We start from the raw sequence: 57671 nt of genomic DNA, 5'->3' as shown, positions 1-57671 counted from the left end.
GCCCGGCCATCACGTCGTCCAACGTGCCGTGCAGGAACTCCCGGTTGCCCGTGAGCTGCTCCGCCAGATGCGGCGAGGTGTTTGCCTTCAAGCAGTGCTCGATGTCATCGACGATGTTTGTCGAGGCGAGCACGATCTCCGGCGCGAGGTCGCGCAGCGACACATGCAGCACCAGTGGATTGTGTGCGAACCACGACACGTCTCTGACGTGTGGTTCACCGGCGACGGTGGCGAACACCACCAGGTCGCTGAGGCGGATCAATTGCTCGGCGCTGTCGTGCACGGTGATCCGGCCGGCGGTGGCGGACTGCTCCAGGTAGCACCGGAAGCCGGACGCGCTGTCGGCGGACAGGTCGTGCACGCCGATCTCGTCGAACGACCAGCCGGTGCCGGCCAGGAAGGTGTGGATGTAGCGGGCGATCAGGCCCGTCCCGATGAACCCCACGCGCGTCGGCCGCGGCCGGCCGTGGCTGAGGCATTCGGCCGCCGACGCCGCCGACGCGGCCGTCCTGCTGGCGCTGATGATCGAGCTTTCCAGACAGGCGAACGGGTAGCCGGTGTCATGGTCGTTGAGGATCAGCACGGCCGAGGCCCGCGGGATGCCGGCCGTCACGTTCTCGGGGAAGCTGGAGATCCACTTCAGGCCGTCCACCCGCACCTCCCCGCCGATCGAGGCGGGCAACGCGATGATCCGGGAGGAGGGGCGGTCGGGGAAACGCAGAAAGTAGGACGGCGGGTTCACCGAATGACCGGCGCTGTGCAGCCGATAGGTGGCCTCGACCAACTCCACGATCTCCTTCTCGTGCCCCCGCAGCACGCGCTGAACCTGGGCACCGGAGATCACCGCGAACGGTGGCACAGTGGTCGGCTCGGACATTGCGGACTCCGTAGCGGTGGAACGGATGGGGGTCATCCTGCGGTCACCTCGACGGTCGGCGAGCAGTCGGCCAGGCGCACCGCGTCGGCCATCGCCACGAGCACTTCGCGCGGTCCCTCGAAGGGCTCCCTGCTGTGCGCGGTGCGGACGTTGTCCACGAGCATCAGGTCGCCGGCCTGCCACGGCTCGCGCGCGGTGTTGTCCTCGTAGACCTTGTTGAGCAGCTGCACGGCGTCCTCGCCGATCGGGTCGCCTTCGCCGAAGCGGGTATTGAACGGCAGTCCGTCGGCGCCGTAGACGTCCACCAGGTACTCGCGCACCTCGGGGGCTATCGTCCACTCGTTGAGGAACGCGATCTGGTTGAACCAGCAGCGTCGGCCGCTGACCGGGTGTCGGACCACGGCGCTGCGGCGCTGCCTGGTGCGCAGTCCACCGTCGGGCTGCCACTCGAACTCGATCGCGTTGGCACGGCAGTAGCTCTCGACGGCGCCCCGGTCCTCGGTGCCGAACGCCTCGGCCAAGGACGCGCCGATCTCGTCGTTGTAGCTGCGGGTGAGCAGCCAGCCCTCCCGCTCGAACCGCTGGATCAGCTCGGCGGGCAGCGCGTCGAGCACGGTCGGTGAGTCGGCCACCGCGGTAGCCCCGCCCTCGGTGGGCGCACTGAGGCACGCGAACAGCATCAGGCCGGGGAACTCGAGCCGGTAGCTCAGTTCGTGGTGCATGCACATCGGCTGGTTCGGCGGCCACTGCGATGAGGAGTACACGCCGTCGGCGTAGGCCCGCCGGGGCGCGAAGGCCTCCTTCTCGGTCATCAGCCCGGTAGCCAGCCTCGAGAAGACGGCACCGGTCTCGGCCGCGTCCCGCAGCTCGAGGCCGCGGGCCAGGACCGAACCGTGCTCGGCGACGACGGCGCGCAGCGCGTCCCGGTACTCGGCCGCCCAGCTCAGCGCGTCGCCGGTGGTCTCGACCTGCAGCATCGGCGGTTTGCCGGGTTGCAGCTCCAGGTCGAGCAGTGACGCCGGGGATGAGGACGACATCTCGTTTTCCTTTCGGTCGCGGCTCACGAAGAAGTCAGCAATTCGGCGGCGCGCAGCACGGCCTTGGCCGCCTCGGTCGGACGGCTGCGCAGGAAGTAGTGGCCGCCGTCGGCGAGTTCGTGCAGGTCGACGCGCTCAGCCAGGAGCTGCCAGTCGCGGTAGCGGCGTGAGAACTCCGCCGTGTGCGGGTCGTCGGCGGCAACGACCACGGTGACCGGCGCGGACAGCTTCACCGTCGGCGGGGCGTCCAGGGCGTCGGCGAAATAGCGGTGTGCGGCAACGCAGTCGTGCCGGTAGGCGGCACCGACATGCTCGGCGTGCTGCGCATCCAGCTCACCGAGCTCGCTGTAGCCGCTGTCTGCGCTCAGCCCCGCGGCGATCTCGGCGTTGCTCCGCCCGGTCAGCTCGGTGATGGCGGCGCGCCGCTCGGTGGCGTCACCGAGCAGCTGCGCGCCAAGGAACACCCGTTGGACGTCCACCCCGCGCTCCTGCAGCTGCCGGGCCGTCTCCACGGCCGGCGCGGTGCCCGAGGAGTGGCCCCACAGCAGGACCCTGGTCAGGCCCCGCCGGGTGATCTCGGCGACGACCTGTTCGGCCACCTGTGCGATCGGCGCGAACGGCTCGCTCTCGGCGGCCACGTCGTGACCGGGCAGCTCGACGGCGTAGACCGCCGGGCCGTCGGCCGGCAGTGCCCTGGCCATCGGCCGGAAGTTCACCGCGTTGCCGCCGGCGTGGGGGAAGCACACCAGGGCGCCGGCCTGCGCGCGGTCCGATTCCGACAGTGACTGCAGCAGCCCGGAGCGCTGCTCGGACCTGCCGTCGACCAGCTCGGCCAGATCAGCGAGGATCGGGTGACGGGTGACGTCCTTGAGGGTCACCGCACGGTCCAGGGTGATCGCCAGCTTCACTGCCGACAGAGACGTGCCGCCCCGGTCGAAGAAGTGGTCCCGCCGTCCGATCTGGTTCTGCGGTATGCCGAGTACGTTCGCCCATGCGGCCGCCAGCCGCTCTTCGGTGGGCGTATTCGGCGCGCGGTAGTCGTCCTCGACGACGTCGAGCTCTCCGGCGAGCGCCCTCAGCGTCTTCCTGTCGATCTTGCTGTTGGCCGTCAGCGGCAGACTTTCCCGCCAGTGGAAGGCGGACGGGACCATGTACTCGGGCAGTGACGCACCCAGCCGGTCCGGCAGGACGTCGGCGTCGAGTGGCTTCCGGCCGGAGTAGAAGGCCACCAGATGCTTGCTCTGGTCGGCCCGCTCGGCGACCACCACGGCACCGTCGCGGACACCGGGTACCCGCAGCAGGGTGTTCTCGATCTCGCCGATCTCGATCCGGAAGCCGCGAATCTTGACCTGGGTATCCCGGCGGCCGAGGAACTCCAGCTTGCCCTCGGGCTGCCAGCGACCGTAGTCGCCGCCGAGGTAGAGCCGCATGCCTTCGCGGTGCGGATCGGCCAGGTAGGCCGCCTGGGTGCGTTCGGGGTCGTTGATGTAGCCGCGGCCGACACAGACCCCGGAGAACGCGATCACACCCGGGGCGCCCAGCGGCACCGGTACGAGGTGTTCGTCGACGACGTAGACCTGCACGTTGTTGACCGCGCGGCCGAGCAGGATTCGGTCCGGCACCCGGTCCATGACCTCGTGGTTTGTGTCGTCCGAGGTCTCGGTCAGCCCGTAGGCGTTGACCAGCTTGATCTCCGGCTCGGCCGCGAACCAGCGCTCGGCGAGCTCCTTCTTCAGCGCCTCACCGGTCACCGACACGTACCGCAGGTCCGGCAGCTCGCGGGGGTGCTGCTCCAGACAGGACACGACGACTTCCAGGTAGGAGGGTACGACCTGGAGCACCGCGACCCGGCCGTCAATGATCTTGTCGACGAACTGTTGGACGTCCAGGATCACTTCCTGCTCGACCAGCAGGGTCCGCCCACCGACCAGGAGCGCGGAAACCAGTTGCCACAGCGAGATGTCGAAGCACTGAGGTGCGGTCTGGGCGACCACCTGCCCCTCGCCGATCTCCAGGTCGTCGATCTTGGCGTAGAGGTGGTTGAGCATGCCCGCGTGCTCGCACATCGCACCCTTGGGCTCACCTGTGGAGCCGGAGGTGAAGTAGATGTATGCGAGCTGGTCCGGCGCGACGCCGAAGCCGAGATCACCGTCGGCATGGTCCTCTTCGTAGGCCGCGTCGACGAAGAGCCTCTGGACTCCGGGCAGCGAGTCGAGGGCCTGGTCGAGCGTGGTGGTGCTGCCGGGTTCGGTCAGTACGAGCCCGCACTCGGCACGGGAGAGCGTGGCCCTGATGCGCTCGGCCGGGAAATGCGGCTCGATGGGCAGATATACGCCACCGGCCTTGAAGACAGCGAGGACGGCGGCCATCCAGTCCAGGTTGCGCTCGGTCACCACCGCGACGACACCTTCACGGCGCAGCCCCCGCGCCAACAGGGCCCGTCCCAGCCGGTTGGCACGGCCGTTGAGCTCCCCGTAGGTCCACTGCCGCTCGCCGTGCACGGCTGCGACGGCGTCCGGGTGTGACCTCACCCGCTGCTCGAACAGTTCGTGGAACCGGCGGTCCGGCAGGTCCCGGCGCGGTCCGGCGAACCCTTCGAGCTGGAACTGGAGTTCCTCGGCGGAGAGCAGGCTCTGCCGCCCGTGCTCGGCATCCGGATCGGCGGCGATCAGTGCGAGTGCGGTGAGGTGATAGCCGGCGATCCTGGCGGCACAGTCCGCGTCGAGCGCGTCGGTCCGATACCGCAACCGCAGCAGGAGTTGGCCCGCGTGTTGCGAGAATCCCACCCACAGCGCCGTGCCGTCGGCGAGCTCGCCGCCGACGCCGGTCGGATCGAACACGGTCTCGAGCGACGGTTCGGTCAGGCCCAGCTCTGTCTTAAGATCACCGACCGCAAAGTCCTTGTGCGACAGCAGTTCCGACTCGACTTGATGGGTGTTCAGCAGCAGCGTCCGCCACGAGTCGGGTTCGGTCGTCAGTCGGCAGGGCAACGGTTGGCCGCCCTCCACGGCGACGTAGCCGGTCGCGACCTCGTGCTCGCCGGACAGCGCGGCGAGCACCTTGGCATGCGCCGCCAGCAGCACCGAGTTCAGCGGCACCGCCAGGTCCTCCGCCAGCCGGCACAACGCTCCCACGACGTCGTCCGGGATCGTCGCCCCGTGCTCGTCAACGCCCGTCAGCGGATTGAGCGTCCACCGCGGTATCGCGGTGAATCCACCGGCGACGAGCACACCGCGCCAGAACTCCCGGTCGGCTTCCACTTGCGCTCCCATCGTCATGCCCCTCCCCTCACGGTCGCCACGGTGCTGTGGGCCGTCGAACGCGGCGGCGCCGCAGTCGTCGTCGGCTGATAGTGATCTCGCATCTCCGTGGCTGGGTTTCCTCCCCACCGTGCGTGCTGGGGGATCTCCTCGCCTTTCATGAGGAAGGAGTCGGCGGCGAGCACTGCGCCGTCGCCCATCGTCACGCCGTAGTGGACGTGGGCGCCGACCCCGAGCGTGCAGCCGGTGCTGAGCGTGCTGTGGTCGGACTTGAAGGTGCCGTCCTCCTGCGAGTGGCACTGGATCTTGCTCCCCGCGTTGAGGGTGCAGTCGTCCCCGATGGTGGTGAGCGTCCGCTCCGTCAGATAGCAGCCGTCGTCGAAGACCCGCTTGCCGATCCGAACACCCAGCAGCCGCCATATCACGTTCTTGAAAGGGGTGCCGTTGAAGACGTTGAGGTACTCGTCGGGCACCTTCCAGAGGCGCTCGTGCCACCAGAAGTACGGGTCGTAGATGGAGCACAACTGAGGGCGCAGCGCGCGGAATGCCGCGATCCCACGCTCCACCAGTACGAGGTAGAGAGCGGTGAACCCGAGCGTCAGCGCCAGGGACCCGGCGATCACCAGTTGCCCGAGAACGCCGTACAGATCGACGGCCGCGAGGCCGACCACCGTGAGCGCGAAGACGTACATCCACCGCATGAACAGGAAGAAGATCATCGAGCGGATGTTGTAGCGGTTCTTCGCGGCGAGGTGGCGGCGCAGCTCGTCCCCGGCCCGGAGATTGTCGAACCGGGAGTCGCGCTCCACCGACCTGGGAATCTCGAAGCACGGCGAGCCGAGCAGCCCCACCCCCTCGCGGACCTCGCCGTCGAGCGGAACCATCACCTTCGTCGCCAGGAGGCAGTTCTCACCTGTCTTGGCCCCCGAGGGGTACGCGATGTTGTTCCCAAGGAAGTTGTGTGCCCCGATCGACGCCCGGGACACACGGAAGGACGTGCTCGAGAAATCGGCATTCACGATCGAGAGCCCGTCGGCGACCATCGTTCCGCTGCCGACAGAGCTCAGATACGGGGTCTCGTGCTGCACTTCCGTACCGAAGTTCGACCCGGTCTGTTCGACCCGGGACAGGTCGTATCCAAGGCCGCGCAGATAGTGAACGATGTAGGAGCTGTCACCGAACAGCCATTTGAAGAACTTGATGTTGGTCATGCGCGCGATCGCGCGGTGCACCGAGTAGTGGAAGCCGTACAGCGGATAGACCTTGTCCGGCTTGACCACCAGGTTCAGCAGGCGCGGGACGGTGAACAATGCGGCGAGGCCCACGACGAGAAAGCCGAAGAACACCACGGTGGAGACGGCCAGCGCGTCGACGTAGAGCTGCGACGACGTGAACTCCTCCGTGCCCGGGGCCAGCAGTCTGCCCACCGACGGGATCCCGGTCAGCAGCATGTACGTACCGCCGACGGTCAGCGGTATGTACAGGAGGAACAGCTGGAGCAGGGTCACGAGGCCGTAGCCCGCCCGGCGCAGCGCACCGCAGCCGGCCGGAGCGACCCTCACATAGTCGAGTTCGGTGCGCTGTGCGGGGGACCCGTGCCACCGCTCACCGTCCGGCACCACCTGGCCGCTGTACAGCGCGGACGTGTGGCCGAGTTGCGCACCGTCGCCCATCGACGTGTCGATGTCGAGCACGGTCTTCTCGCCGATGAACACGTCCCGGCCGAGGGTGACCGGGCCGGTCTGGATACGCCCGCTGTGCGCCCGGTAGCAGAGGAAGTACGCCTCTTTGCGGATCACCGTGTCGGCGCCGATCGTCAGCAGGTCGGTGCAGACCGGGACGGTGCGCGAGAGGATCGTGACACCCTTTCCGATCCGCGCGCCGAGGGCCCTGAGGTACAGCACGTACAGCGGATTGCCGACGAGGAAGATCATGGGGTTGGCGTGGACCAGCGTTTTGACGGTCCAGAAGCGCAGATACGTCAGACCCCAGACTGGGAACTCGCGGGGTTCCCAGCGACCGATGAGGATCCATTTGGCCACGATCGGGAACGTGCACAGGCCAACGAAGCCGGCGCCGCCGAAGAGGACCGACCGCAGGTAGATGTCGCTCAAACCTGAGCCGGCGGAGACCCACTCGTAGCCTTTGGCGGTGACAATTCCGGCGAGGAAGCAATATCCGAGGAAAATCAGGAACTGAAGCGTTCCGCATAGGACGTACTGCAGCGTGCTGGCCGGTGTCACTACCTCGGTCGACCCTGGGACCGACGAATCGACAGGGGTGGGTGCCGTGTCCGCGAGCGCCGCCGACAGGCTTCGGATCGTTGGGTTTTGGTAGACGTCCTTCATCGACACCGATGGCAGGTCCGCCTGCTTTCTCACCCGTGCACAGAAATGGGCCATCACCAACGAATTGGCGCCGAGGTCATCGAAGTAATGGCTGTCGACCGACACCCGCTCGACGCCCACGACGTCGGCCAGCACCTCGGCCAGAATCTCCTCGAGGTTTTTCCCGATGCCGGTCTTCGGGCCGGTGTACCTGCGCTTGTCGACTGCAGATTCATCCGGCCCGGGCGTCAAAACCTCGACAGATTTGTCTTCCATGTCAGCCCCTTGAAGAAATTTCTCCTTGAGGAAATTTCGAACATGATGGGCCAATGCGGCCGGCGTCCGGTGCCCTCGCGCTCCTCGATGGCGGGAGCGAGCAATCCGGAAGCCACGAGCTCGTGAGCTCTCATCCGGTCACAAAACCGTCACCTGTAGTCTTCACCGTCCATCGTCGGGTTGCCACTCGAACTCGATTGGCAACCCGCTACCAAGGCCTGCGGAGCGAAATTAGATTTTCGGTCACTGGGCGCCAAACTGGGCCGATTACCGGTCAAGCACCTCTGAGTACAGAGAGTTGAGGGACGGTCAGGCCTTCGATGTACCCCTGTCGGCATCCCGCACAGGAAGGAATCGGCCGGCGGGTCACACCGCCAGGGGCCGGTCCGTCGGGGCGATCGGGGCCGGGAGCACGGTGGAACCGGTGAGATAGAGGTCGGTGGCCGCCGCTGCGGCCCGTCCCTCCGCGATGGCCCACACCACCAGCGATTGGCCGCGTCCCGAGTCGCCCGCGACGAACACGCCCTCCGCCTTGACGCGGTCTGTCTGCTTCGCCTGCGCTGCTACGGCCGCGAAGCCGGCGTCCCGCGCGAAGTTTCCCCGCCCATCCAGCGTAAGCCCGAGCTGCTCCATCACGCCGCTGCCCCGCTCGGGACCGGAGAAGCCGAGGGCGAGCAGCACCAGCTCGGCCGGGATCATCCGCTCGGTGCCCTGCCGCGGCTTTCTGGCCTCAGGCTCCACTTCCGTCAGGTGCACCGCACACACGTGGCCGGCCCGGTTCCCCTCGAAGCGGAAGGTGGCGCAGGCGAAGAGCCTCGGATCCGTACCCTCCCGCCCTCGGGCCTCTTCATGGGCATGGGAGATCCGGTAGACCTTCGGATGGACGGTGGGCCAGGGCTCGCTGTCCGGCCGGGCGCCACCTGGCTCGGGGTTGATGTCCAGCTGCACCACGGAGGCCGCGCCCTGGCGCAGCACGGTGCCCAGGCAGTCCGATCCGGTGTCCCCGCCGCCGATGATCACCACGTGCTTGCCCTCGGCGGTGATGGGGGGTGAGGCATAGTCACCCTCCGTGACCCGATTGGCGAGGGTCAGGTAGTCCATTGCCTGATGGATGCCGCACAGCTCGCGTCCGGGTACAGAGATTTCCCGCCGCTCCGTGGCCCCGACAGCGACGACCACCGCGTCGTGGCGCCTCCTGAGGTCGGTGGCGTCCAGATCGCTGCCGACCTTCACACCGGTGCGGAACTTCGTGCCCTCTGCACGCATCTGCTCGATACGGCGGTCCAGGTGCCGCTTCTCCATCTTGAACTCGGGGATGCCGTAGCGCAGCAGCCCGCCGATGCGGTCGGCGCGCTCGTAGACGGCAACGGTGTGGCCGATTCGGGTGAGCTGTTGCGCCGCCGCCAGCCCCGCGGGCCCGGAGCCGATGACAGCGACCGTCTTCCCGCTCAGCCGCTGCGGCGGCTGCGGTGGCGCGTATCCGCGCTCCCAGATCTGGTCGGCGATGGCCTGCTCGACGTTCTTGATCGTGACTGGATCGGCATTGATGGCCAGTACACAGGCATCCTCACACGGCGCCGGGCAGAGTCGCCCGGTGAACTCGGGGAAGTTGTTGGTCGCGTGCAGCCGCTCGGCCGCGGCCCGCCAGTCGCCCCGCGCCGCGTACGCGTTCCACTCGGGGATGAGATTCCCCAGCGGGCAGCCGCTGTGACAGAACGGTATGCCGCAGTCCATGCAGCGCCCTGCCTGCTCGGAGACGAGCGGCAGCAGCGTCTGTCCTGTGTGGACCTCGTTCCAGTCGCTCAGCCGTTCCTCGACGGGGCGCGCCACACTGGGCCGACGGGGTGTCTTGAGGAAGCCGTGGGGGTCGGTCATGCGCCGCCTCCGTCGAAATCCGCGGTGCATTATCGGCGTTCTGGACAGGATACGCCCGCTTTGTTGTGTTTTAACCTGATCGGGTTTGAGTCGGCTGTCCGCGGCGCCGGTGCGCGGCCTGGAGTAGCAGGCGGTCATTCCTTGTCGGATCTGCCAGGGTGATCAGACAGGGCTGCGAGCAGCGTTTCGGCCTGCCCGACGGCGCCCGGGGCGCCGGTGCTCGCCGGCCCCTGTTCTGCGCCCTCCTCCGTGCCGAACCCGAAGACGCCCGCGAGGTGGGCGGACAGCTCGGGCGCGGTCGCAGGGGTGAGGCGTGCGCCCAGGTAGCCGTCGGGGCGTACGAGGAGCGCCGTGGGGCCCTCGGCGTGGTAGATCCGCCGGAAGTCTCCTCGGCTGTCGCGGAAGACCGGCAGTTGCGCCTCGTCAGCACCCGCATCGGCGGCGAGGACGACACAGGCATCGACCTGTCCATGGGTCAGGTTCCTTGCTGCGGCGGCCAGTTCGTGGAATTCGGGCATCGGTGCGTTCGCGTCCGCGTAGAGCAGCAGCAGGTGGCCGCGGTCGCGGAGCAGGTCGTACAGGCGCATGGGGAAGGAGGCGATGGTGCCGGTGAGGCCGCCGCAGTCGGGCGCCCGGTCGCCTGCGTCGGGGCCGTCCTGCCCCGGAGTGCCCGGTCCCACGACAGGGCTGTCGCGGTAGGCGACGAGCAACTGGGCTTCTCGCAGCATCATTGTCTCGGGGTCGGCCGGGTCGGCCGGGTCGGCCTGGATGCCCGCGGTGGCATGCCGGACGGTGCGTCCCACGACTTCCTCGCCGACGGGCCGGCGTTCGGCGTCGTAGCTGCCGAGTAGTCGGGGGTGCGCGTTGCCCGCTACGGCGAGGGCCAGCTTCCAGGCCAGGTTGTAAGCGTCCTGGATGCCGGTGTTCATGCCCTGGGCGCCCGTCGGCGGGTGGATGTGCGCGGCGTCGCCGGCGACGAAGGCCCGGCCGTTCGCGTAGTGGTTCACCATACGGTGGCTGATGCGGAAGACGGAGGACCAGCGCATGGCTGAGGCGGTGGTCGGCTGCGGCGAGAGCCGGTCGAGGACCTCCTGGATGTGTTCGAGCCCGGGTGCGCGGCCGCCTTCCAGTCCGTGGGCGACCTCGTCCCGGTCGTCCGGCTGTCCCTTGGTGGAGAGCTCGGGCGGGACCAGCATGGACATGCGGTAGCGGGAGCGTCCGGGCAGCGGGATGCAGACCAGCAGGTCGTCGGTGCCTCCGTCGACCTGGTGCATGGCCCGTACGCCGTAGCCCCGCGGCATGCTCCAGTCGACCTCCACGTCCGCGAGCATGTACTCGTCCGGGAATGCGCCGCCTTCGAAGGTGAGTCCGAGCGTCTTGCGGACGATGCTGTGCGCTCCGTCGCATCCGATGAGGAAGCGGGACCGGAGTTCCTGCTCCTCGCCGGAGGATGTGGCGAGCCGGCTCCGGACCCCGTCGTCGTCCTGTGTGAACGACACCAGCTCGGTGCCGCGCTCGATCCGGGTGCCGAAGCGGGCCAGGTGTTCCTCGATGATGCGCTCGGTCTCGTACTGCGGCAGGGCAGCGAAGCCATAGGGGACGTCGGGCGGGAGCTTGAGTTCGATGCGTGCCTGTTCGGCACCGTTGACGTAGATCAGCTGCCCGCGCATCGGCACAGCGGCCTCCAGGGCGGCGCGCACCAGGCCCATCCGGTCCCAGATCTCCAGTGTTCTGGGCTGGATTCCTACGGCCTTCGCGTACGGCAGCCGGGCCGGGAGCTTGTCGATGATGCGGCAGTCGACGCCGCGACAGCGGAGTTCCGCGGCCGCGGTCAGCCCGACGGGGCCGGCGCCCACGATCAGTACATCGGTGTGCACCACTGGTATCTCCCACCGAGAGGCCCTCTGCGCGGACCGCCCCGAGCCCCCTGCTCCCGGCGTTCAGCGCCAGGTTGTATCGCGTGCTGTGCCTTGTTCTCCATGGTCACCCGGCGGGGCATATCCGGCGACTTCGGTGTCCCTCCACGCCCGAAGTCGGGCGCGACCGCCACATCGCTCATGTCGCGCGGCATCCGCGCCACCCATCTGACGACACCTGGGTGAGCGACTTCGCCGCAGTGGGGTACTCCTTCTCCTGGGAGACGGGAGAAGTCATGCGTACCGAACTGTGGGTGGTGGTGGCGGTCGCCGCTGCCCTGATCGTCACCACCGTGGTGCTGGCCGGCATGCTCCTGGTCAGACTCGTGAGGGCACGGCGCCGGCTGCGGGACGCCGGAATTCCCGTCGAGAACAAGATGATCTTCTGGGGCGCCCTGATCTACCTGGCGAGTCCGGTTGACCTGCTGCCCGACCCGGTCCTCCTGGACGACATCGGCTTCCTGCTGCTCGCGGTGCGTTCGCTCCAGTCCGCGGCGGACAGCGCGGGCGTCGCCCGCAGACGCTGACGACCCTTGGCCGATCGTTCAGCCTCTGCCGGCCGTTCGCCGCGGTGGTGGTCCCCCGCAACAGCGGGATGATCACGCATGGTTGAGTGGTCCGCGAACTGCCGCGCCAACGGCTGTTCCACTGTTCCCTGGGGCCGGGTGAACCTCCTGGCCGCAACAGAAGAGGAGAATTCGAATCTTGGAGTCCTTAGGGGGACGCCCCACCCGCCGCGCGATCCTGGCCATCGGCGCCGGGACAACACTGGCCGCCGCCATGTCCACGGGCGGGAGGGCATACGCTTCAGCGCCCGGCGGAGACGAGATCTCCAGGCAGCTGAGGGAGCTTGAGCAGGAACATTCCGTTCGCCTCGGTGTGTTCGCCCGCAACACAGCCACGGGCAGAAGAGTGCTGTACCGCGCGGACGAACGCTTCCCCATCTGCTCGGTGTTCAAGACGCTCGCCACCGCGGCCGTCCTGCGGGACCTCGACCACAACGGCGAGTTCCTGGCCAAGCGCATCCGGTACACCGAAAAGGACGTCACGGACTCGGGATACGCCCCGATCACGGGTACTCCCGAGCATCTCGCGGGCGGCATGACCGTCGCGGAACTGTGCGCCGCCACCATCTGCTACAGCGACAACGCCGCAGGAAATCTCCTGCTCCGCGAGCTGGGAGGCCCGACCGCCATCACCCGCTTCTGCCGCTCGATCGGGGACGGTACAACCCGGCTCGACCGGTGGGAGCCCGAATTGAACTCGGCGGAACCGTGGCGCGTGACTGACACCACCAGCCCCCGTGCCATCGGACAGACCTACGCGCGCCTCACTCTCGGCAACGCGCTCACACACCAGGACCGGGAACGGCTGACCGGGTGGCTGCTGGCCAACACGACCAGCGGCGAGCGCTTCCGGGCCGGACTTCCTGCGGACTGGACCCTGGCGGACAAGACCGGTGGCGGGAAGTACGGAACCAACAACGACGTGGGCATCACCTGGCCTCCGGACCGGCAACCGATCGTAATGGCCGTCCTCACGACCAAACACGAACCCGACGCGTCGGCGGACAACGCGCTCGTCGCCGAGGCGGCCGCACTTCTGGCGGCGGCACTCACCTGACCGGGCCACGCAACGAACAGGCAGTGGCCGTGCTCAAGAGACGGCACAGGCTCATTGGAGTGTGGCCCGGTCGCCTTGACGGACGCGGTGGACGCGGGCGAGGACGAGAACCGTGTCGTCGGCCGGTGGGTCGGGCAGCAGGCTCGTGAGGATGCGGTCCGCCATCGCCTCCAACGGCCCCGACGCTCGGCCCAGTTCGGCGCGCAACGCGTCCAGGCCGGCCTCGATGTCCCGGCTGCGTGCCTCGATGAGGCCGTCGGTGTACAGGGCGAGGGTTGCGTTCTCGGGGAGTTCAATCTCGGTCGTGCCGAAGGGGTAGCCGCCGACGCCGAGAGGGACTCCCAGAACGTCGTCGATGGTCTCGACACTGCCGTCCTGGTGGAGTACCAGGGGCGGGGGGTGGCCGGCGCTCGCGATCCGGGCCCGGCCGGTCTTCGGGTCGTACACGATGTAGAGGCACGTCGCCAGCTCGATGCCTGCCTCCTGGGCGCACGCGTCGAGCTCGGCGAGCAGGTGGCCCGGTTCGTGGTCGTGCCTGGCCAGAGCCTTGGCGGTGATCCGGAGCCTGCCCATGGAGGCGGCGGCCGGCACTCCATGTCCCATCACGTCGCCCACCACCAGGACGACCCGGTCGCCGGGCAGGCCGATCACGTCGTACCAGTCGCCGCCGACTTCGGTGATGTGGCTGCCGGGTACGTACCGATGGGCAATCTCTACGTACGGGCTGGTCGCCAGTGCGCTGGGCAGCAGAGCGCGTTGGAGCGTGAGCGCGATGTCCTGTACTCGGCTGTACAGACGCGCGTTGTCCAGGCAGAGCGCGGCGCGCGAGGCGAGCTCACTGGCGAGGCTGAGATCCTCCTCGGTGAACGCCGGCCGGGCCGCGGACCGGCCGAACATCGCGAGTCCCTGAACGGTGCCCCTGGCAATGAGCGGGGCGACGAGGATGAAGGCCAGGCCGCTGTCGGCCAGCAGGCGTGCGCGCGCCTCGATGATGACGGTGCGGGCCACAAAGTCCTCGTCCACCACGGCGGAGATCGGACGGCCCGTTCGCAGCATGTCGTGGATCACGGAGCCGGGTGGATAACTCACGGTCTCCACGCCGCTCACCAGCTCGGTGGCGGGAGGCGGCAGGATGGTCCCGGAGGCGATCCGGCGGGTGAACAGCGGCAGAGTCGGGTCGAATACCTCGGCCTCGTCCATCCACTCCACGACTTCTACGACAGCGCCGTCGGAGAAGTCCGGAACCGCTGTTTCGACCAGCTCCTGGGCCGTGAGGTTCATGTCCAGGGTGGTGCCGATCCGCGCGGCGGCCCGGTCCAGCAGAGCCAGCCGCTGACGGCCGGCGGTGGCTTCCAGCATGGCCTGCTCCCGGTCGGTCACGTCCACCAGCAGCCCGCCCACGCCGGGCGGCGTGCCGACCGCCTGGCTCAGGGGGAAGAAGCTCACCGATCGCACCTGGTCACGGTCCCGACGACCCTGTGTGCGCATACCCACCAGCGTTCCCACGACGGGCAGGCCTCCCGCGGCAACGGAGCGGAGCATGCGCTGGTACTCGCCGCCGTCGGACGTGATCATGATCTCGTCCATGGGCCGCCCGAGGTGCTCCTCGATGGGGAGCCCGTCCATGTCGGCGAGCGCCTGGTTGAGGTGGACGTACCGCAGGTCCTGGTCGAGCATGACCAGACCGATGGGGCAGGTTTCGAAGAGGGCGTCGAGGAAGGCCAGGTTGGTCTTGACCCGATCGAGCTCGTCGCTGCGGCTCGCCAAGCCCATGACCACCGAACTTTCCCCGGCACCGGTCATGGGAAAGACCCGGAAGCCGCAGTCGAAGACCGTGCCGTCACGATGCCGCGCCGCCAGCCGGCCACGCCAGTACCCCAGAGTCCGGCCCCGCTCCACCAAAAGGGTGCACGAATCGGAGGCGCCTTGGGACGCGTCGGGGAAGAGAACGGCGCCAGGCTTCGACAGGACCGCGGCGGAGTCGTACCCGAAAAGGTCGCGCGCGCCAGGCCCCCAGTAACAGACCAGGTTGGCGTCGTCGATACCGAAGACAGCCACAGGCACGTGCTCCAGCAGTGCCCCTGGCTCGGACCAGAACGGGCCATGAGCCTTCTCGCCCCCTGGTCGATCAGATGGCACGAGACGTCCCCTTCCACCCGCCGCTCTCCTGTTCATTATGCGGAATTAAGGCAGTTCCGGTCGGTGGAGAGCTTGACGGGCGTCCCCGTGGTCACGAGCAGTTTCCAGTCGCAAGCAGCAGGTCATCGACCATTGTCGAATATGAGCTCGATTGTGGGGCGTCCGCCAGGCCCACCGGTCACCGACCCCGTCGAGGCGCCGCGAGGAAACGGTCGCGGTGCGCCACGGACACAGCACTGCTACCCGGAGGCGGCGAGCGGACCGTCGAGGACCGCCAGGACCGGCCCTCCGGCCACGCCGAGCCCGATGGAGATGGTGGCGGCCGTGTATGCGACTCCGCGCGCCCGGCGGTCGCCGTCGTGGAGCTTGTCCCCGGTGCCGCGTGACAGGGCGGGCACGATCCAGCGCAGGTAGTAGAAGAGCGAAGCGACCGTGTTCACGGCGGCCAGCACGGCGAGCCAGGCGTAACCGCCGTCGAACGCGGCGGTGAACGCTTCGAGTTTGCCGACGAAGACCGCGGTGGGCGGCGTGCCGACGAGGCCCAGCAGGCAGATGACGAGACTGACGGCGAGCAGAGGGCGCTGCCGCGCCAGGCCCCGGTAGTCGTCGATGCTCCCGGCTCGGGGGAGGGCGCAGACCACCGCGAAGGCGCCGAGATTGGTGACCGCGTACGCGGCTGCGTAGAACAGCAGCGCTTCCTGGGCGAGGTCCGAGCGCCCCGCCACGGCCACCGGCATCAGCAGATAGCCGACCTGACTGATCGTCGAGTAGGCCAGCAGACGTTTGACGTCCTGCTGGAAGAAGGCGGCGAGGTTTCCCAGGCTCATGGAGGCCGCGGCCACGACGGCGATCAGCGCGGGCCACGGCAGCGTACTGCCGGAGAGGACGACATCGCCGAGGCGGAACAGCGCCGCCAGGGCGCCGATCTTCGGCAGCGTGGTGAGCAGCGCGGCGACCGGAGGGCTGCTTCCCTGGACGGCGTCCGGAACCCAGAAGTGGGCGGGCACGGCACCGGCCTTGAACAGGACCCCTGCGAGGAGTCCGATGGTTCCGGCGGCGACGAGCGCCTCGGGCGCGTCGCGCAGTGCCATGCCGAGTGCCGGGTAGCCGGTGGAGCGCCCGGTCGCGTACAGGACGGTGATGCCGGTCAGCATGAGTACGCCGAGCAGGGCGCCGATGACGTAATACTTGAGCGCCGCCTCGGTGCCTGGGCCGTCCTTGCGGAAGCCGGCGAGCGTGTAGGCGGGGATGCTTGCGAGCAGGTACCCGGCGGCGAGCAGCAGCAGATTCTGTGCCCCGGCCATGACCAGAGCCCCGAGGGCGGCGAGTTGGAGCAGAACGTAGAACTCGCTCTCCCGGGGATGGGCGTGAAGCGGTCCCGCGCTGAGGGCGAGTACCAGCAGGGTGCCGCCGAGGATCACGATCCGGGACGTGCTGGTGATGGGATCGACGGCGAACGCCTCGCCGAAGGCGGTCACGGCCGGTCGGCCGGCTGCCACAGCCGCGGACACGATCCCGGCCAAGCCGGCCACGGCCGCCGACAGGCCCACGATCCACTGTCGTCTGCGGGGCAGCCAGGCCCCGAGCAGCAGTCCGAGGACGGCTGAGGCCGCAAGCAGGACCTCGGGGAGGATGTCGAGAGGGTTCTCGTTCATGTCGGTCATCGGGCGAGCAGCTCGAGTACGGCCCGGGAAGCGGGCTCGATGACGTCCAGCAGGAAACGCGGTGCCACTCCGAGGACCACGGCCAGCACCAGCAGCGGAACGACGGCGGCGCTCTCATGGGGGCGGATTTCGGGGAACGTGCGCGGAGTGCCCGGGGCGTCGGGCAGCCGGAGCGGCCCCATGAAAATCTGCCGCAGCGCCCGGAGGAACAGCCCGGCCGTGAGCAGGATCCCGAGTACGGCGAGTGCGGTGGCCAGCGGCCGTGGGCCGAGGCTTCCGGTGAAGATCTGGAATTCCGCGATGAAGCCGGAGAAGCCCGGCAGTCCCAGCGAGGCGAACGCGGCCACGCCGGTCATGGCCGCGAATGCGGGCGCGACGGCGGCGACTCCGGAGTAGGCGCCCATGTCGTAGGTACGCCCCCGCTCGTAGAGCACACCGGCGAGCAGGAACAGCGCACCTGTGATCAGTCCGTGGCTGACCATCTGGGTGACCGATCCGGTGACTGCGAGGGAGCGTGCCTGTGCGGAGCTGTCGGCGGTCGCGGCGGCGGCGCCGACCGCGAGCACGATGTAACCCATGTGGTTCACGGAGGTGTACGCGATCATCCGCTTGAAGTCGGTCTGTGCGAGGGCGACCAGTGCGCCGTGGAGGACCGAGATGACGCCGACGACGACGAGCACCAGGGCGTAGCGGCGCCAGGCGTCCGGGAGCATGGGCATGGCGATGCGGAGGAAGCCGTACGTGCCCATCTTCAGGAGCACTCCGGCGAGGACCGCGGAACCGGCGGCCGGCGCCTCGGTGTGCGCCGGCGGCAGCCAGGTGTGGAACGGAACGGTGGGCGTTTTGACAGCCAGCCCAACCACGACGGCGAGCAGCACGAGGCCGCCGTAGACCGAGCGCCCGGCGAGCGGGTTCTGCCTCGTCAGCTCGACCATGTCGAAGGAGTGCGGGGAAGCGGCCAGATACACGCCGATGAAGCCGAGTAGCAGCGCGAGCGAGCCGATGAAGGTGTAGAGAAAGAACTTCAGCGCAGCCCGGGCCGCGTCCCGGTGACCCCAGCCCGCGATGATGAAGTACATCGCCACGATGGACAGATCGAAGAAGACGAAGAACAGGATCAGGTCGAGGGAGACGAACAGCCCGAGACAGGTGGTCTGCAGAAACAGAAAGAGCGCGGCGAACTCGCGGATCCGTCTGTTCTCCCGCAGCGAGTAAAGGGCGCAGGCGAGGAACAGTACGCAGGTCATGGCGAGAAGCGGCAGCGACAGGCCGTCGACTCCGACGTGGTAGCTCACACCGGCGTTGGGGATCCAGCGGGCCCGTACCTCGTACTGCAAGCCACCGCCGGACCGGTAGGCGGCCCACAGGGCGATGACAAGCGCGAGTTCGGCTGCGGTCACCGTCACCCAGGCGGCACGGAACACCGACTGTGGGATGCGGAGCGGCAGGCCGAGGAGCAGCAACGCCACAGCAGTCGGGGCGAAGACGAGGGCGGTGAGCAAGGGGTCACCTCACGAGGACGAGCACGACAGCGAGGACGGTGAAGGCCGCGACGGCCTGGGCGAGGTACTGGTGGAGTTGGCCGGTCTGCGGCCGGCGGGCCCAGCGGCCGAGAGCTCGAGCCGCCGCCGCGACCGCGCCGACTCCCCCGTCGACTGCCCGCTCCACGACGCTGTTCGTCCAACGGGCCAGGCCCAGTGCCCCTTTGGCCGTGCCGTCGACACCGCGGTCGAGAATCCGGTCGTCGAAAGCAGCCGCGGTACGGGCGGTCCACAAGACCGGCGAGATGACGAGAGCGTGGGCGGCACGCTCCAGGCCCAGCCAGCCCCGGCACGCCGCCTTCGCCCGGCCCGGCAGCGGGAGCGGGCGGGATCCCCAGGCCCACGTGGCGGCTGCGGCAACCAGGGCGAGAGCACCGGACAAAGCCGGCTCCCAGGCGTGCGGCGCTGGTTGAGCGGAGGCGCCGAGGACGCGCCCCAGCGCATCACGGATCGGCGGGAGAGCCAGGGGAGTCAGGGCAACGCACGCCACGGCGAGCACAGCCAGCGGCGGTACGACACCGCCGGGGATCCTTCGGCCGTCATCAGGCCGTGCAGCAGGACGCCATACGAACCACAGGACCTTCGCGCTGTAGACCGCGGACAGCACGGCAGCGGCAAGCCCGGCGGCGTACAGCCAGGGATCACGGGCAAGGGCCCCGGCGAGCAGAACGTCCTTTGCGGCCCACAACGACAGCGGAGGCAGCCCCGCCAGCGAGATGGCGCCCACGGTGCAGATCATGCCCACCGTCCGGTGATACCGGGCGGCTCCGCACAGCGCGGTCAGCTGCTGGGTTCCCAGCGCCGTCAGCCAGATGCCTGCCACGAGGAACAGCAGGCTCTTCGCCGCCGCGTGCGCCATGAGTTGCAGCGTTCCTCCGGTGGTGGCGCCGACTCCGGCGGCGAGAACCATGAACCCGATCTGGGCGCAGGTGGACGCGGCGAGCAGTTGCTTGAAATCGGTCTGCGCCACCGCGACCAGCCCGAGTCCGATGGCCGTCGCGGCCCCTGCCCAGGCCACCACGTCGCTGCCCCACCCCGAGGCGTCCAGCAGAGTCCCGGTTCGCAGCAGCAGATACGCGCCGGCCACGACCATGGTCGCGGAGTGCAGCAGAGCGGAGACCGGGCTGGGGCCCTGCATCGCCCGCGACAGCCAGAAACTGAAGGGGAGTTGAGCGGACTTGCCGAGCGCCGCCGCGACGATGCCTGCCGTGATGACCGACAGCCATGGCTCCCCGGCGTGTGCCAGGCCGTCGAGCGTGAGCGCCTCGTCACGGCCGCTTGCGAGGGCCGCGCCCGCGGCCAGGTAGAGGCCCAGGTCGGCTGTACGCGTGGTCAGGAACGCGGTGTTGGCGGCAGCGGTACGCTCCGGCTCCCGCCACCGGTAGCCGATCAGTGCCCAGGAGGTCGCGCCCATCATTTCCCAGCTCATGAGCAGAACGGGAAGGGTGACGGCGGTGACCGTGACCAGCATGCTGCCGGCGAAGAGCAGCATCAGTCCGAAGAACCGGGCGCGTGCCTCTTCGTCGCCGAACTCCGCGGCGCTGATGAGCAGAACGGCCAACGTGACCGCGGTGACGGTGACGACCAGGATCCCGGACAGTCCGTCCACCGCGAGCCGTATCGGAAGCTGCTCCAGCAAAGGCGCCTCGACGACCGGATGCCGCAGTGCGGCCGCAACCGCAAGGCCGAGGGCAGAGACGGCGACACCGACAGCCACGCCCGGTGCCACCCCGTCTGCGGCCCGTCCGGTCAGAGCGAGCAGCGCACCCGCGGCCAACGGCAGGGCGAGGAGCGCCCACAGCAGGACGCTCACTCCTTCAACTCCGCCGCCATGTCGGTCATGTCGATTTCACGGGACCTGAAGAGGGCGGTGACCACGGCGAACCCCATCGCCATCTCCAGAGCCATCGCCGTGATCGCGACCACCACCAGCACCTGCCCGTCGGCCGCCGCGGGGGCGATGTAGCGCCAGGCTGAAGCGGCCGCGAGGATCACCCCGCCCAGCATCAACTCCAGGCCCATCATCAGCATCACGATCGACTGCTGGGTCAGAGCGCCGAACAGGCCGACGCAGAACAGCGCGGCGGCAAGGAGCAGGAACAGTTCCAGACTCACCGGCCGACACCGCCCCGTACCGGATCGTCCGCTCGTCGAGCCCGCAGATCGTCGCCGAAACGGTCGTAGCGGCCGCGCCGGGTCGCCAGTACCACCGTGGCGACGATCGTCGCGAACAGAGCCATGCCCAGCGTCATCATCGTGAGCATCTGCGGCCCCATCAGGGACAACCCGAGGTCCTTTGTGGGGTCCGGGGGCGGTCTGCCTTGGCGGGCGGGCCAGGGTGCGAGCAGGACACCGGCGGCGAGCAGCACAAAGGCAACTACGCAGATGACCGCCGCGCCCTTCTTGTTGTGCACCATCGTCATGGGCATGAGTCCGGCCGGATTCATCATGAACATGATCATGAATACGGCCATGATGGCCATCTCGATGGTCATCATCAGCACGGTGACGATGCCCAGATAGCCGAGACCGAGCAGCAGGATCTCTCCGCCCACGCACAGCAGCGAGGTGAGCAGCGAGAACGTCGCGCGGGCCATGGAGTCGAACCGGAAGACCATGACTCCGCTGCCCACGGCGAGGACGGCCAGCAGCCAGAAGGCCACGTCACTCATCGCGCAGGGCACCTCCCTCCTGTCATCGGTTCAGCACCACCACAGCCACTACCAGGGCCTGCGCCACGGCCAGTGGCGTCAACACGACCCACGCCAGCTCCACATAGCGGTCCATCCGTACGGTCGGAACTCTCCGCCGAACCCAGACCAGAAAGGCCAGCACGACGGCTGTCTTCAGCAGCGTCCAGGCCCAGCCGGGCAGCAGCGGGCCGTGACCGCCGCCCAGGAAGAGCGGCACGCAGAACGCGGCCGCCACCACGAACAACAGCCGGCGCCCGCCCAAGAACACGATCCGGTCCACGCTCGACAGTTCGGCCGCCGCACCTCCTGCCACATCGCGTCCGGCCGGCTGATCGAACGGACCCCAGAAGGACATCGCCAGTGCGCTGAGCAGATAGATCCCGAACGCGGCCGGCATCCACACCACGAACCACAATCCGGCCTGGGCGTCGACGACTTCGCCCACCCGCAGAGACCCGGCCCCGAGCGCGGCGGTGGTGATCGCCAGCATGTGGGGCAGTTCGTACGCCAGTCCTTGAGCCAGAAACCGATAGCCGCCGATGAGCGAGAGCGTCGAATTCGGGCCCCAGCCGGTCAGCCACACCGCCGCCCAGGCAAGCGCCTCCATCGCGTTGAACCAGACGATCCCGTCGGGGAGATCGCTCACCGACCGGAAACCGAGCGGCAGGACGACCGCGGCCAGGACGGCAGCCACCGGAAGCAGCGTGGTCCCCAGCCGAGTCAGCGGCACATCGGCCGCGCGTGTGCGTCGGGGTTGTTGCACGAGCAGTCGCAGCACCTCACGGCCCGGCCCCGCCGCCCGGGCTCCCGCCGTGAGCTTGGCGTCGAAGGAGGCCACCGCCCAGGCCGCAGCGGTCAGGACCGCCGGCAGTACGAGTACGGCCCACAGCGGAGTCGAATCAGTCATCGGGCCCCCGCGCAGGTCGGGGAGTCCAGGTGAACTCGTCGAGGTCGGGGTCGAGGCTCGCGACGATGAGCCGCGCACAGGCGAACTCAGCGCCCTCCAACAGACCTGGCAGTACTTCCATCAGGGCCTCAGACGGGGGCGTCGGGCCGTCGATTCTTCCCCGCGGGGCGGCCAGGGCGGTTGCACCGAGTGTGCCGGGGTCGTCGCAGTCGCCCGCGCTGCGCTCGATCCCGTCCAGCCAGACGAGCATCCTGCTGTGCACGTCCCCGTCGGCCAGCAGCGCAGGACCCGTCACACCAAAGTGGTGCGCATGCTCGCTGGACAGTACGCCGAGTCCTGCCGTCAGCCACCGCAACGTCCGCGACCGGCGGACGCGCCGGATCAAGGGGCGTAAGAACGACTGGAGTTCGGCGGTTGCGACACCGGTCAGCGCACGGTCACGTCCGTACCGCGCGCCGGCTGCCGCGTCGTCCCACCCGGCCACGGCGAGGAAGCGGCCGAGGCTGTCCAGGTGAGCCGCACACAACCGCCGCGCCGCGTCACCTCGGGTCACGCCCTCGCCTGCTGACGTATGCAGCCATGGCTCGTTCCAGAACGGCGGACGAAGGCAGGCGGGGGCGGCGATCTGTTCGACGGCGGCTCGCTGCACGACATCACCTTGAAGTTCCAGCCGGAACACGAGCCCCGCGGGCCAGTCGGGCAGGACCGGCCCCAGAGGTACGTGCAGTCGGTCGAGCCGAAGCCCGTCCCGGTCGTCCGCCCGGTCGGCCATGGGCAGCCCGGCCACGACGGCCATCTCGTGGCCGCCGTGCGAGTCGTGGTCGCCATGTGCAGACGGACCGGATTCCGGGGCAGGCCCCGGGTTTTGGTGATGCTCGTGCGGCCCGGTGACCAGGGCTGCATGTCCCCGGTCAAGGGCGTCGGCGGCCTGTTCCACATCCCTGACGGTCACGCGGGCCTTGGGCGCCGGAATGCCGAGCCACAGCCGCTCGGCCCAGTCATCCTCCGTGGTGGTGGGCTCGCCCACGCGCACGAGCAAATCCGCGGTGGCAGGCCCTGCGACGCACGGCCAGCCGCGGCGCTGCAGCTCCGCCTCGACGAACAACCGCTCCCGAGTAGCCCCGGGGGACACCGCCAGCAGCACACCCGGCCGCACCGTGGCCGCCCGGAGAAGCCTGTTCCTCAACTCCACCTGAACGCCCCCTCACGCCAGGCGTAACCCACCCCCGCGAGAAGCACGCCGAGGAAGAGGAACATCTCGACGACCGCACTGGTGCCGACCTCGGAGACGACCCTCGTCCATGGGTACATGAAGAGCATTTCCATGTCGAAGGCGAGAAAGATCATCGTTACGGGATACCAGCGCACATGGAACCGCGAGAGCGGATGCTCTCGCGGTTCGAGTCCTCCGCTGAACGGGCCGGTGTACAGAGGCTCACGGACGGCACGAACGGCAGCTGCCACGGAATGGAGCAGAGCGACCGCCGCCACGACCAGCACAAGCAGGATGAAGACCGGTTGCCAGTCGGAAGTTCCCATGCGAGCCCCTTCACGGCGCTTGGGTCGCAGTACGACCACCGGGACGCAGCATCTCAGCCGCTTCCGTCGGGCGGAGGTCGCGACACCATGGTGACCGTGACATTTGCCCTGGCAGATCTGTCAGAGACCGGGAGGGCAGGCGGCCGGTAACGGCAGCAGGGGTGGGCGGTGCCGTCATCCGGCCAGGCGTTCCACGAGGAGGAAGCCGCCGATGACGATCATCATGCCACCGGTGCCGAGGCGGCAGGAGCACCAGCGTCGCCCGTCCCGGCCCGCCCCAGCAGAGGCCTGCGATGAACGCAGGTGAACGGGCCTGGACGACCTCAGCAGACCACCAACAGACTTGGAAAGTGTGTTGGTGGGGAGGCGCGGGGGCCGGCAAGAGCGCTACTCAAAGCAGCTCCAGGCCGAAGTCGCTCCGCCTCGCCGGAATCGCGTTCAGCAAGACGCCCGGGGCAGAAAGGGGGACTGTCCCGGGCGAGCTGGAGTGACGGCTTCGCACCAACGCTGAGCGACGGGGGATGCACCAGCGTCGATGGTCCGGGGGACGACCGGCGTCACCCCTCGAAGTGGTGGCTGAACAGCTTCTCGGTTAACGCTCAGAGAGCACGAGCCCCCAGCGCGATCATGAGCCGACCAGCAACCTCGCGAATCTTCCCCTTGACCTCCGGGAAAGGGTTCGACTTTTCCATCACTCCACCTCATCTCTGGGGCTGCGTCTCGTCACCGTGCGGGACGAGGCGCCCCCCCTCTCAGAGATGAGGCCCCGTAACGTTAGCGCCCACTTCCGACTGATCACCACCCAACGCAACTCACGTGGCGTCCAGCGCCGTTGCGGTACAGCAGCGAAGTGCAGCAACCCCAACAACCGCCCCCACCCAGCACCCCCCGGAATCCTCGAAGCGACCGCTATGACCGCGCCCGACCGATCCACATAGAGCTACGGATCAGATGCCCCAAGCCCCCCGCGCCAAGGCCGATGGGCTACCGTCCTCCACTGCTCACCTTGCTGGCCGGAGTGCTCGCTCTCGCCATAGTGTTGGCGTCTGGGTTGCTCCGAGTCTCACTGTGCCGCTCAACACCGCAGCGGCTGTACTTGGGGGCGGCGGAGTAGCCGTCTACACGGCACTGCGTGCCGGCCGGCAGGACGTTCGCCACCGCGAGAACGAGTCGGCACACGAGGAGCACCCGGGCCAGGCATGGTAGACGGGAGTGTGAACGCAGTCCGCGTGGCCTGTGTTTACGATGGGGTGATGTCACGCAACGAGAAGCCCGGTGAGCCGCAACCGCTGTTGCGGCTCACCGGGCTTCTCGTGTTCGGGCTGCTCATAGGGCTGCTTGGCATGCATGGCCTCGGGCCCGTACCGGCCGCGGCACATCTGACGGGGCATGTGCGTACTGCTGAGCCCCAGCAGGTCGCCGCCGTCATGGACGCGCCGGATGAGTGCGGCCACGACGGTCACGGGCGTAGCGGGCATGCGGATCATGCGGATGCGACGTGTGCCTCAAGCGGCGTGGCCGGGTCTCCCGTGCTTCCCGCCCTCGTCCCGGCAGCGATCGGTCATACCGAGGGCGCCGAGGGGCCGATCACCGCCACTGGCAGCGGTCCCGACGGAGGCAGGGCGCCTCCCTCTCTCTCAGAATTGCAACTCCTGCGGATTTAGGGCAGGCCACACGACGCCGCTATCTGTCCGTTCTGGGCGCGGCGCCGCGATTCGCCATGCTCTTTCACAGACAAATCCCAGGAGTTCCCGCATGAACGCGCACCACAAGCTGATCCGCCGTACCGCCCTCGTCGCCGCCACTGGAGTGGCCGCCCTGGTCCTGGCCGCCTGTGGCGGTGGCGGGCACGACATGGGGTCCACGGAGTCCGGCTCCTCGCCGTCCGCCGCCACGGCACCGGCGAAGGCAGGGGACCACAACGCGGCGGATGTCTCCTTCTCCACGGAGATGATCCAGCACCACCGCCAGGCGGTGGAGATGGCCGAACTGGCTGCCACGCGCGCCTCGTCCACCGAGACCAAGGACCTGGCCACGAAGATCAAGGGCGCCCAGGACCCGGAGATCAAGACCATGTCCGGCTGGCTCACCTCGTGGGGCGAGGAGATCCCCGCCGACATGTCCGGCATGGGCCACGACATGTCGTCATCCATGCCCGGCATGATGAGCACGGACGACATGGACAAGCTGGAGAAGGCGAAAGGCGCCGAGTTCGACAAGGCGTTCGCCGAGATGATGATCAAGCATCACGAGGGCGCCATCGAAATGGCCAAGACCGAGAAGGCGGAGGGCAAGTACGCCCCCGCCAAGAGGCTGGCCGACGATGTGATCAAGGCTCAGACGGCCGAGATCGAGCAGATGAACAAGATGCTCGGCAGGAGCTGAGTCGCTGAGGCGGGGCGGCCGGCGGAGCAATCCGCCAGCCGCCCCGCGGCGTCCGGGCCGGGTACTACGGGGGCGCGAGGACTCGCATGGCGAGCCAGGCATCCGGCCGTTCGGTCAGACTGTTACGGCCTCGCTCCGCACCTCAGGCACGGGCGGCGCAAGGCGCCTGGTGCGCTGCAAACCGTGCAGAGCGGCTGCGCACACAAGGCCGAGGGAGAAGAGCGCCAGCCACGGCAGCGCGGACATCCCGGCGTCCCGGGCCGCGTCCAGCGCCGCGCCTGTCAGCAGATTGCCGAGCGCGATGCCGACACCGCAGATGGTGTTGTACAACCCGTAGTGAGTCGCCACCAGGCGGCCGCCGGAGAGACGGACGATGGTGTCCATCTCGAACGGGTAGGCGATCATCGTGCCCAGGGCCAGCAGCAGGGCGGACAGAGACGGCGGCACCGCGGCCAGCAGCCACAGTTCTGTCCCGCCGTCCGGCACGGGCACTGCAGTGGCAACCAGCAGGGGCAGGAAGGCCACCGCCATCGCCAGCAGCCCCCAGATGAGCGCGTGGCCCGGCTCCATGCGCGCCTTGCACCAGGCGGTGACCTTCGTCTGGAAGAGGACCGTGCTCAGCCCCGAGACGGCGAACAGCACGGCCACGGAAGCTGTGCCGAACTGCCCTTCTCCGCCCAGGCGCCGGACTTCCAGCGGGAGCGCCAGGTAGACCTGAAAGGTCATGACGTACGAACCGATCATGGCCACGGAGAAGAGAAGGAACGGGCGGTTGGCCAGGATGCTGCGCCACTGGGTGAGCACGCTCTCGCGCCGGCCGTCCTCCTGGTCTTTTGCATCGTCGCCCCGGCGGGCGGGCAACGCCCGGATCTGCACGATGCTCAGCACGGCGAAGATCCCGGCTGCCACGAGGCACGTGACGCGGAAGTCGACGCCTGTCAGCACCATGCCCACCAGCGGGCCCAGCAGGATGCCGGCCTGGTAGAAGACGTTGAACAGCGCGAAGGCCTCGACCCGGCGCTCGCCCGCGTCGGCGGCCAAGTACGCCCGGGTGGCCGGGTTGAACAGGGCACCGGCCAGGCCTGTCGCGGCGGACGCGGCGAGCAGGGCGGGCACGGAGTCCACGAGCCCGAGGGTTGCGAAGCCGACGATGCGCAGCACCATCCCCGCGATGATCACCGGCTTGTAGCCGAGGCGGTCGGCCAGTGTTCCGCCGATCAGGAACATGCCCTGCTGGCTGAAGTTGCGTACACCGAGGATCAGCCCGACGAGCCAGCCCGCGAGCCCGAGCGGGCCCGCCAAGTGCGCTGCCAGATAGGGCATCAGCATGTAGAAGCCGAGGTTGATCGTGAACTGATTCACCATCAGCAGCTGGACGCTTCGCTCGTACGAACGGACCTGTGCGATTGTCCCCTTCATCAGGCCTGCTCCTCCGAGTCGGCCGCGGCGAGCGGCTCCGTCGCGTCGGCGAGGTCCGCCACTTCGGTCTCACGCGCCTCGCTGTTCAGTTTGAGCGGGTCGATCACGGTGGTGCACCGGGTCCAGCGGGTGACTTCCTTCTCGTCGAGGCGGCCGATCACATCGGGTTCGGGCGCCGGCGGGGAGTCGAGCAGGCCGTGCGCCGCGCAGTAGTCGTCGTCGTACACAGTGCCGAGATAGCGCTGCGGTCCGTCGGGAAAGATCGCTGCGACCCTGGTGTCCTTGGGCAGGGCGCGGGCCAGCCACCCGGCCACGAGAGCGACCGCACCGACACTCCATCCGCCGGTGGCGTAGTGGGACGCCGCGAGTTGGCGGCAGGCCCACACGGCTTCCGCCGGCGCCACCCAGTGCACTTCGCTGAAGTTGTCGTAGGCGACGTTGCGGGGGTAGATGCTCGACCCCAGTCCTCGCATCAACCGGGTTCGGGCGGGCTGGCCGAAGATGGTTGAGCCGACGGTGTCCACTCCCGCCAACGTCAGGTCGGGATAGAGCTGCCGGAGCACGCGGGAGACGCCCGCGGAGTGTCCACCGGTGCCGACGCTGCACACCAGTACGTCGATATGCCCCAGGTCAGTGGCCAGTTCGAGCGCCAGCGGCGTGTACGCGCCGGTGTTGTCAGGGTTGTTGTACTGGTCCGGGCACCACGAACCGGGGTGCTGCTCCGTCAGCTGGACTACGCGGTCGCGACGGGCCTGCTGCCAGCCGCCGGTCGGGTGGGGTTCGGAGACGACGTTGACCTGGGCTCCGTAGGCGGACAGCAGCCGCGTCATGGACGCCTCCAGGCCCGGGTCGGTGACCAGGGTGACCGGGTGGCCGTAGACCATGCCGGCCAGGGCCAGGCCGAGGCCCAGGGTGCCGCTGGTGGACTCGATGATGCGCGCTCCCGGCTTCAGATCGCCGCGGGCTCGGGCACGTTCGACCATGTGCAGGCCGGGGCGGTCCTTGATACCGCCGGGATTGAAGCCCTCCAGCTTCGCCCAGAAGCCGCGTCCCGCCGGGGCGAGAGGCTCGGAGATCCGAAGCAGAGGGGTGTTACCAACCAGCCCGGACAGGGCGGAGCGGGTGGGGGGTGTCACGTCAGTGGCCGAAGAATGCATTATTCCGCTCTCGTTCGATGATGCGCGTCATGTACTCGCTCATGCGCATGCCGTCCCCTCGGGCAGGGCAAAGCCGGCCTGGAATTCGGCACGCGTCAGCCGTTGCAGACGGCTGCACGAGAGCGGTTTAGATGCGCCACCGGCAAACGCTGGTGAGCGTGGAGCGGCCCGACTGGGCTATCAGCACTCTGCTCGTCCGGCGCGGTGCGGGCAGGAGCCCTCCCGCTACGACAACAGGGGATGAGGCAAGGGGAGGCAGCGGTGCCGCGCCCACCGGGAGCTGGCGTCCGCTCTGGGCCTGGGGATTCAGGCCGGCGAGCGTGCATACAGAGCCGTGAGGGTGATGGTGATGCGGATGCCCGGCGGCGTCCGCCTCGTCCGCCTCGTACGGCTCGTCCGCCTCGTACGGCTCGTACGGCTCGGAAGACTGTGCGGGTTCACCGGCAGCCACCGGTGTGGGGGCGTACTCATGGCCGTCGCTGAGGAGATACGAAGAACAGTGCACCGCCGCGAGCAGCAGTGCGCTCAGGAGGCAGGCCAATAACCGGCCCGGCCACGGCGATGCGCGGCGGGTGAGGCATGCGAGGGGGTGGCGAGGCACAGCTTCTCCGTATGGCAGTCGTGTCCTCGGTCCAGGCGGGCCGAGGGGCTGCAAGGGGTCGGCGAGAGGCGGGGGGAGAGAGGCGTCGGCTCTCCCCGTCTGCCGGGTGCATGTGGCTGTCAGGGGAAGCGGGGCGCAAGGAACCTGGACGAATACGAACATAGCGCCGATAAGGGGCGAGCATGCCCATATGTCTTGAGGCGGGCCGGAAGTTGGCGAGATCTAAACCTGCAGCACGGCTGACGCTCTGGAGCCCGACAGCGAATGGCTGTCCGGTCTTGCCTGGGCAGGAGCGCGCAGGTCCGGACGTCGTTCGACGGCGCACGACGCCGTGGCCGACGGAGACAGGCAGGGGGCGCCGACAGTGACACACTCCCGCGACGGCCTGGGTGCGCAGCAATGCGCAGGTCGAGTTGGCCCGTTGTCGTCGGGGGAGGCCTGTCGCACTCCCTTGGGAGCGTCTTCGGCATGGGCAATTCCGGTGTGACCGGCGTCGGCCTGAGTGGCATTCGGCGGTGGCGCGGACAGAGCGGGAGTCAGGTGGCCCGCGATCCCTTCCGTGTCCACACCGTGCGCGTACAGGAGACCGAACAGCAGCATGGTCAGGCCAAGCAGACGTCGCAGAACCGCCGAAGGGCGGAACTGCTGCACGCGAGAGCGTGACCGGGACGTAACCATGCCGTGATCGTAGCTGCCCTTTCGCCTCGGGGCGGAATTCCTCCGAGAACGGCGTGAACAACTCGTATGGGCGGTGCGCGAGTTGTTGTGCGATGGCAGAAGGGGAGGGCTGCTTTCGTCCCGATCTACTATGGAACCAAGCAGCTGTGTTGGCGAATTTCGCCAACCGGAACCCGACCGGTCAGAGGCCCCCGGCCGAGCCGCGTCCCGGTGCCGTGCGGCCGGAGGCCCGGCGCCGGGACGCGGTGGTGCTCAACTGCTCAACACGTACTGACCGGCGTCAGCCGCCCAGCCCGTCGGCGGCCTGCTTGATGTCCGCCGCGAAGGTGCTCACCTCGGTGTAGACACCGGGCTTGCCCGGGCGCGCGCAGCCCTCGCCCCAGCTGACGATGCCGACCTGGATCCAGGCGCCCGCGTCGTCCTTGCGGAACATGGGGCCGCCGGAGTCGCCCTGGCAGGTGTCGACGCCGCCGGTGTCCAGGATCCCGGCGCAGAGCTCTTCGCCGGGGGTCAGCTGGTCGCCGTACGCCTTCTGACAGGTGGCGTCGTCGATGGCCGGGACCTTGGCCTTGAGCAGATAGCGCTGCTGGCTGCCGCCTTCCTTGTCCGCGCCCCAGCCGGCGATGTCGAAATCGCCAGAGTTGAACTTGTCGTCCCCGGCGATCGGCAGGGTCGGCAGATCGATCGGCTTCTCGAGCTTGATCAGCGCCCAGTCCTTGCCCTTACCGTTGTAGCCGGGCGCCTGGAGGACCTCTGTGGACTTCACGCTTATCGCGTTGGAGTCCTCCAGGTCGACGACGCCCGCCGTCGCGGTGATGCCGGTGTTCGGGCCGCTGCCGTCGACGCAGTGGGCGGCGGTCAGAACGATGTCCTTGGCGTACAGCGCGCCGCCACAGCCCATGGACAGGCGGACCATGAACGGGAATTCACCCTGATCGGCCTTGGTCCCGCCGACGACCTTCGTGCCTACGTCACCGCGTGGGGTCGGTGTGGAGGCGGCGTTGGCCGCGCCGTGGAGGCTGAAGGCGGCGAGGGCGACAGCACCGATCGCGGTGGTCGTCCTGAGGTGCTTCAGGTAGCTCTTCAACGGACTTCCTCTCGTGGGGGGTACGCCTCAATGGCGAGCTCATGCCAACCACGGAACCGGAAGTCGCCACCGAATGAAGTGCGTTGGAAAACGGCAGCGCGCCGCAAGGCGTCCGAACCCAGTGGGGGATGAGTCCGCAAAGCGCCCTGCGATTATGTGGAACAAACGGCCGAAGTGACAAGGGGGCTGCAATCCCTCAACTCCCTTAGGACTCAGGCCCGTTGGGTCCATACCGGCCGATCCCAGCGCTAATGCCGCCTGCTGTTACACGAGTGATACGAAATCTCCGGAGAGCTGTGTTGTTGGCGCAATCCGCGCTGAAGTCGCGGTGAGAGTGCGGTAATCCGGCCGGTGGCGTAGGCAGCGGCGAGTTGCGGCTCCCGGCCGGCGCCGGATTGCGACGCCGTCGTTGCGGGCGACCTGGCGCTGGGATCGCAATGTACGAGCCCGCCCGGCCAGTGCTCCCGCGCTAAGCCGTCGGCAGAGTCCCCTGGCAGGTACCCGGTCAGCCGTTGTAGTCAGCGCCTCGAGCTCCGCGCGGGCGAGCAGCACGGTACTTGGCCGAGCGACCCGCGGCTGCGGAAGATGTGTACGGTGGCCTGGACGAAAATGGCGAGCTCTGGGTCGGTCTGGAGAATCAGCGCGTCAATGAAGCGATAGATGCTGATGAATTCGGCGAACGGCGCGAAGATATTGCGGTCCTGTGCTTCGTCAAGAGCCTGTACGGAAGCTTTCCGATATCGCTCCGCTATGCGTGCGAGAACCTCGAGCGGTCCGGGGCGCGGCGCCGTCGTTCAACGACCAGCATGCTCAGGAGTGCAGGGTCGCCTCGCCCGTGACGTGGATGCCGGTGCGCTGGCCGGGGCGTACGGCAACGGGTCCGGCGACTCGGATCGCCACCGGACTCGTCAGCCCGTCGACGTCGACGGTGACCATGGCGTCGTGGCCGTAGAAGCTCACCTCGGTCACGGTGCCCTGGACTGCCGTTGCGGTTTCCGTGAGTTGCAGTTGCTCGGGCCGAAGGAGGACGGTCCCGGTGCGGCTGTCCCCGGCGGGCGGGGCGAGGGGCAACCGGCCCAGCGCGGTGGTGGCTGTGCCGTTGGCGGCGGTTGCGGGCAGAAGTACGGCGTCGCCAACGAAACGGGCCACCCAGGGGTCGGCGGGGTGCTGGTAGACCTCCTGGGGTGTGTCGCACTGGGCGACCTTCCCGTTTCGTACGACCGCGACAAGGTCGGCCGTGGAGAGGGCTTCCTGCTGGTCGTGGGTGACCAGAACGGCGGTGGCGCCGGTGGCGTGCAGGGCGGCGCGGACATCTGCCCGGACTCCCGCGCGCAGGGAGCTGTCGAGGGCGTTGAACGGCTCATCGAGCAGGACCAGCGCGGGTTTTGGTGCCAGGGCCCGGGCCAGGGCGACGCGTTGCTGCTGACCGCCGGAGAGTTCATGGGGCATCCGGTTGCCGTATCCGCCCAGGCCGACGAGTTCGAGCATCTCCTCCGACCGGCTGCGGCGCTTGCCGCGATCGGTGCCGGTCAGGCCGAAGGCGACGTTGCGGGCGACGCTCAAGTGCGGGAAGAGCGCACCTTCCTGCGGGACGATGCCGATGCTCCGGCTCTCCGGCGGCAGGTTCAGCCCGGGGGCGGTCAGGGTGCGCCCCGCGACCGTGATGGTGCCCGAGTCGGCGCGCAGGAAGCCGGCGATGATGCGGAGCAGGGTCGTCTTGCCGCAGCCGGACGGACCGAGCACGGCAGCGAGCGCGCCGCCGGGGACGGTGAGGTCCACCCCCTTGAGGACGGCCGCGTCCGGGCCGTAGGCCTTGGACACACCGGTGATCTGCAGAGCGGTCATGTGCGGTGCCTCCCGAGGAGGTAGGAGGGGACGGCGGCCAGCAGGATCAGGGTGGCGGCGTACGGGGCGGCGGCGGCGAACGATCCAGTTCCGGTCTCCGTCCACAGGCGGGTGGCCAGGGTGTCCATGCCGGTGGGGCGCAGCAGCAGGGTGGCGGGCAGTTCCTTCATGCAGACCACGAAGGTCAGGGCGGCCCCGGCGGCGACGCCGGGTGCGGCCAGCGGCACGGTGATCTCACGAAGGACGCGCAGCGGGCTGCGGCCGAGTGAGCGCGCGACGTCCTCCAGGACGGGTGGGGCCTGGAGCACGGCGGCGCGGGTGGCGGCCACTGCCACGGGCAGGAAGAGCACGGCGTACGCGCAGACCAGCAACGGGAGTTCCTGGTAGAGCGGTTCGGCGTAGCGGACGGCGAAGAAGACCAGGGACAGCGCGACGGTGATGCCCGGCAGGGCGTGGCCCGCGTAGGCGGACTGTTCCAGCAGATGCGCGGTCCGGCCCCGGTGGCGGGCGGCGATCACCCCGACGGGCAGGGCGAGCAGCGTGGTGAGTGCGGCGCCCGCGGTGGCGATGCCGAGCGTCGTGGCGGCGATGTCGAGGAGTCCCGCCGGGTCCCAGGTCGCGGAGTTGCCGACGGCCAGCCAGTATCCGAGCGTGGCCAGCGGAGTGACCACTGCGACGGCCGTGACCGCCGCGCACCAGGTCAGCGCGGCCACCCGCCACCGGCCCAGCGGTGCGGGCACGGCGTGCCGTGCCGTGCCGGTACCGGTCCTGGCGTGCCCCGCGCGTCCGCGCGTCCGCGCCTCAAGGGCGACCAGTGCCACCGTCATCACCACCAGCACGACGCTCAGCGCGGCGGCCGGAGTGCGGTCGAAACTTGCCCGGTAGGACGTGTAGATGCCGCGGGTGAAGGTGTCGTAGCGCATCAGGGAGACCGCGCCGAAGTCGGACAGCACATACAGCGCGACCAGCACCGCGCCTCCCGCCGCCGCGGGGCGGATCTGGGGCAGCGTGACACGCAGGAAGGTCCGCAGCGGCCCGAGGCCGAGCGAGCGGGACACGTCCTCCTGTGCCGGATCGGTGCCGCGCAGCGCCGCAGTGACCGGCAGGTAGACGTACGGGAAGCTGACCAGTGTCAGCGCCAGCGCGGCTCCCGGGAAGCCCGCCAGTTCCGGGAAGGCGGAGAGCCAGGCGAAGGCCGCGACGTAACTCGGCACGGCCAGCGGCAGGGTCACCAGCACCGACCAGACGCGGGCACCGGGCAGCGAGGTCCGCACGGTCAGCCAGGCCAGCGAGACCCCCAGGAGCAGGCAGGCCGTCACAACGACGGCGGCGAGCCCGAGACTGCGGCCGAGCAGCTGGGCGGTGCGCTCATTGGCGACGACGTTCCATGCGTAGCCGGGGCCGCGTTCCAGGGAGCGCACCGCGAGATAGCCGAGCGGCAGCAGCGCGAACAGCGCGGCGACAGTGGCCGGCACCAGCAGGACGGCCGGCGGTCGGCGGCCAGCACTCAGCCGCCCGGTCGGCGTGGGAGTGCCGGCCGGGCGGGCAGCGGGATCCGTCCGGACGACGGGATCCTTGGTGTGCATGTCGGCTCAGACCATCCCGGCATCCTGCAGCATCTTCAGGGTCTCCTGGAGCGATTCGAGCTTGCCGAGGTCGATCTTGGGGGCGTCCAGGGAGTCCAGCGGCGGCAGGTCCTTGACCGTGCTGGTGACGCCGGCGGCCAGCGGGTACTCCTTGGTGTCCTCGGCGAAGTAGGTCTGCGCCTTCTTCGAGAGCAGGAAGTCGACGGCCTTCTGGGCCACGGGGGCCTGGTCGCTGCCCTTGAGGATGCCGACTCCGGCCGCGTTCACAAGAGCGCCCGGGTCGCCGCCCGGCAGGAAGTGGATCTTTGCGCCCACCTTGTCCTCGCCCTTCTCGGCGACCTGCTCGTACCAGTAGTAGTGGTTGACCAGGCCGAGGGAGACCTCTCCCTCCCCCACTGCGTCCAGCACCTTGAGGTTGTTCTCGTACACCTTCGGATCGTTGGCCTTCAGGCCCTTCAGCCAGGTGCGGGTGGCTTCGTCGCCCTCCAGGACGCGCATGCCGGTGACGAAGGCCTGGAAGGAGGCGTTGGTCGGGACGTATCCGATCTTGCCCTTCCACTCCGGCTTGGTCAGCTCGCGGACGCTGTCCGGCACTTTGGTGACCTTGCCGGGGTTGTACGCGAGGACGCGCACGCGCCCGGAGGTGCCCACCCAGTCGCCCGCGCCGCCGCGGAACGCCGCGTCGACCTGGTCCAGCGACGTTTGCGGCAGCTTCTGCAGACGGCCCTTCGTGGAGAGGGCTCCAAGGGCTCCGGCGTCCTGGGAGAAGAACAGCCCGGCCTTGGTCTTGTCGCCCTCCTCCAGGATCTGGGCAGCCAGCTCGGCGCTGTCGCCGTAGCGGACAGCGACCTTGGTGCCGACAGTCTTCTCCAGCTCGTCCAGCAGCGGTTTGACCAGCTTCTCGTTGCGGCCGGAGTAGATGATGAGCCCGGCGTCGTCTTCGTCGTTGCCGCAGCTCGCGAGGGCGGGCAGCAGCAGGGCTGCCGCGAGGAGCGCGGTCAGACGTCGGACCAAGGGGCGTCGCATGAGAGAAGCCTTCCTGCGTGGCTCACTTCCGTCGCCGCACGTCGCGTCGTCAGGGAGCGAGCGGCGTAGCGGTGCCGCGGAGGAACCTTTGAACGCCCAATAAATAAGGTAAAGCTAACCTATCGTCAAGGGTGACGTACACAACAGGTACGCGGTGGGCGACCGGGCGGCGAAGCCGACCCTACCGGCGGCCGTTCTGTGGATCTTCAGTGGATCAGCTGTGACTGCGCTGTGACTATCAAATAAAGTAAGGCTTTCCTAAGATGCCCTCGTGATAGCGCCTTCCGGCCTGCTCCCAGGCACCAAGACCGTCCCGTTCGCCCGCACTCTCGCGGCCCACGGCGACCGCACGGCGGTCATCACTGCCGACGGCCCGGTGTCCTACCGTGAGCTCGCCGCACGGGTGGCCGAGACCGCAAGCCGCCTCGGCCCGGAACGGCGCCTTGTCCTCCTCGTCGGCGCCAACACGCTCGACGCTCTCGTTGTCCACCTGGCGGCGCTGGCCGGGGGGCACCCCGTCCTGCTGGTGCCGGGCGATCATGCCGAAGCCGTGCAGTCGCTGACCGACGCGTACAACCCGGATGTCGTGGCACGCCCCGACGGCGGCGCATGGGTGCTCGACGAGCGACGCGCGGTCTCAGCGCACACCCTGCACCCGGACCTCGCGCTGCTGCTCAGCACCTCAGGCTCCACGGGATCAGCCAAACTCGTCCGCCTGTCGCACGAGAACCTGCAGGCCAACGCGGAATCCATCGCGGAATACCTGGGCATCCGTGACAGCGACCGCGCGGCCACGACCCTGCCCATGCACTACTGCTACGGCCTCTCCGTCATCCACAGTCATCTGCTGAGCGGCGCCGGTCTGATCCTCACCGGCCTCTCGGTCGCAGACGCCTGCTTCTGGGAGCTGTTCCGGACCGGCCGAGGTACGACATTGGCCGGGGTCCCCTACACCTTCGACCTGCTCGACCGGGTCGGTTTCGCCACCATGGAGCTGCCGCATCTGCGTTACGTCACCCAGGCGGGCGGGCGGCTTGCGCCCGACCGGGTTGCGCACTACGCGGCCCTGGGCCGGGCCGCCGGCTGGGACCTGTTCGTCATGTACGGCCAGACCGAGGCGACGGCCCGCATGGCGTACCTGCCACCGGACCTCGCTCACACACATCCCGAGGCGGCCGGTGTCGCGATCCCCGGCGGCTCCTTCCGGTTGCAGCCGCTGCCGGACTGGCCCGGCCAGGACACCGGCGAGCTGGTGTACGCGGGCCCCAACGTCATGCTCGGCTACGCCGAAAGCCCTGACGACCTCGGGCTCGGCCGGTCCATCGACGAGCTGCACACCGGTGACATCGCCCGGCGTACCCCCGGCGGACTGTACGAAATCCTCGGGCGGCGAAGCCGGTTCGCGAAGATCCTCGGCCTGCGGATCGATCCGCAACAGGTCGAGGCGATGCTCGAGAGGCACGGCATCACCTCCTGCTGCACTGGTGACGACGACGAGTTGGTGGTGGCCGTCTCGGGCGATCCGGACGCTGTCGACGCGGCGAGCGTGCGGCGGATGGTGACCGGCGAATGCGGCCTGCCGGCCCGCGCCGTGCGTGTCCGAGTCCTCCCCGAACTGCCCCGGCTCGCCACGGGAAAGGCCGACTACCGGGCCATACGCGAACTGACCCGGCCCGAGGCCTCCGCAGACGCGGCGAAGTCGGTGCCGGCCCGGCGGACGACGCCCACCGGACCCGTTGACCTGTGCCGGCTGTACGCGGAGATTCTCGACCGGGACCAGGTCACGGAGGACAGCAGCTTCGTCGGCCTGGGCGGCGACTCGCTGTCGTACGTCGAGATGTCACTGAACCTCGAGGAAGCGCTCGGCCATCTGCCCGACAACTGGCACACGCTCCCGATCCGTGAGCTCAGGAAGCCGTCGGGGCAGCCGGCCGAGGACCGGCAGAAAACCCGCCGCCGCACCCTGGAGACCGGGGTCGCCCTGCGTGCCGTCGCCATCGTGCTGATCGTCGGCTCGCACATCCATCTCTTCATGGTCAAGGGCGGCGCCCATGTCCTGCTGGGAGTGGCCGGGTACAACTTCGCCCGCTTCCACCTCACTTCGGCCGACCGCCGCGAGCGCCTGCGGAACCTCGGGCGGAGCATCACACGGATCGCCGCGCCGAGCGTTGCCTGGCTCGCACTGATGCTGCTGGTCACCGACGACTACCGGCTCACCGATGTCCTGCTGCTCACCAGCCTCTTCGGACCGCACACCGGCTTCTGGTTCATCGAAGCCCTGGTCTACATACTGGCGGCCGCCGCCGCCGTGCTCGCCATACCGCTCGTGGACCGCACCGAGAGGCGCTTCCCCTTCGCCGTTCCCGCGGCCCTGATGACGCTCGGGCTGATCGGGCGCTACGACCTCTTCGGCCTCGACGCCCGCGGCCACATTCCGCTGGCGGTCACCGTCTTCTGGCTCTTCGCCATGGGGTGGGCTGCCGCGAAGGCGGTCACTGTGCGGGAGCGGCTGCTGGTGACGTTCGCAGCGATGGCGACAGTTCCGGGCTTCTTCGGGCAGCCTGCCCGCGAGGCGGTCATCATCGCCGGCCTCACACTCCTGGTGTGGGTGCGGAATCTGCCGAGTCTGGCCTCCGTCAACCGGGTGGCAGGCGTACTGGCCGGCAGCTCTCTCTACATTTACGTGACGCACTGGCAGGTCTTCCCGCGACTGGACGACCAGTTCGCGGTGGTGTCGATGATCGCCTCACTCCTCGTCGGCATCGCATACGCCGCCTTGGCGACCAGGGTGATGCGGTGGCGGCCGTTCCCACGAGAGCGGTGGATCAAGCTCCGTTCACGGCGGGGGAGCATGGGCTCGGTCCCGTGACCGTGAAGTGGGCGCGCAGGGCGGCGAGTACGGCACCCGGGCGCTCGGCGGGCGCGAGGTGGGAGGCGTGCGCGAGTTCGTTGAGTGTGGCGCCGGGGACGGCGTCGGTGATCTCCCGGGCATGAACGGGCGGGGTGGCCGGGTCGTCCCGGCCCGCGATCACCAGCGTCGGGGCGGTGATCGACGGCAGCACATCGCGCACGTCGTACGTGGCCAGGGCGTCGCAACAGGCTGCGTACGCCCCCGCGTCGGTGTGCCGCAGGTCGTCCAACAGGCCGGGCACCGTGAAGCCGGGAGTGAACCAGCGTGCGGCAGCCGTCCGGGCGATCGGGCCCGGGCCGTGCAAGGTGATGGTGTCGGGGTGGCCTGCGGGGGCGACCTCGCCGCCGCCGGTGAACGGCAGGGCGTATCCGTAGAACGGGCCGACGGTCTGCGAAGGCGTGGGCGGCGTGGACATCAGTGGCCTTCCTCGGTCCAGGTGGCGGACGGGCCGTCCAGGACGATGTCCCAGCGGTATCCGAGTGACCACTCGGGGACGGACAGATCGTGGTCGTAAGCGGCCACGAGACGCTCGCGGGCACCGCTGTCGGTGACGGACTGCAGCACCGGGTCGTACGCGAAGAGCGGGTCGCCCGGGAAGTACATCTGGGTGACCAGACGCTGCGTGAACGCGGTCCCGAGCAGCTCGACGGCCTCGGGGTCCCGCATGGGTGTCAGCGGCCGGTGCGGATGGCGCAAGTGGCTGCTGTGGTACGGCGGGTAGTCGCGCGGCGGGTGGTGCCCGCCGGTCGCGGCGGTCCGGACCTTGGCGATCTCGTCGTCGGACCAGGTATTCCTCGCCCCGCTCGCCCCAAAGGAGCAGGCGCTCTTCCTCCAGCTGATGCGGCGCGTCGCGGACGCCGCCGAAGAGCTACGCAATCCCGCCGAGTCCCTCGGTGCGACGCAATCGCGCGCGGCACGTCCATGAACGTGTAGACAGACGAGCACCGGATCGTCTTGCTGGGGTAGGAGTCAGCCGTGCTGCTGAGACAACTCGAGTATCTGGCCGCGCTGGCACGCGAACGCCACTTCGCGCGGGCCGCCGAGGCCTGCCATGTGTCCCAGCCGTCGCTCTCCGCGGGTATCCGGACGCTGGAGCGCGAGCTCAAAGTCATGATCGTGCGACGGGGAAGGCGCTTCGAGGGCTTCACCCCCGAGGGTGAGCGGGTGGTGATGTGGGCCCGCAGGATCCTGGCGGAGCGCGACGCCCTGTGCGACGACCTCGCGGCGATGGACGGCGGGCTGACCGGCGTGCTGCGGGTGGGAGCGATCCCGACGGCGCTGACCGCCGCCCAGCTGCTGACCACGCCGTTCTTCGACCAGCACCGCCAGGTCAGGATCTCGCTGGAATCGGTGTCGTCGAGGGAAATGGTGCACCGGCTGGCCGAGTTCGACCTCGACGTGGGGATGAGTTACGTGGACGGGGAGCCGCTCGGCAACGTACGCACGGTTCCGCTGTACCGCGAGCGCTATCTGCTGCTGACACCGAAGGACTGCGAACTGGCGGACCGGGAGCGGGTCGGCTGGGCCGAGGTGGCCGGCGTCCCGCTGTGCCTGCTCTCCCCGGTGATGCAGAACCGCCGGATCCTGGATCGAAACTTCGCCGACGCCGGAGTGAGCGTCAGCCCCTCCGTGGAGACGGACACCGTGTCGGCCCTTTACTCCCACCTCGGGACCAAGCGGTGGTCCAGCGTCATCGCCCACGCATGGCTCGGTTTGTTCGGCGTGCCCGAGGGGATGCGGCTGGTGCCCATGGAGCGGCCCGCCCGCAACCACCACATCGGTCTGGTGCTGGCCGACCGCGATCCGGGGCTCAGCCTGGTGCGGGCACTGGTGGACGTTGCCCACCGGGTGGACATGGGCACCGCGCTGGACGACATCCTGCGCAGGCATCTGCACCCGCCTGTACATCGTTGATAGACGGCGCCTAACAGGCCATAGCCAAGAACGTTTGGACGCCCCCGGAAAACCGCAGGACAGTGCCCCTGTACATGCCGCTGTACATGCCGCGCGATCGAAGGGGCGGGTCATGGCGCCGTTGCCGGAGCAGTCCTTGGAGCATCGGGTGCGTTCGATCGTCGCGGAGCACCGCGGCGGCCGCGGTGCGCTGTTGCCCATCCTCCACACCGTCAGGGAAGAACTGGGGTACGTCGATCCGGCGGTGATCCCGCTCCTGGCCACCGAACTGAACCTGTCGAGGGCCGACGTGTACGGCGTCGTCACCTTCTACGAGGACTTCCGCCAGACCCCGCCGGGCCGCAGGACCGTACGGATCTGCCGCGCCGAGGCGTGCCAGGCGGTGGGCGCGGTGACGGTGGCCGACCGCGCCCGCGAACGGCTCGGGATCTCCTTCGGCGAGACCACCCCGGACGGGGAGGTCACCCTGGAGCAGGTCTTCTGCTTCGGCAACTGCGCCACCGGCCCTGCGGTCCAGATCGACGGTCGGCTGTACGGCCGGGTCGGCCCTGAGCGGCTGGACGCCCTGCTGGAGGTGGACGCATGAGCACCCCTGTGACGGTCTATGTGCCCCGCGACTCCGCGGCCCGCTCGGTGGGCGCCGACGAGGTCGCCGACCGGATCGCCGAGGCTGCCACAGCGGCGGGCCGTACGGTGCGTCTGATCCGCAACGGCTCCCGCGGGATGCTGTGGCTGGAGCCGCTGGTGGAAGTGGCGACCCCGGCCGGCCGGATCGCGTACGGCCCCGTGGCACCCGAGGACGTTGACGGCCTGGTCGCCGCCGGGATGCTCGACGGAGCCGGGCATGCGCTGTGCCTGGGCCCTACCGAGGACATCGGCTGGCTCCGCGACCAGACACGGGTCACCTTCGCCCGCGTGGGCGTCGTCGATCCGCTCTCCGCCGAGGACTTCACCGCGCACGGCGGCCTCGCAGGCCTGCGGCGCGCCCTGGAGCTCACCACGGACGAGATCGTCACCGAGGTCACCGAGTCCGGGCTGCGTGGCCGCGGCGGTGCCGGCTTCCCGGCCGGCATCAAGTGGAAGACGGTCCAACAGGCGGAGTCGGAGCTGAAGTTCGTCTGCTGCAACGCCGACGAGGGCGACAGCGGTACGTTCGCCGACCGCATGCTGATGGAGGGCGACCCCTTCACCCTCATCGAGGGCATGACCATCGCCGCCCACGCGGTCGGCGCCAGTGAGGGCTACATCTACGTGCGCTCGGAGTACCCGGACGCGGTGGCCACCTTGCGCGCGGCGATCGCGACGGCGTACGAGCACGGCTGGCTCGGCAGCAACATCCTCGGCTCGGATCTCCGCTTCGACCTGTTCGTCCGGGTCGGCGCGGGCGCGTACATCTGCGGCGAGGAGACCTCCATGCTGGAGAGCCTGGAGGGCAAACGCGGCACGGTCCGCGCCAAGCCGCCGATCCCGGCGCTGGAGGGCCTGTTCGGCAAGCCGACCGTGGTCAACAACGTCCTCACGCTCGGTTCCGTACCGATGATCCTGGCCGACGGCGCGAAAGCCTTCGCGGAGCTCGGCACCGGCCGCTCCCGGGGCACGCAGGTCTTCCAGCTCGGCGGCAACATCGCCCGGGGCGGCATCATCGAGACCGCCTTCGGAGTCACGCTCGGCGAGCTGGTCGAGGGGTACGGCGGCGGAACCCGGTCGGGGCGGCCGGTGCGCGCGGTCCAGGTCGGCGGGCCGCTCGGCGCCTATCTGCCCACGTCACGGTTCGAACTGCCCATGGACTACGAGGCGTTCGCGGCAGCGGGCGCGATGGTCGGACACGGCGGTGTGGTGGTCTTCGACGAGACCGTGGACATGGCGGGGCAGGCCCGGTTCGCCATGGAGTTCTGTGCCGCCGAGTCGTGCGGAAAGTGCACCCCCTGCCGGGTCGGAGCGGTCCGCGGCGTCGAGGTCATCGACAAGATCGTCGCCGGCGAGAACCGGTCGGCCAACCTCGTACTCCTGGGCGATCTCTGCGACTTGATGACCGAGGGCTCGCTGTGCGCGATGGGCGGGCTGACCCCGATGCCGGTGAAAAGCGCCCTGGAGCACTTCCCCGCAGACTTCGCAGCGACGACGGAGGCAAGGCGATGAGCCTGATCAAGGAGCCGGATTACGGTACTCCGGCGCGGCCGGGCGAGGCGGCCGTGGCGGTGGAGATCGACGGCAAGGAGGTGCTGGTCCCGGAGGGCACCTCGGTGATGCGCGCCGCCGCCGAGGCCGGTATCGACATCCCCAGACTGTGCGCCACCGACAGCCTCGAACCCTTCGGTTCCTGCCGCCTGTGCCTGGTGGACATCGACGGCCGCAAAGGCACCCCGGCGTCGTGCACCACGCCGGTCGCGCCGGGCATGAAGGTACGCACCCAGACGCCGAAGGTGGCCGAACTGCGCCGCGGCATCATGGAGTTGTACATCTCCGACCACCCCCTGGACTGCCTGACGTGTCCCGCCAACGGCGACTGCGAACTGCAGGACATGGCCGGGGTCGTCGGTCTGCGCGAGGTCCGCTACGGCTTCGACGGGGAGAACCACCTCGACGAGCCCACCGACAGCTCCAACCCGTACTTCGACTTCGACGCGAGCAAGTGCATCTCCTGCTCCCGCTGTGTACGGGCCTGCGGCGAGGTGCAGGGCACCTTCGCCCTGACCATCGAGGGCCGGGGTTTCGCCTCCAAGGTCGCGGCGGGCGCGGGCGGCAGTTTCATGGAGTCCGACTGCGTGTCCTGCGGCGCGTGTGTGCAGGCCTGCCCGACCTCCACCCTCCAGGAGCGTTCCGTGGTCGAGCTGGGCATGCCGACCCGCAGCGTGATCACCACCTGCGCGTACTGCGGTGTGGGCTGCTCCTTCAAGGCCGAGCTGCGCGGCGACGAGGTCGTACGGATGGTCCCGTACAAGGACGGCGGGGCCAACGAGGGCCACTCGTGCGTCAAGGGCCGGTTCGCCTTCGGCTACGCCTCCCACCCCGACCGCCGGCTGGGGCCCATGGTGCGCGAGCGGATCACCGACCCCTGGCGGGAGGTGGAGTGGGAGGAGGCCATCGGCCATGTGGCCCGGCGCATGCTCGACATCCAGGCCCGGCACGGCGCGGACGCGATCGGCGGCATCACCTCCTCCCGGTGCACCAACGAGGAGGTCTACGCCGTCCAGAAGATGGTCCGCGCGGCCTTCGGCAACAACAACGTGGACACCTGTGCGCGGGTCTGCCACTCGCCGACCGGCTACGGCCTCAAGCAGACCTACGGCACCTCGGCCGGCACCCAGGACTTCAAGTCCGTTGCCAAGGCTGACGTCATCCTGGTCATCGGCGCCAACCCGACCGACGGGCACCCGGTGTTCGCGTCGCGCATGAAGCGCAGGCTGCGGCAGGGCGCCCAGCTCATCGTCGCCGACCCGCGCCGGATCGACCTGGTGCGCTCCCCGCACATCGAGGCCGCGCACCATCTGCAGCTGGCGCCCGGCACCAATGTGGCGCTGGTCAACGCTCTCGCGCATGTCGTGGTCACCGAGGGCCTGGTGGACCGCGAGTTCGTCGGGGAGCGCTGCGAGGACTTCGAGCAGTGGGAGCGGTTCATCGCCCGCCCGGAGCACAGCCCCGAGGCGGTCGCCGACATCACCGGCGTGCCCGCCGACGAGCTGCGAGCCGCGGCCCGGCTGTACGCCGCCGCCCCCAACGCGGCGATCTACTACGGCCTCGGGGTCACCGAACACAGCCAGGGCTCGACGATGGTGATGGGCATGGCCAACCTCGCCATGGCCACCGGCAACATCGGCCGCGACGGCGTCGGCGTGAACCCGCTGCGCGGGCAGAACAACGTGCAGGGCTCGTGCGACATGGGCTCCTTCCCGCACGAACTGCCGGGCTACCGGCATGTGTCGGACGACGCGGTACGTACGGTCTTCGAGACGCTGTGGGGGAGGACCCTCCAGTCGGAGCCGGGCCTGCGCATCCCCAACATGTTCGACTCGGCGATCGACGGCTCCTTCCGTGCGCTGTTCGTGCACGGCGAGGACATCGCCCAGTCGGACCCGAACACCAAGCACGTCACGGCCGCGCTGTCGGCGCTGGAACTGGTCGTCGTGCAGGACCTGTTCCTGAACGAGACCTCGAAGTTCGCCCATGTCTTCCTGCCGGGCACGTCCTTCCTGGAGAAGGACGGCACGTTCACCAACGCCGAACGCCGGATCAACCGGGTGCGGCCGGTGATGGCGCCGAAGACCGGCAAGCACGAGTGGCAGATCGTCTGCGAGATCGCGCAGGCGATGGGGTACCCGATGAAGTACGACAACGCCGCGCAGATCATGGACGAGATCGCGATGACCACACCGACCTTCGCCGGGGTGTCGTTCGAAAAGCTCGACCGGGTCGGCAGCGTGCAGTGGCCGTGCAACGACGCGGCGCCCGAGGGTACGCCGATCATGCACGTGGACGGATTCGTCCGGGGCAAGGGCAGGTTCGTGGACACCGTCTACGTGCCGACCGAGGAGCGCAGCACCCGGAAGTACCCGCTGATCCTCACCACGGGCCGCATCCTGTCCCAGTACAACGTCGGCGCGCAGACCCGGCGCACCGGCAATGTGGTCTGGCACCCGGAGGACGTTCTGGAGCTGCACCCGCACGACGCCGAGGTGCGCGGAATCCGGGACGGGGACATGGTGGCGCTGGCCAGCCGGGTGGGCGAGACCAGTCTGCGGGCGAGGATCCACGACCGGATGCCGGTCGGTGTCGTCTATACGACCTTCCACCACCCCACGACCGGGGCCAATGTGGTGACAACCGAGCACTCGGACTGGGCGACCAACTGCCCGGAGTACAAGGTGACGGCGGTTCAGGTGACGCTGAAGCAGCTCGCCTCTGCGCCTTCCGCTCCCGTCCCCCTCCCCGCAGTCGTGGAGTGAGCCATGACCCATGCACCGATATCCGCCCATGTACGACTGGCCAACGAAATCGCCGTACAGTTCCGACACCGCGATCCGGCCACGGCGGCCGAGGAGATAGCCACGCACATCCGGGCGTTCTGGGATCCACGGATGCGCGCCCGGCTCATCGCCGACGCCGAGACAGGCAACGATGAGCTGGATCCCCTGATCGTGTCCGTCACCGCCCTCCTGCCGCCACCCGTCGTCGGCTGACCGGCGCCGGCGCCGGATCGTTGTCGAGGCCGTATCGGTTGAACTTCGATACGGCCTCTGGTCTGCGACACCCCCTGACGCCATTACCATGCATTGATCACTGCGACAACCTCTCTTTTTCTCGGTGTGGCTGGTTATGATCTGTATCCCTCGCGTCCCTGCTCTCCCCGCCCCGAGGACTGATGTCACCCAAAGCGCCGGAAGGCCAACGAAACCTGTCGAGAATTCGTCGGCGGCGTACCCTGCGCCTGCGTACCTTGCTCATCTGGCTGGCGGTGGTCCCCACCGTGGCGATGGGTGTCCAAGTCGTTGTGACCGCCGACCGATTGCTGGAGCAGTCGAAGCACCTGCGCGCCGATGTGGCGGCCGGTGAGCGGATCGGCATACCCCTGTACAAGCTCATGGTCGAGATGCAGGCCGAGCGGGCGATGACGGCTGCGCGGTGGGCGGGCTCTTCCGTGTCCGAGAAGGACCTGCGGAACCGGCGTACGGCAACGGACCAGGCCGCGGCCGAATTCCGCCGGTCGTCCGCCACCGCCGCGACGGGATCCGAGCAGGCGGACCGTCGCCTCCTGGAGGTGAGGAAAGGCCTCGACGACCTGGACGCCTACCGCGAACGCGTGGACGCCCGCAGCGGTATCGCCGACAGTTCGATCGCCTACTACACCAGCGTGATCACCCAGATGATCCGCTTCTACCAGGACGAGTTCAGCCACGTCGAAGACGGCGAGCTCTCCCAGGAGAGCCGCGTGGTCGTGGCCATGTTCTCGGCGTCGGAGATCCTGGCGCAGGAGGACACGATCCTCGCGCAGGCCGGGCCGTCCAGGGAGCTGAGCACCTCCAGGTTCGCCGACTTCGTCAACGCCGTCGGAGCCCACAGCTATCTGTACGACATATGGATCGTGCCCTATCTGTCCGGCGACGGGAGCGAGCTCTACGCGCAGATCAACGGCTCGGACGCGTGGCAGACCAAGAGCCGCATCGAGCAGGCGGTCGTGTCCGAGCACACGGACGTCGGCCTCCGTGTGCGGCTGCCCAGAGAGATCGGCGGCTGGCCGGCCGCGCATGAGAAGTGGGCGGCGCAGTGGGGCACGCTGAACGCCGACCGGGCGCGGGGACTGCTCGCACACGCCGACGCCAAGGCGGCAGAGCTCGAGGCGGAGGTCGCCTGGCTGGTCGTGGGGAGCGGCGGGGCACTGCTGATCGTCGCAGGCGTCGTCGTGTTCACCACGCGCACGGTGCTCCGCCGCCTGCGCGGTCTGCACGAACGCACGGTGACCATCGCCGAGGAGACGCTGCCGGACGTCGTGGCCCGTCTGCAGCATGGTCAGCCCGTCGATGCCGACAGGCTGCCCAGGCCGAGGGGGGATCAGGACGAGGTGGGACGTATCAGCGATGCGTTCGCCCGGGTCGTTGCCGTTTCCGTCGAAGGGCACAGGCAGCTCGCGGACGAGCGTAACGGCTTCGGTATGTTCGCCGCGGGCATCGCCTCACGCACCGGAAACCTGGTCAGCCGCCAGTTGAGCCTCACCGAAGACCTCCAGGACACCTTCGGCCACGACGAAGCGCTCCTCGCCCAGTTGATGAGGTCCGACCAGTTGACGGTGGGCATGCGGCGGCAGATCGAGAACCTGCTCATCCTGGCGGGCGGTGAGATACCTGACCCGCACACCGAGCCCATGCGCGTCGCCGACCTGCTGCGCGAGGCCGCCGCGGAAGTCGAGGACTTCCGGCGGATCGAGCGGCAGGCCCTGGACGAGATCAGCGTGGAACCGCGGGTGATCAGCCAGATCAGCCACCTCCTGGCCGAGCTGCTGGACAATGCCACCCGGTTCTCACCGCCGAGGTCGAAGGTCGTCATCCGGGCCGACTTGGTGGCTGACGGTCTGTCGGTCGAGATCGAGGACCGCGGTCCGCGAGTGACCCCCGCGAGCTACGAGGAGATGAACGGGCGGCTGCACTCGGCCCCGCCGTACGCCGTCCTGGCGGAGAACGCACACCGGCTGGGTCTCTTCGTGGTCGGCCACCTCGCCGAGCAACTCCGGGCCACGGTCACGCTGCGCAGGTCGGTATACGGCGGGACGTCGGCCATAGTGATCATTCCCAAGGAGCTGCTCGTGCCGACCGAGCGGGAACAGCCACGCAAGCTGGTGCCGCCCGTCCCCCCTCAGCCTGTCCCCGCCAAGCCTCTCCCCGCACCGCGCCGCATCGATGAACGCAAGCCCGAACTGGTCCTGCATTCGCGGTCCGGGCTGCCGAGCCGTCGGACGCATGAGCGGTCGCAGGAGAGCATGCAGCCGGTTCGGCCCGTGGCGCTGGACGGCGACTCCCGGCCCGCCCTGCCCGAGCGCGTCCCGCAGACCCATATCGCCGAGCAACTCCGCGAGCCACGCGAACCGGAACCAGTGGTCGGTCAGAACGCGGCGACACCTGAAGAGGTGGCCGACGCCTGGGCGGACTACGAACACGGAACCCAGACAGTAGAAGCAGAGCTCCGACAGGATCAGGAATGACGACATCGAACGACGTGATCTACAGCATCCTGGACAACAATCTGAGCAGGATCGCCGGCGTCCAGGGCGCCGTGCTCCTGTCCAACGACGGGATCAAGCTGAGCGCCTACCTGCTGGAACGGCCGCAGGCGGAGCGTATAGCCGCGGCGTCCTCCGGAATCGCGGCCACGATGAAGGCGATATCGAGGGAGGTCGGCGGCGGCCGGGTGATCCGCCAGCTGGTCGAGATGGACGACAGGTATCTCTGCATCGTCGGATGCGGGGAGGGCAGCACGCTCATCGTCGTGACCTCCCGCAAGGCACGGCTCGGGGAGTTGGGCGGCGAGGCGGTGCGGACCGCGCAGGCGCTCGGTGAGTGGCTGGGCACACCTGAGCGCACCCAGGCGCGCACGTCGTAATGGCGGACGATCCGCAGCGCGGAGGCCGCCGCAGGACGCGGCTGTACGCCATGACCGATGGCCGTACCGCCGCTCCGCGCACTGTCCTGACCATGGACACCACGATCACGGCGGTGGTCGCCGCGGACGCCCACGGCGGCCTGCCCACCGAGTGGCAGGCCATCCTCTCCATGTGCCCGGCGCCGGATGGGCGGGCGGTCGCCGAGATCGCGGCCCGGATGCACATGCGCCTCACTCCGATGACGGTCCTTCTCGGCGAACTCGCGGACCGCGGGCTGATCCACCACCGGCCGCCCCTGGCGGAGGCCGAGACCACCAATGTCCACCTGCTCATGAGAATCAGGGACAGCCTTGCCCGAATATGACTCCCCTGCCCAGGAAGCTGCCCCCGTCAAGATCCTGATCGCCGGGGGATTCGGCGTCGGCAAGACGACGCTGGTCGAGACGGTCTCCGAGATCGAGCCGCTGCGTACGGAGGAGCGGCTGACGGCCGCGGGTGTCGGCGTCGACGACCTCGACGGCATCGAGTCCAAGACGGTGACCACCGTCGCGATGGACTTCGGCCGTATCACCCTCACCGACGCCGGAGTCGTCCTCTATCTGTTCGGTACGCCGGGCCAGGAGCGCTTCTGGTTCATGTGGGACGACCTGCTGAACGGGGCTCTCGGAGCGATCGTGCTGGTCGACACCCGGCGCCTGGACCGCAGCTTCCCGGCCGTCGACTTCTTCGAGAACCGCGGGCTTCCGTTCGTGGTCGGCGCGAACTGCTTCAACGGCGAGCAGCCGTACACCGCCGAGGAGATCGGGGCGGCGCTGCATCTGCGTGACCCGAACACGCCCATCCTCATGCTCGACGCCCGCTCCCGTCAGGACGCCCGTGACACCCTGCTGTCGCTCCTCGACATGCTCATCGCCAAGGCAGAGACCTCTGCGCGCGCCTGAACGAAGAGGCCGCCGCGCATCAGCGTGGACGCGTCAGCGCTGATAGGTGCCCACCAGTGTGCCGACGGCCAACTCCCTTCCGTTCAGGGCCTGGTGCACGGAGTCGGACGACACATGGCCGTGCAGGGGCAGCGGCTCGGACACGGCAAACAGCCGGAAGAAGTAGCGGTGCGCCCCGTGCCCCGGTGGAGGCATCGGCCCGCCCCAGCCCACTCGTCCGAAGCCGTTGGGCCACTCGCGGCCGCCGGGAGGTGTCCCGCCCTCCTCCATCCCGGAACTCTCCGGGGCGATACCGGTGACCAGCCAGTGCAGGAACGTGCCACTCGGGGCGTCGGGGTCCTCGCAGAGCAGGACCAGCTCGGCCGTTCCGTCCGGCACCCCGGACCAGGTCAAGGGAGGCGAGACATCGTCCCCTTCCCCGCTGTAGCGGCGGGGGATCGCCTCGTGGTCGCTGAACGCCGTGCTTGTGAGCTCGATTCGGGTCATGTGCGCCGCTGTACCCGGATGGGCACGGAAGGCACCGGTCCGGTCGGCAGAACACTCGATCGGCCGAGGCGGCCCAGCGGCACCCTGGGCGGCATCGTCTCCGGCCGGACGGGCTACAGCGACCTCCCGGTACCCGTCCGCCCAGAAGGCCGAGGACGGGGCAGCGAGAAGCCGTACCGGAGACATCCAGTACGGCCTCTCGCCAGTTCCATTCGTACGAGGCCGGGCGCAGGCAGTCAGTGCCCGGCACCCTGCTCCGGCTTCGAATCCTGTCAAGCCGCGGCGTCGGCGGCGTCCGGGATCCAGGAGCCGTGGATCATGGCCGGCACCCGACGCGGCAGGTGGATGGTGGCGATCGGCGGGACGGACAGATCGGATGCGTCCAGGACGAGCATCCTCGAGGCGTCCTGGTTCAGGTCGCTGACGATGGTCAGCAGATAGCCGGCGTCCTCGTCGGTGGCGTCCGCGGCCGGGACGAACACGGCCTCGCTGGGAAGCTGTCCTGTTCCCACGGGCAGCAGTTGGCGGGCTCCGGTCGACCGGTCGTACTTGACGAGGGCGTGGTTGCCGATACCCAGGTCGTCCGGGAAGGAGAGTGCGTACTGGTAGCGGTGCTCCCGGCCGAGGACGTCCTCGTTGATGGTCGGGAACTCCACCGTCAGGTCGTCGGTCACCTCCTCCTTGACGTTGCCCGCCGCCAGGTCGACCGTCCAACGCCGCTGGCGGGAGCCGGAGTTGGGCTCGGCACCGCGGTCCGGGGCGCCCACCCACCAGTTCCAGGAGCGCTGCCAGCCGGTGCGGCCCACGCACGGGCCCTCGACGACGATCCGCCCGTACGCGTCCTCGTAGGCGTTGGCGAAGTGCATCCCGTACCCCTGACCGATCTCGAACCAGCGGATCCTGCTCGCGCCGCCGACGCCCCGTGGCATGACGCCGATGCGCGACTGCTGCTCGTCGCTCCAGCTGTACGGGATGCCCGAGTGCTCGGCCTGGTCGAAGGTCACCGACCCCTCCAGGAACACGACGTAGTGCTCGGTGATGGCGAAGTCGTGCTTCAGCGCGGCGCCGGCTCCAGGGACCTCCTGGCTGTGCAGGACGTCACCTTTCACGGAGGCCACATGGTGGACCAGGAACGGCGGGAACGGCGAGGACGCGAAGAAGTGCAGCTCACCGGTGACCGGGTCCTCCTTGGGATGCGCCGTCATCGCCGTGGTCAGCTTCCCGCCGAAGTCGAATGCGCCCACGGTCTCCAGATCGGCCGTCAGCTCGAAGGGGAGCGCCGACTCGCACAGCGCGAGCAGTCGGCCGCCGTGCTCGATGACATGCGTGCCCGCGGTGCTGGCGGTCAGGTCGGGGCCCCGGTCCGTCATATACGGCGCGCCCTCAAGGGCGGGAGTGTGCACCCAGCGGTTGCGGTACCACTCGGCGCGGCCGTCACGCAGCCGGATGCCGTGCACCATGCCGCTGCCCTTGAACCAGTGGGTGGGGGTGATGCCGGGCTTCGGGTTGTGGCTGTTACGGATCAGCCGGCCGGTCAGCTCGGGCGGCAGGCTGCCTTCGACGGTGAGTTCCGTCGCGGTGACCTCGTCGGCGACGGGGGTGTAGTGGCCGGTCAGGTAGGGCTTGTTCGTGCTCATGCTGGTGACCTCTCCTACGGGTTGTACTGGGGACCAACTCGGGTGAGTGGGTAGTGGTGGTGACCTGTCGCGGAGGGCGACGGGGAGTGGAAGGGCTCCCCCCCGGCGCCGCGACGCCGCTAGCGGCGCTCGGCCTCGGTCTTCAGGTGGCTCAGCCACGACTCCAGGGACTGTTCGAGCGCCTGCCGGAGCTGCTCGGGCTGGGCCTCGACCGGAGCTCCGCTCCAGGACTCCTCGGTGTGGACGGTCACCACTCCGTCCGTCTCCTTGAAGGTCCATACGTGGACTCCGTCAATGCCCTGCGACGGGCCTCCCCAGACGATGCGCCGGCCGGGCACGATCTGGCGGACCGTGGAGGTGATGTCGAGGCCGTGGGTGAGCCACCGGAAACTGGCGCCGGTGGCGAGCGGGCCGTCGAGCTCGGCCCGCTCGATGTCCGGGTTCCAGTCGGCCCAGGAGCCGATGTCCGTGTGCACCGCCCACACGGTGGCGAGCGGGGCGTTGACGGTGGTCGAGAGCCGTACGACGACGGGGGCGCCCTCGTCGACGGTGATGTCGGTGTTCATGTCGAGATCTCCTTCGGGAATTCCTGGCTGGTTCAGCGGGTGGTGGTGGGTGTGGTCCGCGCGGCGCTGTTGCCCGGTGGACCGGGGTCGGGAGCCGGAGGCGGCTCGGTGGACGGCGGCGCCGGGTGACGGCGCGCCAGGAGAGGGGTCAGGGCGGCCCCGGTGGCAACGACCGCCGCCGAGGCGAGGAACGCTGCCCGGTAGCCCTCGGTGAGGGCCGCCGCATGGGAGTAGTGGTGCTCGAATGCGGCGGTACGGGATGCGGCGAGGGTGCCGAGCACGGCCAGCCCCAGCGCTCCGCCGACCTGCCGGGTGGTGTTGACCAGGCCGCTGGCGAGGCCCGTGTCGGCGGGCTGGACGCCGGTGACGGCGGCACCGGTGAGCTGTACGAAGGCAATTCCGAGGCCGAGGCCGATGACGACGATGGGACCGAGCACATCGGCGGCGAAGGTCCCGGTCGCGGAGATACGGGCCAGCCACAGCAGTCCGGCAACCTGGGCCAGCAGTCCCGCGGCGAGGGTGACGGCCGGCCCCAGCCGGCGGGCGAGCCGTGGTGCCAGGGACGACCCGACCATGTTCGCCGCCGCCAGCGGTAGTTGCGAAAGCCCCGCCTGCAGCGGCCCGTGGCCGAGCACCTGCTGCTGATAGAGGGGAAGGAAGAAGAACAGTCCGACCCAGACGGCGCCCAGGAGTGCCATGACGAGATTGGCGGGACCGACCGATCCCGTCGTGAGCAGGCGCGGCGGCAGCAGCGGTGCGGGGTGGCGCCGCTCGACCGGGACGAAGAGCGCGAGCAGGACGGCGGCGGCCGTCATGCTGCCCAGGACCTGGGGGTCGGTCCAGCCGGAGCGGCCGGCGGTCGTGAGGCCGTAGACGAGGGCGACGAGACCTGTCGTGACGGTGACCGCTCCGGTGAGGTCGAGGCGCCGGGGGCCGGGGCCGGGAACCGGGTCGGCGGGCACGAGCACCATGGTGGCGGCGAGGACCACGGCCGCCGCGAGCGCGGATGCGTGGAAGACCCAGGGCCAGCCCAGCGTCTCGGTGAGTACCCCGCCCAGCAGGACTCCGGCGGCTCCGCCCGCGCCGGAGACCGCGCCCCACACCCCGAGCGCCCTGCCGCGCCGTGGGCCGGGCGGAAAGTGCCGCATGACCAGGGAGAGCGCGGCGGGTGCCACGGCGGCGGCACCGACGCCCTGCGCGGCACGGGCGGTGATCAGCGTCCACGGTGCGGTGGACAGGCCCGCTCCCAGCGACGCGGCGGCGAAGAGCGCGAGGCCCGCGAGGAGGACCCGGCGCCCGCCTACGAGGTCTGCGGCCCGCCCGCCGAGGAGCAGCAGCGCTCCGAAGGCGAGCCCGTAGGAGTTGACGACCCAGGACAGGCCTGCGTCGGACAGACCGACGCTGTCGCGGACCGAGGGAAGGGCGACGTTGACTATGGACGTGCTGAGCACGACCGCGAACTGCGCAGCGGCCAGAACGGCCAGGGTGGCCCCGGGACGGCCTGCGGGGAGGCCATCGGATGCGGCGGACGAGGGCGGCGCACCGGACCCGTCGGCGGCGCCGTTCGGTGTGCTGGGCATGCGGAACACTCCTATGTGTGGTTGACCACTCATTCATTAGTCCAGAAAAAGGGCGAGGCGTCGGTCCGTGCGCGGTGCGGGCCGACGCCCTGCCGGGTTGTGCTGTCAGAAGTGCCGGATACCCGCCGTGAGGGTGCGCGTCCAGGGGGCGTCCACCTTCTCCGCGTCCATCGACACCAGCAGGTGGCACAGCATGCCGGTGGCGAAGAACTCCTGGATCTGCCGGTCCTCGCCCCCGGACGCCCCGCGGACGTACTCCACCAGCCGGGCGTACCCCGCCCGCACGGCGTCCCGGACCGCCACCTCGGAGACCGCGGCAGCCTGGGCGTGCATCTGCACAAGCAGGAGGTCGTTGTCGCTGATCAGCCGGGCGTAGGCATCGCCCATCGCGGAGAGGACGGCCTCGGGTGAACCGCCCTTGGCGCCGGCGGCGCCGACCTCCAGGCTCTCCCGCACCCGGACGAAGCAGTGCTCGACGACCGCGACGAACAGGGACTCCTTGCTGGGGAAGAGCCGGTAGACGTACGCCTGGGAGATGCCGGCGGCCCTGGCCACCTCGGAGGTCGTCGTGCCGTAGTACCCCTTCGACGCGAAGGCTCCGATGGCGGTGCGCAGCACCGTGTCGCGGCGCTCTTCGGCGGTGGACAGTTGGCGGCGGCGTTCGGATTGCATGTGAGTACTTAACCACTCACACTTTTGGGCGTCAAGGGCTCAGGGTGGCCAGAGGGGTCGGACCGCGCAAGGTGGGGGCTGGGCGTAACACACGGTGACGGTTTGACGTGCGAGCGTGGCGGGTCCCTGTTTCGCTGAATCTGCCCGCTTTCCCTTCGAGCAAGGAGTCACCCATGGGCGTCGCAGGCGAATCTGGCGGCCGAGCGCAGCAGATGCGCGACAAGGCCAAGCAGCTGTCCGAGGCCGCGGAGCGCGCGAGCGACCCGCAGGAGCGACAGAGGCTTCAGGAGAAGGCTCGGCGACTGCAGGAACAGAGCCGGCAGCAGGACGCGGGCGGCGACCGGGACGAGTTCCCTCCCGCGTAACTGGTCTGTCCTGCCGATGGCCTGCCCTCACGTCGAGGGCAGGCCATCGGAACGCGGCATAGGTATCTGTACGCGGTATTAGTAACGAAATGCTCCCCATCCTGTGATCTTTCCGGCTCATGGGGCACCCGGAGTCCATGACGACTCTGTCTCGTGACACAGGCGACCCGGGCGGCCCGCTGGTAGTGCCGCCTGGCGTGTACCCGCCGCAGGAAGACACCTTTCTGCTGGCCGAAGCCCTGGACCGGGAGCCGCTCCGACCCGGCGCGGACGTACTCGACGTCGGGACGGGCGGCGGAGCGCTCGCCCTTGCCGCCGCGCGCCGCGGGGCCCGGGTGACCGCCGTCGACACGGCATGGCGGGCCGTGCTGGCCACCAGGCTCAACGCGGCCCTCGCCCAACTCAACATCGAAGTGCTCCACGGCGATCTGCTGACTCCCGCCGCAGGCCGCCGATTCGACCTCATCGTGACGAACCCGCCCTACGTGCCCGCCCCCGGGGGCCACTCGCCGCGCGGCGGACCGGCACGCGCCTGGGACGCGGGCCGCGACGGCCGGGCCCTGGTGGACCGGATATGCGCCGGTGCCGCCGCCCTGCTGCGGCCGGGCGGAGCGCTGCTGCTGGTGCACTCCGCAGTGTGCGGTGTGGAGTCCACGCTGGAGCGCCTCGCGCTGACCGGCCTCGCAACAGCGGTGACCGACCGGCGCTGGATACCGTTCGGGCCGGTCATGCGCTCCCGGACGACGTGGCTGGAGGACCAGGGGCTGATCGCTCCCGGCCAGGAGAAGGAAGAGCTGGTGATCATCCGTGCCTGCCGACCCCAGTGAACGGTCGCGTCGCATCACTGTGACGAAGGACGGCCCGGTGCTCGTGGAAGGCCCCGTCGAGGTGTTGCTCGAGGACGGGAGCAGCGTGACGTCGGACCGCTTCACCGTGGCGCTGTGCACATGCCGGCGCAGCCGGTCGTACCCCTGGTGCGACACCAGCCACCGACGTCGGGACAAGGGTTGTCGATGAACTCGGTGAACTCGATGAACTCGAACTCGACGAAATCGAACTCGATGAACAGGCCTTCGCTACGGGAGCAGCTCCATCTCCCGCGTCAGCCGCGCCTCGATCTCCGCCGTCCTGGCCGGATCGGCACCGATCACCGCATACCGCCAGGACACGCCGTCCGCGGGAGCGTCGGCGTACAGGATCACCCCCTCCCTGTGGGCCGGACTCCAGTCCAGCCCTGCCGCCCGCAGGAGTTTCACGGCGTCGGCGAATCCGTACGCGGCTCTGGACCGCCCGTTCGCGATCAGCCATGCGGGCGAGCTCAGCCCGGCGGCGCGGCCGAGGCGGCCGACCATGACGTGCGGGGTGGTGGTGGCCGTCCGGCGGACGTTGCTCTCCGTGGCGTACAGCCTGCCGTCCCAAGCGAGGACCGCGTCCAGTCCGTACGGGCCGACGTACCCCTGCCGAGCCAGGTAGCGCCCGAGCGCCAGGCCCCACTGCTCCAGCTCCTTCGCGGTGTCCTCCGCCATGTCTTGGAGAGGTGATACGTAGCCGGTGAAGGACCCGCCGGACGTGCGCATCTCGCCGCTGAACATAGGCCGGGGCCTGCTGCGGCACGCCTCCAGCTGGACGCTGACCGACCGGGCCACGTCGAGACACTGCTCGACCACCCAGTCCCCGTCGACACCGACGAGGCAGGCCGGCCAGTCCCGCTCCCACGACGCGTCGGCATGCTCAATACGAGAGACGAACCGCACCCCGTGACCACCGGCGGAGCGGTCGGGCTTGACCACCACCCGCTCGTGCCGCGCCAGCAGTTCAGCCACCGTCCGCGTCAGCCGATCGCGTCGGCAGACCTGCCCGGGCGGCAGCCTCATCCCCAGGTCACGGGCGACTGCGCGGAAGCCGGACTTCGTATTGAGCCGGGACGTCACGTCCAGCGCACTCGTGCCCACTCCGCCGGGCCCGTACGGGACCACCGGCACCTCCAGCTCCGCGGCGAGTGCGACCGAAGGGACGTCCAGTGCGGTGGGCAGCAGTCTGGCCCCCTCCCGCCCGGCGATCAGCGCCCGGAGCTCGTCCATGAGCCCGGCCCGGCGTACCGCCTCCGCCATCGGCACACCCGGCGTCGCCGGTACGGTCACCACGGCCACGGAGTCGTACGGCACGCCCAGCAGCTCTCCCGCGTAACGCCGGAAGTCCCGGCTGAGCGGCACGGGGGAGACCAGCACATCACCGGGGTGCGCCAGCCAGATCTTGCGCGGTGCCTGTGCCGCCCACTGCTGCAGCACCTCGTGGGACGCCAGATCGACGGCCACCTCGGACAGAAAGTTGGCGTAGATGATCCACGGCTCGCGGTGCTCCACGTTTCACATCGTGTCCCGTTGCGCCGGTGTGCGACAGCTCGGGCGGCGGAACCCACCTGCGTGGAGCATCCGCCCGATAAAGGGACGATCACGGGGTACTGGGGGGATATGCCCACAGAACAGCAGGGACCTGTGCTGCCGCGGGAGCGTGGTGAACTCTCGGCGGCGATCATCCGCTACCTCGGCGGAGAGGCAACGCTGCCCGGAAGCCAGGCCGTGCAAAAGGCGGACCCTTACGGGGACGATCTGCAGCTCGCTCTCTATATGACCTACGAGCTCCATTACCGCGGCTTTGCGGGTGTCGACGCAGCACTCGAATGGGACCCGGCGCTCCTGGGCGTGCGTTCCCTGCTCGAGAAACGATTTCTTGACGCACTGCGCGCCCACGCCACCTGCCATGAAACCGTGGACGACGCATTGGCGGACCTTCTGCTGGAGCCGGTCAACGGCACCGGCGTCTCACATTTCCTCCAGGACGAGGGAGAGCTGTGGCAGGTGCGCGAATACGCCGCGCAACGGTCGCTCTATCACCTCAAGGAGGCCGATCCGCACGCCTGGGTACTGCCGCGGCTGTGGGGGCGTGCCAAGGCCGGCATGGCCGCCGTGGAATTCGACGAATTCGGCGGAGGGCGGGCGGAGCGAGTCCACGCTCAACTCTTTGCGGACCTCATGACCGATCTCGGCCTCGA

Annotated in this window: 46 protein-coding genes and 3 pseudogenes (2 of these 49 cut by a window edge); 18 read left to right on the top strand and 31 right to left on the bottom strand. The window is 69.1% G+C overall.

The features are described 5' to 3' along the window. From sbnB to ACZ3H8_RS17190, 6 genes are all read right to left on the bottom strand, one after another. A protein-coding gene (gene sbnB, locus ACZ3H8_RS17215) for a 2,3-diaminopropionate biosynthesis protein SbnB (RefSeq protein WP_467402498.1) crosses the window boundary here: on the bottom strand, positions 1–913 show its 5' portion. 158 nt of this gene lie to the left of the window's left edge; the window shows 913 of its 1071 coding nt (coding positions 1–913); its start codon is at positions 911–913; the stop codon falls past the left edge of the window. After that, positions 910–1914 carry a TauD/TfdA family dioxygenase gene (locus tag ACZ3H8_RS17210; protein ID WP_467402497.1) on the bottom strand — a complete coding sequence of 335 codons (1005 nt, stop codon included), beginning with the start codon at positions 1912–1914 and terminating at the stop codon, positions 910–912. The genes sbnB and ACZ3H8_RS17210 overlap by 4 nt, the downstream gene beginning before the upstream one ends. A 23-nt stretch (positions 1915–1937) precedes the next feature. Then, complete coding sequence (locus ACZ3H8_RS17205; RefSeq protein ID WP_467403231.1) at positions 1938–5186, bottom strand: non-ribosomal peptide synthetase; 3249 nt, start codon at positions 5184–5186, stop codon at positions 1938–1940. Positions 5187–5188: 2 nt separating this feature from the next. After that, on the bottom strand, positions 5189–7777 hold the full coding sequence (locus ACZ3H8_RS17200; protein WP_467402495.1) for a Pls/PosA family non-ribosomal peptide synthetase: 2589 nt from the start codon (positions 7775–7777) through the stop codon (positions 5189–5191). 366 nt (positions 7778–8143) lie between these two features. Then, positions 8144–9652 (bottom strand): glutamate synthase subunit beta, encoded by a 1509-nt coding sequence (locus ACZ3H8_RS17195; protein WP_467402493.1) that lies wholly within the window; start codon positions 9650–9652, stop codon positions 8144–8146. A gap of 134 nt (positions 9653–9786) precedes the next feature. Then, a complete protein-coding gene (locus tag ACZ3H8_RS17190) occupies positions 9787–11532 on the bottom strand; it encodes an FAD-dependent monooxygenase (protein WP_467402492.1) in 1746 nt (581 codons plus the stop codon). A gap of 272 nt (positions 11533–11804) precedes the next feature. Between ACZ3H8_RS17190 and ACZ3H8_RS17185 the strand changes: the two genes are divergently transcribed. Both ACZ3H8_RS17185 and bla read left to right on the top strand, forming a co-directional pair. Further along, positions 11805–12095 carry a DUF1232 domain-containing protein gene (locus ACZ3H8_RS17185; RefSeq protein ID WP_467403229.1) on the top strand — a complete coding sequence of 97 codons (291 nt, stop codon included), beginning with the start codon at positions 11805–11807 and terminating at the stop codon, positions 12093–12095. A gap of 178 nt (positions 12096–12273) precedes the next feature. After that, the gene (gene bla / locus ACZ3H8_RS17180; protein WP_467402489.1) at positions 12274–13191 is read left to right on the top strand and encodes a class A beta-lactamase; all 918 of its coding nucleotides are present in this window, start codon (positions 12274–12276) and stop codon (positions 13189–13191) included. Between the two features lie 51 nt (positions 13192–13242). Here bla and ACZ3H8_RS17175 read toward each other — a convergent pair whose 3' ends face one another. The 9 genes from ACZ3H8_RS17175 to ACZ3H8_RS17135 form a co-directional block, all read right to left on the bottom strand. Continuing rightward, positions 13243–15366 carry a SpoIIE family protein phosphatase gene (locus tag ACZ3H8_RS17175; protein ID WP_467402488.1) on the bottom strand — a complete coding sequence of 708 codons (2124 nt, stop codon included), beginning with the start codon at positions 15364–15366 and terminating at the stop codon, positions 13243–13245. A 203-nt stretch (positions 15367–15569) separates the two neighbouring features. Continuing rightward, positions 15570–16994, bottom strand: a complete 1425-nt coding sequence (locus tag ACZ3H8_RS17170; protein ID WP_467402486.1) for an NADH-quinone oxidoreductase subunit N — start codon at positions 16992–16994, stop codon at positions 15570–15572. Further along, entirely contained in the window at positions 16991–18496 is a 1506-nt protein-coding gene (locus tag ACZ3H8_RS17165) for a complex I subunit 4 family protein (RefSeq protein WP_467402484.1), read from the bottom strand. Before ACZ3H8_RS17165 ends, ACZ3H8_RS17170 begins: the two co-directional genes overlap by 4 nt. A gap of 4 nt (positions 18497–18500) precedes the next feature. Further along, a complete protein-coding gene (locus ACZ3H8_RS17160; protein ID WP_467402483.1) occupies positions 18501–20348 on the bottom strand; it encodes an NADH-quinone oxidoreductase subunit 5 family protein in 1848 nt (615 codons plus the stop codon). Continuing rightward, positions 20345–20650 (bottom strand): NADH-quinone oxidoreductase subunit NuoK, encoded by a 306-nt coding sequence (locus ACZ3H8_RS17155; RefSeq protein ID WP_467402480.1) that lies wholly within the window; start codon positions 20648–20650, stop codon positions 20345–20347. Before ACZ3H8_RS17155 ends, ACZ3H8_RS17160 begins: the two co-directional genes overlap by 4 nt. Next, a complete protein-coding gene (locus tag ACZ3H8_RS17150) occupies positions 20647–21207 on the bottom strand; it encodes an NADH-quinone oxidoreductase subunit J (RefSeq protein ID WP_467402479.1) in 561 nt (186 codons plus the stop codon). The genes ACZ3H8_RS17155 and ACZ3H8_RS17150 overlap by 4 nt, the downstream gene beginning before the upstream one ends. A 22-nt stretch (positions 21208–21229) precedes the next feature. After that, positions 21230–22135, bottom strand: coding sequence for an NADH-quinone oxidoreductase subunit H (locus tag ACZ3H8_RS17145; RefSeq protein WP_467402476.1), 906 nt, complete (start codon positions 22133–22135; stop codon positions 21230–21232). Beyond that, the gene (locus ACZ3H8_RS17140; RefSeq protein ID WP_467402474.1) at positions 22128–23327 is read right to left on the bottom strand and encodes a hypothetical protein; all 1200 of its coding nucleotides are present in this window, start codon (positions 23325–23327) and stop codon (positions 22128–22130) included. Before ACZ3H8_RS17140 ends, ACZ3H8_RS17145 begins: the two co-directional genes overlap by 8 nt. After that, a complete protein-coding gene (locus ACZ3H8_RS17135) occupies positions 23318–23674 on the bottom strand; it encodes an NADH-quinone oxidoreductase subunit A (protein WP_467402471.1) in 357 nt (118 codons plus the stop codon). The genes ACZ3H8_RS17140 and ACZ3H8_RS17135 overlap by 10 nt, the downstream gene beginning before the upstream one ends. A 1199-nt stretch (positions 23675–24873) precedes the next feature. Between ACZ3H8_RS17135 and ACZ3H8_RS17130 the strand changes: the two genes are divergently transcribed. Next, the gene (locus ACZ3H8_RS17130; protein ID WP_467402469.1) at positions 24874–25338 is read left to right on the top strand and encodes a DUF6153 family protein; all 465 of its coding nucleotides are present in this window, start codon (positions 24874–24876) and stop codon (positions 25336–25338) included. 91 nt (positions 25339–25429) lie between these two features. Further along, positions 25430–26059 carry a DUF305 domain-containing protein gene (locus tag ACZ3H8_RS17125; RefSeq protein WP_467402468.1) on the top strand — a complete coding sequence of 210 codons (630 nt, stop codon included), beginning with the start codon at positions 25430–25432 and terminating at the stop codon, positions 26057–26059. Positions 26060–26173: 114 nt separating this feature from the next. On the opposite strand, the gene ACZ3H8_RS17120 is transcribed toward ACZ3H8_RS17125, so the two are convergent. From ACZ3H8_RS17120 to ACZ3H8_RS17090, 7 genes are all read right to left on the bottom strand, one after another. Next, positions 26174–27478 (bottom strand): MDR family MFS transporter, encoded by a 1305-nt coding sequence (locus tag ACZ3H8_RS17120; RefSeq protein ID WP_467402465.1) that lies wholly within the window; start codon positions 27476–27478, stop codon positions 26174–26176. Continuing rightward, positions 27478–28635 carry a PLP-dependent cysteine synthase family protein gene (locus ACZ3H8_RS17115; protein ID WP_467402463.1) on the bottom strand — a complete coding sequence of 386 codons (1158 nt, stop codon included), beginning with the start codon at positions 28633–28635 and terminating at the stop codon, positions 27478–27480. The genes ACZ3H8_RS17120 and ACZ3H8_RS17115 overlap by 1 nt, the downstream gene beginning before the upstream one ends. A gap of 127 nt (positions 28636–28762) precedes the next feature. After that, positions 28763–29236, bottom strand: coding sequence for a hypothetical protein (locus tag ACZ3H8_RS17110; protein ID WP_467402461.1), 474 nt, complete (start codon positions 29234–29236; stop codon positions 28763–28765). A gap of 958 nt (positions 29237–30194) precedes the next feature. Next, positions 30195–31001, bottom strand: a complete 807-nt coding sequence (locus tag ACZ3H8_RS17105) for a S1 family peptidase (protein ID WP_467402458.1) — start codon at positions 30999–31001, stop codon at positions 30195–30197. A gap of 810 nt (positions 31002–31811) precedes the next feature. Continuing rightward, on the bottom strand, positions 31812–32846 hold the full coding sequence (locus ACZ3H8_RS17100; protein ID WP_467402456.1) for an ABC transporter ATP-binding protein: 1035 nt from the start codon (positions 32844–32846) through the stop codon (positions 31812–31814). After that, positions 32843–34432, bottom strand: a complete 1590-nt coding sequence (locus ACZ3H8_RS17095) for an ABC transporter permease (protein WP_467402454.1) — start codon at positions 34430–34432, stop codon at positions 32843–32845. The genes ACZ3H8_RS17100 and ACZ3H8_RS17095 overlap by 4 nt, the downstream gene beginning before the upstream one ends. A gap of 6 nt (positions 34433–34438) precedes the next feature. Further along, positions 34439–35458 carry an iron ABC transporter substrate-binding protein gene (locus ACZ3H8_RS17090; RefSeq protein WP_467402451.1) on the bottom strand — a complete coding sequence of 340 codons (1020 nt, stop codon included), beginning with the start codon at positions 35456–35458 and terminating at the stop codon, positions 34439–34441. A gap of 271 nt (positions 35459–35729) precedes the next feature. Here ACZ3H8_RS17090 and ACZ3H8_RS17085 point away from each other — a divergent pair, with 271 nt between their 5' ends. Continuing rightward, positions 35730–38327, top strand: a complete 2598-nt coding sequence (locus ACZ3H8_RS17085; protein WP_467402450.1) for an AMP-binding protein — start codon at positions 35730–35732, stop codon at positions 38325–38327. Between the two features lie 4 nt (positions 38328–38331). Here ACZ3H8_RS17085 and ACZ3H8_RS17080 read toward each other — a convergent pair. The 3 pseudogenes from ACZ3H8_RS17080 to ACZ3H8_RS17070 form a co-directional block, all read right to left on the bottom strand. After that, a pseudogene (locus tag ACZ3H8_RS17080) lies at positions 38332–38646 on the bottom strand (alpha/beta fold hydrolase); the annotation flags it as partial. A gap of 137 nt (positions 38647–38783) precedes the next feature. Then, a pseudogene (locus ACZ3H8_RS17075) lies at positions 38784–39011 on the bottom strand (dioxygenase family protein); the annotation flags it as partial. A 33-nt stretch (positions 39012–39044) separates the two neighbouring features. Continuing rightward, positions 39045–39140: pseudogene (locus ACZ3H8_RS17070) on the bottom strand (protocatechuate 3,4-dioxygenase subunit beta); the annotation flags it as partial. Positions 39141–39344: 204 nt separating this feature from the next. Here ACZ3H8_RS17070 and ACZ3H8_RS17065 point away from each other — a divergent pair. The 9 genes from ACZ3H8_RS17065 (at position 39345) to ACZ3H8_RS17025 (ending at position 49313) form a co-directional block, all read left to right on the top strand. Next, positions 39345–40283: a LysR family transcriptional regulator gene (locus ACZ3H8_RS17065; RefSeq protein ID WP_467402447.1), complete on the top strand. Its 939-nt coding sequence runs from the start codon at positions 39345–39347 to the stop codon at positions 40281–40283. Positions 40284–40395: 112 nt separating this feature from the next. Then, positions 40396–40869 (top strand): formate dehydrogenase subunit gamma, encoded by a 474-nt coding sequence (locus ACZ3H8_RS17060; protein ID WP_467402445.1) that lies wholly within the window; start codon positions 40396–40398, stop codon positions 40867–40869. Continuing rightward, entirely contained in the window at positions 40866–42422 is a 1557-nt protein-coding gene (locus tag ACZ3H8_RS17055; RefSeq protein ID WP_467402443.1) for a formate dehydrogenase beta subunit, read from the top strand. Before ACZ3H8_RS17060 ends, ACZ3H8_RS17055 begins: the two co-directional genes overlap by 4 nt. Further along, complete coding sequence (gene fdhF / locus ACZ3H8_RS17050) at positions 42419–45226, top strand: formate dehydrogenase subunit alpha (protein WP_467402441.1); 2808 nt, start codon at positions 42419–42421, stop codon at positions 45224–45226. The genes ACZ3H8_RS17055 and fdhF overlap by 4 nt, the downstream gene beginning before the upstream one ends. A 3-nt stretch (positions 45227–45229) precedes the next feature. After that, complete coding sequence (locus ACZ3H8_RS17045; protein ID WP_467402439.1) at positions 45230–45460, top strand: formate dehydrogenase subunit delta; 231 nt, start codon at positions 45230–45232, stop codon at positions 45458–45460. 257 nt (positions 45461–45717) lie between these two features. Then, on the top strand, positions 45718–47973 hold the full coding sequence (locus ACZ3H8_RS17040; RefSeq protein ID WP_467402438.1) for a sensor histidine kinase: 2256 nt from the start codon (positions 45718–45720) through the stop codon (positions 47971–47973). Then, the gene (locus tag ACZ3H8_RS17035; protein ID WP_467402435.1) at positions 47970–48371 is read left to right on the top strand and encodes a roadblock/LC7 domain-containing protein; all 402 of its coding nucleotides are present in this window, start codon (positions 47970–47972) and stop codon (positions 48369–48371) included. The genes ACZ3H8_RS17040 and ACZ3H8_RS17035 overlap by 4 nt, the downstream gene beginning before the upstream one ends. After that, complete coding sequence (locus ACZ3H8_RS17030; protein WP_467402433.1) at positions 48371–48736, top strand: DUF742 domain-containing protein; 366 nt, start codon at positions 48371–48373, stop codon at positions 48734–48736. The genes ACZ3H8_RS17035 and ACZ3H8_RS17030 overlap by 1 nt, the downstream gene beginning before the upstream one ends. Beyond that, a complete protein-coding gene (locus ACZ3H8_RS17025; RefSeq protein WP_467402432.1) occupies positions 48723–49313 on the top strand; it encodes a GTP-binding protein in 591 nt (196 codons plus the stop codon). Before ACZ3H8_RS17030 ends, ACZ3H8_RS17025 begins: the two co-directional genes overlap by 14 nt. 33 nt (positions 49314–49346) lie before the next feature. Here the strand turns inward: ACZ3H8_RS17025 and ACZ3H8_RS17020 are convergent, their stop codons facing one another. From ACZ3H8_RS17020 to ACZ3H8_RS17000, 5 genes are all read right to left on the bottom strand, one after another. Beyond that, positions 49347–49799 carry a YbhB/YbcL family Raf kinase inhibitor-like protein gene (locus tag ACZ3H8_RS17020; protein WP_467402430.1) on the bottom strand — a complete coding sequence of 151 codons (453 nt, stop codon included), beginning with the start codon at positions 49797–49799 and terminating at the stop codon, positions 49347–49349. A gap of 272 nt (positions 49800–50071) precedes the next feature. Next, positions 50072–51436, bottom strand: a complete 1365-nt coding sequence (locus tag ACZ3H8_RS17015) for a carotenoid oxygenase family protein (RefSeq protein ID WP_467402427.1) — start codon at positions 51434–51436, stop codon at positions 50072–50074. Between the two features lie 119 nt (positions 51437–51555). Then, a complete protein-coding gene (locus tag ACZ3H8_RS17010; RefSeq protein WP_467402426.1) occupies positions 51556–52002 on the bottom strand; it encodes an SRPBCC family protein in 447 nt (148 codons plus the stop codon). Positions 52003–52034: 32 nt separating this feature from the next. Further along, a complete protein-coding gene (locus tag ACZ3H8_RS17005) occupies positions 52035–53582 on the bottom strand; it encodes a DHA2 family efflux MFS transporter permease subunit (protein ID WP_467402424.1) in 1548 nt (515 codons plus the stop codon). Between the two features lie 105 nt (positions 53583–53687). After that, complete coding sequence (locus ACZ3H8_RS17000) at positions 53688–54254, bottom strand: TetR/AcrR family transcriptional regulator (RefSeq protein WP_398985585.1); 567 nt, start codon at positions 54252–54254, stop codon at positions 53688–53690. A gap of 173 nt (positions 54255–54427) precedes the next feature. Between ACZ3H8_RS17000 and ACZ3H8_RS16995 the strand changes: the two genes are divergently transcribed. From ACZ3H8_RS16995 to ACZ3H8_RS16985, 3 genes are all read left to right on the top strand, one after another. Next, entirely contained in the window at positions 54428–54619 is a 192-nt protein-coding gene (locus ACZ3H8_RS16995) for a DUF6381 family protein (RefSeq protein ID WP_467402421.1), read from the top strand. 137 nt (positions 54620–54756) lie between these two features. Continuing rightward, positions 54757–55446 carry a HemK2/MTQ2 family protein methyltransferase gene (locus ACZ3H8_RS16990; RefSeq protein WP_467402418.1) on the top strand — a complete coding sequence of 230 codons (690 nt, stop codon included), beginning with the start codon at positions 54757–54759 and terminating at the stop codon, positions 55444–55446. Beyond that, positions 55427–55636, top strand: a complete 210-nt coding sequence (locus ACZ3H8_RS16985) for a CDGSH iron-sulfur domain-containing protein (protein ID WP_467402416.1) — start codon at positions 55427–55429, stop codon at positions 55634–55636. Before ACZ3H8_RS16990 ends, ACZ3H8_RS16985 begins: the two co-directional genes overlap by 20 nt. A 59-nt stretch (positions 55637–55695) precedes the next feature. Here ACZ3H8_RS16985 and ACZ3H8_RS16980 read toward each other — a convergent pair whose 3' ends face one another. Further along, positions 55696–56982, bottom strand: a complete 1287-nt coding sequence (locus tag ACZ3H8_RS16980; protein ID WP_467402414.1) for a preATP grasp domain-containing protein — start codon at positions 56980–56982, stop codon at positions 55696–55698. 108 nt (positions 56983–57090) lie between these two features. On the opposite strand from ACZ3H8_RS16980, the gene ACZ3H8_RS16975 reads away from it, so the two are divergent. Beyond that, positions 57091–57671 carry the 5' portion of an iron-containing redox enzyme family protein gene (locus ACZ3H8_RS16975; protein WP_467403226.1) on the top strand. Its footprint extends 409 nt past the window's final position, so 581 of the gene's 990 nt are visible here — the first part of the coding sequence; its start codon is at positions 57091–57093; the stop codon falls past the right edge of the window.

The sequence above is a fragment of the Streptomyces sp. NPDC002868 genome (assembly GCF_055563295.1).
The sequence above is the reverse complement of the archived record's forward strand: the minus strand, read 5'-3'. Positions and strand labels throughout refer to the sequence as shown.

What these genes read in the sequence shown, in the direction of transcription:
- ACZ3H8_RS17210 (WP_467402497.1), bottom strand. Translation starts at nt 1,914, where the DNA reads ATGTCGTCCTCATCCCCGGCGTCACTGCTCGACCTGGAGCTGCAACCC.
- ACZ3H8_RS17205 (WP_467403231.1), bottom strand. Translation starts at nt 5,186, where the DNA reads ATGGGAGCGCAAGTGGAAGCCGACCGGGAGTTCTGGCGCGGTGTGCTC.
- ACZ3H8_RS17200 (WP_467402495.1), bottom strand. Translation starts at nt 7,777, where the DNA reads ATGGAAGACAAATCTGTCGAGGTTTTGACGCCCGGGCCGGATGAATCT.
- ACZ3H8_RS17195 (WP_467402493.1), bottom strand. Translation starts at nt 9,652, where the DNA reads ATGACCGACCCCCACGGCTTCCTCAAGACACCCCGTCGGCCCAGTGTG.
- ACZ3H8_RS17185 (WP_467403229.1), top strand. Translation starts at nt 11,805, where the DNA reads ATGCGTACCGAACTGTGGGTGGTGGTGGCGGTCGCCGCTGCCCTGATC.
- ACZ3H8_RS17175 (WP_467402488.1), bottom strand. Translation starts at nt 15,366, where the DNA reads ATGAACAGGAGAGCGGCGGGTGGAAGGGGACGTCTCGTGCCATCTGAT.
- ACZ3H8_RS17170 (WP_467402486.1), bottom strand. Translation starts at nt 16,994, where the DNA reads ATGACCGACATGAACGAGAACCCTCTCGACATCCTCCCCGAGGTCCTG.
- ACZ3H8_RS17150 (WP_467402479.1), bottom strand. Translation starts at nt 21,207, where the DNA reads ATGAGTGACGTGGCCTTCTGGCTGCTGGCCGTCCTCGCCGTGGGCAGC.
- ACZ3H8_RS17145 (WP_467402476.1), bottom strand. Translation starts at nt 22,135, where the DNA reads ATGACTGATTCGACTCCGCTGTGGGCCGTACTCGTACTGCCGGCGGTC.
- ACZ3H8_RS17135 (WP_467402471.1), bottom strand. Translation starts at nt 23,674, where the DNA reads ATGGGAACTTCCGACTGGCAACCGGTCTTCATCCTGCTTGTGCTGGTC.
- ACZ3H8_RS17130 (WP_467402469.1), top strand. Translation starts at nt 24,874, where the DNA reads ATGGTAGACGGGAGTGTGAACGCAGTCCGCGTGGCCTGTGTTTACGAT.
- ACZ3H8_RS17125 (WP_467402468.1), top strand. Translation starts at nt 25,430, where the DNA reads ATGAACGCGCACCACAAGCTGATCCGCCGTACCGCCCTCGTCGCCGCC.
- ACZ3H8_RS17120 (WP_467402465.1), bottom strand. Translation starts at nt 27,478, where the DNA reads ATGAAGGGGACAATCGCACAGGTCCGTTCGTACGAGCGAAGCGTCCAG.
- ACZ3H8_RS17115 (WP_467402463.1), bottom strand. Translation starts at nt 28,635, where the DNA reads ATGCATTCTTCGGCCACTGACGTGACACCCCCCACCCGCTCCGCCCTG.
- ACZ3H8_RS17100 (WP_467402456.1), bottom strand. Translation starts at nt 32,846, where the DNA reads ATGACCGCTCTGCAGATCACCGGTGTGTCCAAGGCCTACGGCCCGGAC.
- ACZ3H8_RS17095 (WP_467402454.1), bottom strand. Translation starts at nt 34,432, where the DNA reads ATGCACACCAAGGATCCCGTCGTCCGGACGGATCCCGCTGCCCGCCCG.
- ACZ3H8_RS17090 (WP_467402451.1), bottom strand. Translation starts at nt 35,458, where the DNA reads ATGCGACGCCCCTTGGTCCGACGTCTGACCGCGCTCCTCGCGGCAGCC.
- ACZ3H8_RS17060 (WP_467402445.1), top strand. Translation starts at nt 40,396, where the DNA reads ATGGCGCCGTTGCCGGAGCAGTCCTTGGAGCATCGGGTGCGTTCGATC.
- ACZ3H8_RS17055 (WP_467402443.1), top strand. Translation starts at nt 40,866, where the DNA reads ATGAGCACCCCTGTGACGGTCTATGTGCCCCGCGACTCCGCGGCCCGC.
- fdhF (WP_467402441.1), top strand. Translation starts at nt 42,419, where the DNA reads ATGAGCCTGATCAAGGAGCCGGATTACGGTACTCCGGCGCGGCCGGGC.
- ACZ3H8_RS17045 (WP_467402439.1), top strand. Translation starts at nt 45,230, where the DNA reads ATGACCCATGCACCGATATCCGCCCATGTACGACTGGCCAACGAAATC.
- ACZ3H8_RS17035 (WP_467402435.1), top strand. Translation starts at nt 47,970, where the DNA reads ATGACGACATCGAACGACGTGATCTACAGCATCCTGGACAACAATCTG.
- ACZ3H8_RS17030 (WP_467402433.1), top strand. Translation starts at nt 48,371, where the DNA reads ATGGCGGACGATCCGCAGCGCGGAGGCCGCCGCAGGACGCGGCTGTAC.
- ACZ3H8_RS17020 (WP_467402430.1), bottom strand. Translation starts at nt 49,799, where the DNA reads ATGACCCGAATCGAGCTCACAAGCACGGCGTTCAGCGACCACGAGGCG.
- ACZ3H8_RS17015 (WP_467402427.1), bottom strand. Translation starts at nt 51,436, where the DNA reads ATGAGCACGAACAAGCCCTACCTGACCGGCCACTACACCCCCGTCGCC.
- ACZ3H8_RS17010 (WP_467402426.1), bottom strand. Translation starts at nt 52,002, where the DNA reads ATGAACACCGACATCACCGTCGACGAGGGCGCCCCCGTCGTCGTACGG.
- ACZ3H8_RS17005 (WP_467402424.1), bottom strand. Translation starts at nt 53,582, where the DNA reads ATGCCCAGCACACCGAACGGCGCCGCCGACGGGTCCGGTGCGCCGCCC.
- ACZ3H8_RS17000 (WP_398985585.1), bottom strand. Translation starts at nt 54,254, where the DNA reads ATGCAATCCGAACGCCGCCGCCAACTGTCCACCGCCGAAGAGCGCCGC.
- ACZ3H8_RS16995 (WP_467402421.1), top strand. Translation starts at nt 54,428, where the DNA reads ATGGGCGTCGCAGGCGAATCTGGCGGCCGAGCGCAGCAGATGCGCGAC.
- ACZ3H8_RS16990 (WP_467402418.1), top strand. Translation starts at nt 54,757, where the DNA reads ATGACGACTCTGTCTCGTGACACAGGCGACCCGGGCGGCCCGCTGGTA.